The sequence below is a fragment of the Furfurilactobacillus siliginis genome (assembly GCF_001437435.1).
Lineage (GTDB): Bacteria > Bacillota > Bacilli > Lactobacillales > Lactobacillaceae > Furfurilactobacillus > Furfurilactobacillus siliginis.
The window spans coordinates 1-46,861 of record NZ_JQCB01000002.1 but is presented as its reverse complement, the minus strand read 5'-3'; the positions used below and the strand labels follow the sequence as shown (position 1 = coordinate 46,861).

Below are 46,861 nucleotides of genomic sequence, written 5' to 3'. Positions count from 1 at the left end.
CAACCTACCGGATTGAAGACCAATCCGTACGGCCGTTCTAGGTCTTGCTCGCTACTTACCGACTTTTGTCCCACTCTCTTTTACGCTTTAATCGTTATTTGTTTGTGTTGCTGGGTCTGCTTCTGTCAGTTGTGACAAAACACCGTTGACGAAACGACGTGAATCATCGTCGGAGAATTCCTTCGCTAATTCAATGGCTTCGTTCAACGCAACCCGTGTTGGCACTTCAGCTGAATACTGCATCTCATACAGTCCCAATCGAAGTACAATCAGATCTGGATTAGATAGCCGGCCAACTGACCACTTTTTGGCAAGCTTCGTGTTGATCAAGGCATCTAAGTCAGCTTCATGTGCTGTCACACCATTCACCAACGTAACTAAATATTCAGGCACGATGGTTGGTTGATCAGGTTTACTTGGAATCAACTGCTGGTAGAGTGCTTCAACATCAGCATCAGCATTGACATGCTTCGCAAACAGAACTTGAAATGCAACCTTACGAATTTGATGACGTGATAAATCCACTACCGGTCACCATCTTTGCTAGGTACATCAGTTGCTGCCTCAGCGTGATCGCCAAAAATATCATCAGGGTCAATTTCTGAATCATTTTTTTCAGGAACAATGCCAACAATGTGAATGTTCACTTCAGTCACCGTTAATTCGGTCATGAGTGATACTTGTTGCTTCACTTTGTCTTGCATATCTAAAGCAACTTTGGGCACGTTAACACCATAATCAAGATAAACGTAGACATCTGCGGCAATGGTATCGTCAGCCATTGTTAGCTTGACACCTTTGCTGTGTTCAGTCCGCCCAAACAATTCAGAAACGTTGTTAGCAATGCTGCCACGCATCCGGTTAACACCTTCAACTTGACTGGCTGCAACACCAACGATGATTTCTAATACATCAGTTGCGATTTCAATGGTTCCCAGCGCATCAGCGGGCTGGCTTAAGGTAATGTTATTGACTTCAGGCATGATGGCCTCCAATCTAATTAAGCCCGGGAAACGTATGAAGATTCTTGGGTATTAATGATCAATTTGTCGCCGGCATTCACGAAGAATGGCACTTGAACAACTAAACCAGTTTCCATGGTAGCAGGTTTTGAACCACCGGTAGCCGTATCGCCACGAATACCAGGTTCTGTTTCAGCAACTTCCAAAGTAACCGTGTTAGGTACTTCAACACCAAGGATTTCGTTACCAAATGATGTAACCGTAACTTCCATGTTTTCAAGCAAGAACTTAGATGAATCCTTCATGCTTTCGTTAGGAATGGAAACTTGGTCATAGGTTTCAGTATTCATGAAGACATAGTTAGAACCATCATTGTACAGGTATTGCATCTTGGCCTGTGCGATTTCGGCTAATTCCATCTTAGCACCGGCACGGAAAGTTTTTTCTTGAACAGCACCAGTCCGTAAGTTCTTCAACTTAGAACGTACGAAGGCACCGCCCTTTCCGGGTTTAACGTGCTGGAATTCAACGATCCTCCAGATAGCGTGATCGAATTCGATGGTAAGACCATTTTTAAAATCTGCAGTAGAAATTGACATAATTGTTCCTCCTAAAATTCATTCCTGCTTAGTATACAGTAACGCGGACACCCCTTGCAATAGCAGGCAATTCAAACCGTCATAAAATTTTTAATTCTTTGGGTGAAGTTGTCAGCACTTCAACACCGTTTTTTGTAACTAACACATCATCTTCTATACGAACACCGCCAACGTTGGGTACATAAATTCCCGGTTCAACCGTAATCACCTGGTTAGCCTGCATCGTATAAGGCTGGCGTGGTCCGTACACCTGCGGCTCTTCATGGATGTTTAGCCCAATTCCGTGACCCATCCCATGATTAAATTCTGGGCCATATCCACCAGCTGTGATTAAGTCGCGACCGACGGCGTCCAATTCAGCACCGGTGACACCTGGTTGAACTTTTGCGATCACTGCTTGGTTAGCGGCTAACGTCAACGCATAAATTTCTTTTAGTTGTTCACTTGGCTTACCTAATGCAAAGGTACGCGTGATATCTGACGTATACCCATCGAAATAAAAGCCGTAATCAATGGTGACTAATTCGCCATCAGCCAGCTGTTTATTTGTTGCAGAGCCATGTGGTTCCGCAGAACGATAGCCACTGGCCACAATGGTCGGAAATGACGGTCCAGTTGAACCGTGTTGCCGCATCCAGGCATCCAAACGATTAGCCACTTCAATTTCAGTCATGCCGACTTTAATTTGTGGTAACAATTCATCGTAACCTTGACTGGAAACGATAATGGCATGGCGTAATGCTGCCAATTCATCAGCATCTTTCACTTCACGCAGCTGATCAACGATGGCATGTAAGCCAACAAAGTCTGCGTCTAGCTGTTCATCCAGAATTGACCAAATTGCGTACGGTAGCGTGTCTTCAAATCCCAGCACCGTGATGTTTCGAGCCGTCGTCAAGGCAGTCACTTCACCATAATAATCACGGGTAATGTGCACCTTTATTGCAGATGGCAATGTCAGCTGCATTTCTGTTTCATAGCGTGCATCTGTCACTAAATCCACATCTGTAGCTGTGATCAAAAGACACCCATCCCCGCCTAAATCAGCAACACCCAGTAAATACTGTAAATTGAATGTTTCCGTCACGAGTAACGCGTCAATATGTAATTGTGCCAAAACTGACTGCACTCGGTTAATCCGACTCATCTGATCCATTAATGCGCCTCCATTTTTTGCCAAACAAAAACGGGCATAATGCATACACATTAGCCCGTTTTAAACCACTTAAACTATTCTGCTTCAGCAGTTGCTGGGTAAACGGAAACCTGACGGCGATCCTTACCCTTACGTTCGAATTTAACAACACCGTCTGTCAAAGCAAACAAAGTGTCATCTCCACCGCGACCGACGTTAACACCAGGTAAAATATGGGTTCCGCGTTGACGGTAGATGATTGAACCAGCGTTGATCTTTTGACCATCTGCACGCTTAGTTCCTAGACGACGACCAGCTGAATCACGGCCGTTGGTAGTTGATCCGCCCCCCTTATGGTGAGCGAAGAATTGTAAGTTCATATCCAATAACATGTGGTTACACCTCCATAATTAAAAGTGACCATCACTAATCGTAATGAATTGTGAGTATTTCTGAGCGACCTGGGTCAAACCCAGTACAAATGAAGCGAGAATCGTATCAGCTGCTGCGTTATGCGTTGGCATAACAACATGCAAGTAACCACCATTATCATCGTCTGACTCGACAGTCGGCGTAGCGTCGGCAATCTCATCCAGTGAGTTAACAGCAGTGATTGCTAGTACAGAAACAGCAGCACAAACAATATCTTCACCATAATCTCCAGCACCAGCATGTCCGGTCATGGTAAACGCGGTCATCTGTTGCGAAGCATTTCTTGAAATATCAACTTTTATCATGTTTTCTTAGCGTTGGCTTAAGCTTGCGAGTAATTACTTTTCGTCAGTTTCGCTCTTCTTAGTTGAAGTAGCGCCGCTGATTTCGTCAATCATGACACGCGTGTAAGGCTGACGGTGACCCTTCTTTGTGTGTTGGTTCTTCTTAGGCTTGTACTTGAAAGTAACCACTTTCTTTTCCTTACCTTGCTTTTCAACAGTTCCAGTAACTGAAGCACCATCAACAAATGGTGTCCCAATCTTAATAGAACGGCTTGAAACTAACACAACTTCTTCAAAGGTAACCTTGTCGCCTTCCTTTGCATCAAGCTTTTCAACAAAGATAGGTGAACCCTTTTCAACCTTGTATTGCTTACCACCAGTTTTGATAATTGCGTACACGTTGTGCACCTCCTTAAAATAAAGTCTTAGACTCGCCAAAGCCAAGCGTTCGTTGGAAAACCAACGAAACTTAATACTTGGATTGTGCGGTTGCAGTGTGGAAGTCCACAAATACAACAGTACGAGTTTATCAAACTAAACTCGGCTCGTCAATATATTATGCCAAACAAAAAACGGCCTAACCATTCGTTAGCACCGCTTTAGCATACCAGATTAGTCGCCAATCACCTAATTAATTATGTGATCGCTGTTGGCGCGTCGTCGGTTGCGCCACTGTTCTGTTCGTTGTTAGGTGTGAGGCAGACGATTTTCCCATCAATTCCCAGACGCCGCTACCAACTAAAACAATTGATAAAACTAAAACTGCAACCATCAAAAAACCTCCCCTAACTAACTTTACTAACCATAGTTTAGCAAGTTAATCAGCGGAGATTCAATTTATCTGCCTTCTTAAACATTAAGAAAGCAACTTTAGATTTTCGTTAGAAATTAGTCCTGCGTCCCAATCTTGTACAGTTCGGTATCTGCATTCGTATCCTTACGCATTTGTGTTTCAATTTTTGTCCGTTGTTGCGAAGAATTGCCAACAACATAGGCAGCCATATCAAACACAATCCGGAAGTTTGCATGGAACTGAGAAGCAACTTCATCGTCAAAGTTGTATTGCTTGTCGACGGCTGCTTTCACAATTCCCTTCACACCGGTTGGACCATCGCCTAAAGCAACACCCAACTGATTCTTTTGTGCTTCAGACAAGCCAGGCCGTAATTCAGTGTTAAGTTGGTCGGCCATCTTATAAACTTTATCGGCACTCTTAGCATCGTCATAACGGAACTTTTGTAAATCAGTAACCAACGTTTCAATGTGGTCGGTTTCTGTTTGTACCCGTTCATACTTTTTGGGTGTTAATTGAACACCCGCATAACTTTTTTGACCACACGCCGTCAAAGTCACTAAACAAGCCACTACCGCCAGTCCTGCTAAAATTTTCTTCCACATGTGTCTTTCTCCTTTACCACGCTATCGATAGTTTTATTGTAGCAAAGTTCACGTTAAGTTGTTGTGCATAACGACCTGTACGACAAATTATTTAATAATTACTTTCATTCCAGTAGGTACATTCTCGTTAATCCATTTAGCATCGGCAACAGTCATTCTGATACATCCGTGTGAAGCAGGACGGCCTAACTTTTTTGCTTCAGCAACATTGTATGACCCATCTGCCTTGGTTGGAACTGAATGAAACAAGTACACACCATGATCTAAAAATGATGTCCAATAGTTAGCGCCTTCTTGTAACTTTGCATTGTAGAAATTAGCACCTCGCTCACTTTGAATTGCAAAAGTGCCCTTAGGCGTTGTGTTATCTTTCCCGCTGGAAACCACCATGGTATACAACTTCTTATTACCATCAATGACATTAACACGTTGCTGCTTAAGGGAAACTGCTAAGTAAGCATGTGGATGCGTCGTTAAATTTGGGTAAGCTCGCTTCTCTGATGGTGCTTGCCAGTTAACCGCTTTAGTTGTCTTCTTACTTGCATTGGCTGAAAAAGTTCCCATCAATGTCAAGACAAAGGCAACTAGTATTGTCATATATACTTTTGATTTACGTTTTGTCATTTTGCATATGCCTCTTTCTAAGGTTTATTTTATTTGATAATCATTGCCATGAAATGTCGTCCGCCAAGAACGGACAATTAAATTTGCGCGATCAATATGATGCGTTGCGTGTACTTTCACTGCTGGTGCTTTGCCAATATACTCGGTTCCCGTGGGCTTTATCGTTGCTGTCCCCAGCGTTTGATGCGAATTAATGGCATCATCTACTGAATCAATATACTTAGGTGTAACACCGAGTGTTTTCGTTTTATCTGACCGTGGCATAAATACCTTGGGTGATGCATTTAGAGCCACATTGACTTTGCCTTCTTTAGTACGTGCGCCGATTACGCGGACAGGTTTAAGCGCCGTAGCAACTGATTCTACGCGTAACTGCTGTTTAATTGCTGCAAGCATTGAAACCGTCTCGGCAAACCGTGTATGTTCATCGTTGAAACTACCACTACCAAGGATAACGGTTATCACGCGCTGACCACTGAGTGTTGTCTCTCCAATGAAATTTCCACCAACGGATGGCGAAGAACCAGTTTTTATACCAGTGAAAACATACGGGCTACCTGGATTCCTGATTAACTTATTTGTATTATTCAACGGATATTTAGTTCCTGTCGGGCCTGTCGTTTCAGCATGGGCTTGCCGAGTGATCTCACGAACCTGTGGATAATCGTTCATTAGGTGTTGGGCAACGATAGCTAATTCACGTGCCGATAACTCATTTTCTTTTTCATCAGCTACTGTCTTATCCTTTAGCTCACCCATCAATCCATTCGTTAACCCAGCAGGTGAATACATACGTGTATTGCTAATTCCCCACTGCGTTAACAGCCGCTCCATTGATCTGTTTGCACCAGCGACATTGCCTGAAACAACATTCCCTAATGCAACGGCTGCCGCATTACCGGATGGCAGTAAAGCATCCTCCAATAATTCATGAACTGTGTACCGCCGATGACTCGTCAACGGCACGTTCGTTAGCCCAGGTGATAAGCTCAACCGAGCAACCTTTGGATCTATTTTAACGAGTTGCTGCTCTTTAAGTTGGTGTTTTGCAATTTTTTGCTCGACTAAGTAAGTGATTAGTAATTTAGATGTAGATGCAATAGGTAATCGCTGTCGGTCATTTTTAGCCGCCAATACTTGACCTGTCTTTGCATCAATGACAATTGCAGCCTTACCTGAAACTTCCGGCTGAATTGCCGTTGATGCATGTACGATTTGAACATTTGTCGAGATTACGAACGCGACAAGTATCCCGAGTAAATAAGGTCGTTTCATTTATTAAAAATCCCCCACAAAAATTACCATTCGGCTTACCCACCGAATGGTAATTTATCTTCGCCAACTAGCCAATAACAACGCGCATACCAGTTGGTACGTTATCATGAATCCACTTTGAATCGGCCACTGTTAGCCGAACACAACCATGGGATGCCGGGTAGCCAAGGTTATCAGCTTCCCATTGAATATATTGCCCATATGCATTAACTGGTACGGAATGGAATAAGTAAATGCCATGATCCTTAAATGAAACCCAGTTATTGGCACCTTCCCCAGAAGCACCATTATAAAAGCTTTGGCCACGTTCCTGCTGGATGTAATAAGTGCCATGCGGTGTTGCATCATTTTCTCCAGTGGAACAAATCATTTTGTACAAGACTTCGTTTCCATCAATGACAGAAACTGATTGATCTCGTAAGGAAACCGATAGCCAAGCATTCGGATGAGCACTTAAATTAGGATATGGTCTTGTTTCTGATGGCTGAAAATAGCCTTGTTGATCCCAAGCACCAGAATTATTAAAGTAACGCCAGCGACCATTAATCCAAAACCAGCCGTTACGAACCATACCGTCCCAATCGGTTAGATAGTACCAATTCCAGCCATCATTATACCAGCCTGTATCCATACCGCCCCAATTAGCTAGGTGATACCAGTTCCAGCCGTTGTTGAACCAACCAGTGGTCATACCACCCCAACTTGCTAGATGATACCAGGTCGCTCCATCCTTATACCAATTTGTGTCCATACCACCCCAATTAGCCAGATGATACCAAATCCGTCCGTCCTTATACCAACCAGTATTCATTGCACCAGATGAATCAGAGTGATACCAACGACCGCCAACCGTATACCATGCAGTGTTCATCGCTCCCGAGGTGGTGTCTAGATGATACCAAGAACGTGTATCACTATACCAACCGGTATGCATGCCACCCCAGTTTTCTAAATAATACCAATTCCAGCCATCATTAAACCAACCAGTGTTCATCACACCATTGCTACTCAAATGATACCAAGTGGCGTTGTCTTTGAACCAACCGGTATGCATCCATCCTTCTCTATTATTACCAAATTGATACCAAAGACCCTTGTCGTTAAACCACCCGGTGGACATGTTGGTCGTTGCATCAAAATGATACCAAGCATTGTTGATCATCCGCCAACCAGTTTGACCGCTACCGTCGTCATTAAGCCAATGGTAGTTTTTATTATCCCAAAACCATTGGTTATGCTGCATCCTTCCCTGATCATCAAATACGTATGTACTAGTTCCGACAGCTTTTTGTCCCATTAGTCGTTGCCCGTTTGTATCAAAATTGTACCAAACACCGTCAATAGTCTGCCAGCCAATCAGTGCTTGATCATTACGATAATACTGGTTTCCTATCCACCCATCTTTTATCGTCGCTGGTTGTTTACTGGTAGTTGCTACGGGCTTCTCTGTTACAGCCGTTTTTGTTTGTTCTTCCTTATCAGCACCTAGACTGGCATCAACAGATGGCGTCTTTGAAGTGTCAACGTTTGAACTTTCTGACACAGGAGTACTATGTTGATTAGATACTTTGTCAGCGACAGATTTTTGCACAGAACTACTTTGAGTAGAACTTTTTTGTTCAGTAGTGTGCGTTTGAACACTGCTTTGGCTAACCACTGGTGTGCTTTCCGACACAGCATCTGCCTTAACTGCCATTGGCAGCGAAGTAAACATCAGTAATGAAAAAGCACAAATGCTCATTTTTGATACAATTTTGATTGTTGGTTTCATGAAATCCCCCAGGTAAATTCAAGTTACCTTGATAGACAATATTAATACTCACATTGTCCCAGCATTATACTTTGTTTGCAATACATCTTGTTCTCATCAATTTTGCTAAAAAAATAAACAGCGTCTTCTACAAAAGTTAAATTGACACACACGCACCGCTTTTCTATACTGAATAGGTTATCCAACACGCAACAATAGCTCAGCTGGATAGAGCATCGGTCTTCTAAACCGAGGGTCGTGGGTTCGAACCCCACTTGTTGCATAAATCACGTTGCAGTTAATATGCAGTTAGCTACCGTAACGCCCTTTATAACAGCGTTTATGATGTAGTTAGTATACAATCAATGTCGACGAATTTCGTCGACATTTCGTTCACCTCGTCGACATTTCGTCGATAAATACAGACGGGTTATTCACAAACAGCAGTAAAAGACTACCGCCATGTAGTCTTTTTTTATTTGCTTTTACGAACACTTGTTCGTATAATTGATGCATCAAAACGAGGTGTTGAAAATGCAAATGAAGAGTACAAGAGACCAGCAATGGCTAGCACAATTATTGAATGTAAACATCGGTGCACAGTTCTTTGTGAGTGTGCTACCAATCTATAGAAAAACAGATGGTGATTTTAAACAGATGGCCAGGATTCAAAATGCTTTTGACCACTGGATTGAGGACACTCACAGTTACTACGTTCAACGCAAAGGTAACACGTACCTGAGGCTGCGTTCATGAATAACGACGTGAAAATAATCATGGAACGCATCAACAAGCTGTTCAAACGTGCTCCGCACACGCTATACCACATTCAATGTACGAAAAATATATACGATGAGCAGTTCAATTTTTTCTTCATCATTCAACCTAAGGGGCGTCGACAACATTCAATCCCCCTGCACACGATTGATCAGTACACACTTGAGTATTTGCAGCTAGTTATTAAGTTATTGCGCAAGCAGACACAGCTAAGCATTGAGTACATCGGATTTACCGAAAAGGATTACTGGCCTAATAGCTTCGACGTAATTCAAAAGAAAAAACGTTGGGACGAGTAATCTTATATAAATTCCGTATGTAATAGTTGGAGGTAGAAAGATTGAATTTTATGTTGAAGGATCCATATTGATTGTTGTCATTGGCGATTATGTATTTGAAATTGCATATTAAAAACCGCTACCTTAATTGGCGGCGGTTTTATTTTTTCTTGGATCGGGTTCTCCTGTTGCTGATTCCATGCCTTCAACTGTCACAACAATCTGGCGGTTATCAAACAATCGATATGAGCCCTTAGGCCATTTTTTGGGAGATTGGCGAATACTGTTGCGCACGTACGCTTCGTTTTTTCCCCAAATCACAGCAGCTTCCTTAGCCCCTAAATAGTCATTACTGTCTAAATTTATTCTAGCCATAGTCTCCACCTACTTTACAAAGTCTAATATGATGTTAATCACGTTTAACACAATTAGAACAATTAATAGCACGTTGGTTTTACTCATCTGTTTCATTTTATTATCTCCCTTGTTATAATGACGGTACAACAAAGCAAGGGCTTTCGCCCTTACCTTTTACTTTTAGAGTTTGAACAGCTTTTTGATTAGCTCAATTATTTGAAGAATGATTAGGACATTCATTAAATGTTGAGTTAGCTTTTGTTCAGGCTCTTTTTTCTTTTTCTTTGCCACTGTCTTACCTCCCTTCCATGTATATAATATAACACGTAAGCGAACTATAATCAACACTTATACGAACTTTTTCGTATTTAATTCCACAAAAAAAGCCCTCACTCCAAACGGAATGAGGGCTTTTTTCATCAATAAATCTATAGCATGGTTATTTAATTTTAGTAGTAAATCGTCTGCCCAACTCGCATTCCGGAGTATTGGTTTGCCCCGTTCTTGCTCATTAAATAGGTCCAGCTAACACCTAGTTGCTGTGCAACTAACCAGTAGCTGTCGCCTGGTTCTGCGTAAACAACACGTTGCGCTGATGTTGCTTGTTGCGATTGACCACCATTAACTCGCAGTTGCTGACCAACCATAATGAAGTTAGCATTCTGGATCCCGTTGGCACTCTGTAAAGCCCATACACTAGTGTTGAACTTAGCAGCAATCGCACTCAATGAATCACCGTACTGCACGGTGTAAACGTTACTTGCTTGTGGTGATGCAGGCTGCGCTTGGTTAGTCGCTAAGATTTCAACGTCGGAGCGATCAATCCAACTCAAAATGCCGTCTAACAAGACACGGTTACCTGAAGTTTGGATAACCTTGTAGCTGTTACCCTTAACCCAGTTAGGAATGGCTTGTCCTGTAGCCCAACGAGTAGCGCCGAAGTTCACCTTAACCGTGAAATCATTAGTGATAGCTTTCTTTGGCGTGTCGTCCGCCTGCTTACCAGCCTCAACCGCAGGCGTATTCGTCTTCGGATTATCATGCTTCGTGTAGCCATTATCAGTAATACCCGTTAAATCAATATTGCCATCTAAACCACCCGCTACATACGTACTTGAGAACTGAAATAAGCCAATGTTATTCCAGCTTGGGAAGTAGTTAAAGTTTGGATATGGAGTAACCCCATAGTTAGGGTACTCCGCTAACCACAAAACATACTTCGATGACAAGTACACCAAGTCGGTGTTGGTCTGTAGAAAATTCTTGTATCCATAAAGAACTGGCGTGTAGCCAGCATTCTTAATCCGTTGCAATGAGTGATCAATTACAGCCGTATTCTGTGCCCCTGCTTCAACGTCTAAAGCAACAATAGAACCTTTGGGCGTCTGCACACGTGGCAAGAAGTAATCAAGCATTCGGTCAGCTTCTGCATACGTCACCACACCTTGATCCCAGATATAGGTATGCATTCGCAACCCTTGAGCAATACCCGTTGATACTTGGCTAGAATAGGTATCTTGGTCATAGATTGCCCCATTGACATCCCCGCCCATCTGACTGATTGAGAACTTGTCAGATGCATAGCCTTTAACTGCTGTGTAACCTTGATAGCGGCTTAGGTCAGTACCTTGATCACCTTTAGCAGCTAACGCCGATACAGGAAATGATGCCAAAATAAAAACAGCCATAAAGGCTGCCAGAAATTTTGACAGTTTATTTTTTTTCATGCTATTTTCCTTTCTTAAATACGTTTGGATAGTCGATTAGGTTTCCATCATCATCCTTTAGTTTATTAAGATAGGTGCGCCATTTTCTTGGGAATGGCAATCCCATTTGGCACCAATTCTCAACACAACTGTTTCCGTATTGAATGATTCCAAAGACGATAAAAATGCTTGCGTAATTACCCATTCCAGCAATATCTGCAAAGAAAAAGCCAAACAACGTAGTCACTAACATCGTTAGATGCTTGACCAGTCCTCTGGTTCCCGCGGTACTATCCATCTTCTTTGTTAGGAGTCCTTTTACGGTTCCTAACCCCACATCTGCAACCATGACCGCTAAAAAAAGATGGAGCATATACATCTGCTCCATCTTCTGCAATTCATTCCAGATTAACATATGGGTCATCTGTGGACCGATCACATGTTTTTCCCTCTTTCTATCAGTAATTACTAAAGCTTATCAAGCTGATCATCAACGATTGCTAAGCGTTGATATACAGCCTTTCGAATCTGTGCTAAATCAGTTATTCCCTTAGACGGAATTGCTGGCCAACGAGTCGTATCCAGTTCATAATTTTCCTGCCCGACTCGATTAATGCGCTCATTGAAAATCCCAATGATATGACTCGCACTCAACACAGTAGAACGTAGTTCAGCATAACGTTGCTTAAGTAAATCCTTATTATTACGAAGTGTTTTAACGAAAAGTTGGTTGTCGTTCATATTCCACAAGTTGCTACTCAAATCGATCAACTCGGCTCCATCCCACTTCAGCCCCCAAGCTGTGTCGAGATCGTATGCAATTGCGGACCACTTCTTGCCGTTCCAGGTTGAATATAATACGTTCTTGTCGAGCGAATCGACACCCAAAATCACATTAGCGAAAATAGCGTAATCAATGATTGAATTAACATCCAGATGATCATCTTGCTGTGCAACAAAATCTGCATCACTCACATTTTTGACCCATGTTAAAAGTTGCTTAACATTATCTGCCGTGAGTGTAGTTAAATCATCGGGATACTCAAGGTTAAAATCAGTTCCATCGAGCTTGGCCACGTCTGATTTAAATGAGATCGCGTCACCTCTCATCTCGCCGCTAATAACAACCTGATTGCCTTTATCGTCATCCATGCCGAATAGTCCATCCGACTTCTTCGTATTGAACGTATAGAGACCATAGATTTCACCATTTAAAATTACGACTACAGGCTCACCTTTAACTTCGCCGAAGTTATCTGTGTCTAATAGATCTGTTACATTCTTACGATTAGCAGTCACCTCTGCAAAAAGTTGAGCATTAACTAGATTACGCATCTGCGTTGCATCAATCCAGTTAGCCTTAAGGTTGAACCCACTATCGGATTTCCAGCCAGCGAAAGGTTTGATTTTTAGCTTGTTAACCATTCCAGAATTAGAATACAGCTTAAGTTTGTAGTTCTTTTTCGCATAGTTAATCGAGCTATCGCCCTGCCAGCCAACCTTCGCATAACCAGTCAATTCACGACTATGGTCTTTTAATCTAAAGTTCATTGCGACAGATTTGTCCTTGCTCATTCCTGTCACATCACCGTCAAGAAAGACGAGTGGTAATCGTGATTTATTGGCTAGTTGTTCCAGATTGCTTTGTTGATATCGCTGAGTGACAGTGAACCCAGTCATATACATAACTAAATCCGTGATGCCCTTTGCCACGACTAATAAATCTACGTGGTGTGAATTAGAAGAATAAGGTAATAACTGTTCAGAATTAAGGCTTGCCTTTAATCTGTATTCGACGTTCGCAGTCACTGCTTGGTTAGCAATTAATTTAACCGTATTCAGCACCTTATCTGATGCATCCTTGATTAGAGCCAACAACGTAACACTCGCATTCTGCTTAATATATAGATTAGTGGCGATGTCCATTGTGAACCAACGTCTGTAGTCGTGATCGTTCATCAGATCAATTCGAGTACTAATCCCTTTATCACCGACAGTATCATCGCTATTGGTTGCTACAACCCAGTTCTTGTTATTGAATTGCGGGCGATACTCAGTCTTAACCAATCCAACACCGTAGTATGGCGTGTTGCTATAACTAACCAAGTCAGGATTCTGTACATAATTAGCCGATTTACTTTCAGAAAAGTCGATTAATGCGTCATCACGTTTAGCCAAAATCGCATCAGTCACTAATAGATCAACGTTGTCTGTCCTCTCAGACATGAACACAACTTCTGCGCTAACAATCTGTGTTAAATCTAAGCTTTGTGAAAATGGGCTCTGAACCACCAGCTTAAGGCGAGTATCCTTATTAGCTCGGAGGCTAAAGTGTGTTCCCATTGGTTTATTAATTAGAATTCTACCGTCAGATGCTAAGTAATGAACTGTTGCCTGAACAGTCGTATCCGTCGTAGATGCGATTAGTGGCCGTAAGTTTAGATCACAGTACTTCATGAAATCGTTGTTACCTGATAACGAATAAGGAATTTTGAAACCCTTATATGCCGTCGTGTTATCTGTCCCAACCACTTCAAACCAATTGCGCCCATGCCAGTTAAACTTTTGATAACTATTAACGTTTGAATTCTTGACATATGGACTGTTACCAGCCTCCATCAGATCTGCGTTATTTAATAAATTAGACCGATACGTATTCGCCAATAAATCCTTTTGATTGAAATAGATATTTTCAATCATCATATTTGCTAACCCGAAATCGACATTATCTGGGCGTTCGGAATAAACAATCACGTCAACGTGATCGACTTGGTTAACGTTAGTGACCAGGTTAAGTGGCTTGGCAATTTTCGTGTGGTACTTAAAATCGGCTTTAGCGTCCACAACTTGTCCGCTAAAGTTGGTCAAATTAGCCAGGATCTGACCATTAGCATCACAATAATGTGTGGTCATTGTGATTGGCATCTTAACGCTCGTCCTGTTACGAACAACGAAGTGAACATCTGCGTCATAATATAAGCGATAACTGAATTCACTATTGGCTGGATAAGTAGCAGCAAATCCCTTATAAGTGCTGGTATCATCTGTTCCTTGAGCAATCATCCAGTTGAGTCCATCAACATCATCTTGTCGTGAGAGCTTCGTCTGCGCTGTATTCGCTCTATATGGACCAAATGAATTGTCCGAATCGTTTAGATCTGCGTTATGAAGGTAATTGCCATTTTGAATCGCTAACGAAACTAGGTTAGCTTTTTCAACATCTGACAATTCCTTGCCACTATAAACGCCTAAGTCATACCATGCGCTGTCTTTCCACCACGCAAGATGAATTGAATCTCCTGAAGTGAAAGCGTATAGACCATCTGAACCATTCGGTAGTGCCGCGTTAAGCGCTGCTAATGAGTCATAGTAACCTTTTGGTTTACCATCCGTAATCGTTTTAACGATTGCCTCGAAACGACCATCAATTGTGTTGTTCTGATCACTCACAGCTTGATTAAACTGCTGCCGCGTAACCACATCCCCTGCATCAATCTGTGTCTGAATCGCGCCTAAGCGTTCACTAATTGTTTTTACCTGAGCTAATGATTGATCAGTCATATCATTAACATGAGTCAATAGGTCATTTACCTGACTGCGAATATCTCCAAGTTCTTTGTTTGCACTAGCCTCAAGACTAGCAATTAATTTATCAATATCAGAAACGAATGGTTCATCATCCACACCAAACTCAACGTTATTTTCAAGCACATTAAAGCTAACGTTGAGTGAGCTAACTAGCTCACCATCCTTTTCAATCCGAAACCACGCTTCTTGATACTCGCCTGCTGCTCGAAACATTGGTGCCGGCATCGTGAACGAGATGCGGCCTGCTTGAATCGCTGGCCCAACTACATCTTGCGTCGCAATCTTGGCAACACCTTTAGCATCACGTCCATAAAATCCAATATCATAACCAGTTAGATCCTTTGGCCGACTGTCTTCTTTAACCCAAAGTGGCAAGCTAACATTCTGATCCTTAACCCTTCCAATCGTTGGAAACTGTAAAACCGAGTCAATCGGATGCAACAGATCCAACACTAATGGTCCATTTGCCATAGTTACTCTCCTTCATTCAATAATTGAGCATCAAAAAAGGCGTCATAGAATGAACCTATGCGCGCCTCAATGTACCCAATATTCTTGTTGTGTTTATTTACATATTCCTCGTCAGCAACCAGTCCTTCTGGTCGCCACAAGCTAACAGTTACATATTCGTTATAATCCGGCGGTGCTAGAATCTGCTGGTCATTTGCGTAAAGACCAACAGTTCGAAGGTTTTCTTCCATCACGTCATAGTACGTAATGAGCCATCTATACAATTGACGATCATTTGGTTTTGTTAGATCAATGTCCTCAAGCGAAGTTAAACCTGCTTCACTGATCCAATCCTCACTGATTAATGCACCAGTTAATCCGCTAAGTGACTTCATAATCACTTCATAGTTAGACCACAAAACACTATGGATTTCGGCGAATGAATTCTTCTCGATTCTAGTTAAACTAAACTCACTCATCCGCCATCACCTTCTTCCACTCAACGTCGCCATCATTACTAATTGAAGGTTCCCAAACTGTACCATCTGCAGATTTCAATCTGTTTGATGCCCGAATTAGCTTATCCGTTTCTCGCTTGTCATAAAGCTCTGGCCTGCCAGCTAAATCCTTAAAATTAATTGGAAACTGTCTCACAATAATTTCCAACGCTTTAATTACACTAATTGCGATTTCAAACACCTCCAAGCTGTTTTAACGTCTTCACTAAATCAGGATCAGTAATCATTGCATTTTCAAACATCGGCTCAGTTGACGATCCTTGAATTTTCGTCAGTCGATCAGTCACCTTTGTCAATTGCCGTTGATTAGCTGAAAGACTGTCAAAAAAGTTACGCTGTAGGTTGTTCAATGTAACTTGAGCAGGTTTGGAACTCATCGGATACTTTTGAATCTCTACAGCTTCAACAACGGTCTGATAACTGGCTGGAATAACCTGTAACGTCCATTTCTCACCACGATTTGGAACATCCCCATTTGCCATAGTCACGCTTAGCGTTGTAACAGGTTCACTTTGCATCTGCGACAGTGCAAACTTCCTCATATCATCAGGATTATCAATGGTGTCAGACGTTACGTCATCCCCATCGCATTCGCCCCATCGTGAAACACTTTCTTCATTAACAACAGTGAATGGGTCGAACATTGGCACCTGCGTTGTATCCGTCTCTGTACTTGATTGCGTTACGCCTTTAGGTCTCCCTACAACTACCTGACCATCAACGGATGCATACTGGTAAGTTCCAACATCATTTACACCACGGTCGCCTGAACATTGCAGTACTTTCGTTGCATCACCATGAAACGCCTCTAACAAAATGAACGTGTGACCCAATGCACCACCACCGTTTGGACCACCGGTGACAACAACATCGCCACGTTGAGCTGCGTTCAAATCAATCTGGTCAAAATACGTGTGCGCTCCAGTAATATCGTTGTTCATTGCTGGCGTTGCCCAAGCGTACGAAGGAACTGAAAATCCTGCATTCTTCATTGCACACCAAACGAATCCTGAACAGTCATACGAGTTGGGACCAGTACGGCCACTCGGACTACTGTAGAAAGCACCTTTTTGAGATTCACCCCAATTAATCATCACGGTGATCTTATCCTGCCCCTGTCCATCTGTCGTTGTAGTGGTCGTTACGTCACGTGTTACCGAACTGCTTGCAACAACGGTATTTACGATAGTGGTGGAATCAAAGTTCATCTGGACTTCTTCAGTGTTATTCCGGTAACGAAAAACATTGTCAGTCATCGTACAGAAACTATCTTCGTCGTAGAAGTGAGCAACCTTATTGTCTGGATAATAGGCATACACATTAAATGTTTCCATAATCGTGCTGATACCATCCGTTAACGAACAGTTACCAAAGTCTGTCATCGACTTTGTACCAAACTGACCATGAATCTGATAACTAAAACCTGTATTCAGACCGTTTAACAAATAGTCAAGCGCTGACTCAATGGTGTAGTCATGAGCCCCGTCATTCTTCGCTCTCTGCCGTCGATAACCTAATTGATAAAACACATGGGTTGCAGTCGCTGTTATAACTTCCTGACCATCTTTATAATCCCAGTTCGGTTGTTTCAGAATGTACTCCTGATCTTGATACCAAACTGAGTTTTCAACCGTCAGTAGCTCGCAAGCTGCCGACCCATCACCATAAGCTGTAAAGTCCAACTGCAGTTCACCATTCTTCTGCCAGGTCCATTGAAACGAATCAAAATCAACGCTGGTCAAGACCTCTGTGTACAGGCGTTTACTGTCTTGAACAACGATCTTATCTTTCGTTCTCATCGTAGATAGATGAACGGAAAACTGAACGTAACGTTAGGATTGTTCAAGCCTGTTATCGCAATCTCGTTATCGCCCTGTTCTAACTGCAGGTGACCAAAATCAGTTTCCAAACCAATGGACTTTCCGTTTAGATACGAACGGACACCATCTAAGACAAAGACATCTGAGCCTTGTAGTACGTGTGTGCATTGCAGACTCGTGTTGTTGGTCACGTTTTGGATGGTGAATGAACCTTGACCACTAATCGTTATCTTCAATTGATGGCGGTTAACATACGGGTCAATCGCCACGTCACTTGGATTGAATACCTTGAACCTTGAATCCGTGAATTTAAACGGAATCGGATACTCCAAGGGTAAATGCATTCCAAGTCCAATCAGCTCATCGTCTTCAACAACCTCATCTGAGTTCTTTACACTAAACTTAAAGCCATAGGGGTTGTCGAATTGAATATCAAAGGTTGTGTCGTACATACCATCAGCTTGAGAAACATCAAACGGCTTCGGAATAACATAAGCACACTTAAACGGCTCCACATCATCCCTAATTCGAATCAGTTCTCGCGACATGATTAGCCGATAAACATCATCCATCGCAACACTAAAACTTTCAGCGCTATCTGCTTCAATGTTTACGTGAAGTGTGATTATTGATGGGTTAAAAATCACCGTTTGAACCTGTTCACCATCTGAACCAGCCAAGGTCAAATACTGTGGCGTGATTTGTGGCGAACCATAATCAACCTTTAGCACGTCAATACAATCAACAGAGGCAGTCAGATCAATTTCTGGCTGCCCCTGCTTTTTTATATAAAAATGTCCTAATCCCATAGCATCGTTCCTTTCTAATTAGCCTGAAAATCATGTAAAGCTTGGTACTTACTCATCTTATTAGCGAGCCCTGGCATATCAACACCCAGCGCGCTAACGATTTGGATAAGAGTACCAGTCAAATCGTTATTCTGTTGAACCAACTGATTGTTCTGCTTCATCAGTTGTTCCAGTTTAGAATTATCGGTTGTTGCTGGAACGGTGCTTCCGCCTCCATTACGAGCGATATTAATGTCTGGGAAGAACTGATCTAGAACGCGCATTAGTAACTGATAAGCACGACTCCGCTTGGTTATATCCATTGGGATGACCATTTCTTTGCGATTGCCCTCAGCTACTTCAATTAACTGGTGCGTTGATACCTCACCACCATTAGCATATCCATGACCATTCCCTAAAAAGCTTAAACTCGGTCCATAGGTTGCTTTGGCGTATGCCAGACCAGCAAGTAGACTGTCGTAACCATTAAAAATATCGCCATGACCAGCAAACTTCCAATGATTAAACGTCCCACGTTTTGTCTGCATAAGCCCCATCGCTGGGCCTGACCCATCCCCGTCAGGATCTGCACCAGCCTGCCGAGCCTTTTCGTTCCCACTAGATTCAGTAGCAATTTGCCGCAAAATACGGTTAATCATACTGCCATCCGTGGATAACCCGTTTTTAGCTAAGGCTTTTTCTACTTGGTCACGCCAACGCTGTACGCCAGCACCAGATGGTGCACTCAAATCGTCATTAAGCTTATCGAAAAGCTTTTTGAACCAGCTTTCACCGGTTTTTATGATGTAGTGTCCAGCAGGTTTGGCGAAGTCAGTAGCAAATTCTGACATGTTTTTGAATCCACTAACATAACGATCAAACACCTCAGTGACCTTAGCTACAGGATTCTTAAAAAAATCTGCTACAGCTTTAGTCTTATCGCCTAGCCATTTTTCCACGTCTCCAACTTTGTCACCAATCCATTCACTTGCACCACTAGCCATAGACTTAATACTGTCCCATGCGCCGGTACCTGTTGCGAAATGATAAACACCATTGGCGTACATATAGTCACGAGTGTCACTAGCCTTAACAACTGCATCACCAGTTTCTAAAGGAACAATTGTGTCCTTGCCTTGAACAAGACGTTTACGACCATCACTCTTAATAATCATTTCTTTGTTGCCAGTTTCAGGGCTGTCATTCCCATCATTTAGCATAGCAAGTATGTTATGTGTCACACGACCATTTTCAGTTCCATTCGCAAACTTAATTGGCGCAATTGCCTTAGCTTCACCACCGAACGTGTGAATAACACTATCAATCCCACTAATACCAGTGTTGATTATATCAACAACTGCCTTCATGGCATCGTGAGCAACGCTCTTAATACCGCTCCAAGCATTGTTCCAAATATTGCCTAACGCATCCCCAAAGTTCTTCCAATTTTTCTGGAAAGTACTGGTGAATGAATCTAACCAGCCATGTAACGATTTGCCAAACACATTGGTGTTGTTATACATATCGTTCCAGTGACTACCTAGAGAAGACTTCACGTTATCCCAATGGTTGCTCCAGTCCTTCTTGAATCCATTAGACCAACTGCCAAACGACTTGGAAGTATCTCTGTACCATTTACCAGTCGCGTTCGTCATGTCGTTCCATTTAGAACCCAATGTTTTATTGAAGCTATCCCAATGAGACTGCCATGTCTTTTCGGTGGTTTTAGACCATGAATTCTGTGTTTTATTCCACGACTTCCAACCGTTCGAAATATCCCGACCAATGGCATCTAGTCCCTTACCAATTGGTTTCGAAATATTACTTGTCCACCATCCACCGACAGATTTACCAACTTTCTTAAATCCGTCTTCAAACGGCTTTGAAATGTTCTTCGACCACCACTTACCCATTTCAGAAATGAGTTTGCTCATGATCTTCACTACGGGCTTTAACAGGGTCATTGCTAATCCCAATGGAAAGGCAATCGTGATAATCAACATTGCCCCTATACCCTTGAACATCTTTTTCAGAACACCAGTAAATGCTCTCCATGCCTTACTCAGCCCCTTTTCGGCTGACTTAAAGGCACTGGTAACCCACTTACTAATTGACTGACCAAGCTTTGTATCCTTCAGGAATAAATTAGTGAGCGCACCAATCGGAAATATTGCGGTTAACAGTAATCCTTTCCAGTTCTTACTAATCCATTTACCAGCTGAGGATAGGGACTTCTTAATACCGTTAGCAAACTTTCCGATAGCTTTAATGGCACCATTGAATGCTTTCTTGGTCGCCTCACCAATACCGTTGACGAAATCATGGAACTTCTTGTTGTGCTTATACAACTCGAACAGGGCGACGCCTAAAGCAACGATTGCCGTTGCGACTGCGATAAAAATATTCGCTTTGGTAGCTAAATTTAGTGCCTTCTGAGTAAATGTTAATTCTTCTTCAGCAACTTTTGCTCCCTTTAAAGAATCGGCAACAGTTCCAATACCTTTAGCTAACGAAGTAACACCGCTCATCAGCTTAGCCGTAGCAAATGCAGCAACTAAAGCACCACCAACACCTTTAATCACGCTTTTATGCTTAGCAAGTCCGCCTAGCAAACGATTCAAATTTTTGACTGGATCAGTGCTCTTTTTAGCGTTTCCACTCATAGCACTAAAAGCGTTACCAATTAGGTTGATTGTGCCTGAGACAACGCCCCAAGCTCCATCAAAGAGTAGCTTCGCAATCTTCGCTAAATTGGAGACAACACCTAGCAGATCTTCCTTGTGTGCTGAAATGTAATCCAGTGCTTTTGTTGCACCTGATGCTAGTGTTGCGATACCTGCAGAGATTCCCTTGGCATAATTCTCCATCGACTTATCAGAAGTCAGATTGAGTAAGTCAGATTTAACTGATTTGCTCATGTTAAAGCTAGACTTCTCAATATCTCCAAACAGTTTTGCTTGCCTGGATGATAAATACATCGACATCCCTTGAAACGATGTCATTGCCTCAGTTGTCCCCGACTTGTACTTCTTACCAAGAAAATCGAGCGCCTCTTCAAACTCTTTAGCACTCAATTTACCTTGCGAAGACATCTGTTGAAGTTGTTTCATCGATTTTCCCGTTGCCTGCTGAATGGCTTCACCAAACATTGGAAACCGGTTGATCATAACGTTCAAATCTTCTTGACTAGCCTTACCACCAGCAACAATCTTGGCAAATTGCTCCCCAGATTCAGCCAACGCATCGTTAGTCATGTGCAGGGTTGAACCTAACGCGACAAATGAATTAGTCCAACTCTTTGTCTCCTGAACATTGCTGTGAACATGATAAAACGATTGAGCCATCTTGTTGATGGTGTCAGTTGAGTAGATGGTAGACTGACCAAGCTTGTTGATGTAACTAATTAGTGCATCGCCATCTTTTGGTGCTTCAGTCGTCAAGGAATGCCACACGGTTCGCATCGTGTCTTGTTCTTTGTTGAACTCCGCACCAGCTTGGATTGCCTCATGGAGCTTTCCAGTAATAGCCTGAATACCACTAACAGCTAATCCACCAACAAAAGAACCCTTGATGATGTCACCAAGTCGGCTAGTAGACTTCTGAGCGCTCTCAGTCTCCCCACGCAGTCCTCGCACGCTAGTACGTACACGGCCAAACCAAGTAGTCGGTTCCTTACTCAGTTCTTTTTCAAGTTGACTAGCCTCTTGCTTCGCTTTAGCAAAAGAAGTAGCCGTTTGGTCAACACGAATTTTTTGTTTCGTGTATGCCTCACTGGCTACTCCTGATTCTTCTGCTATTTTGCTAAGCTCAGATTCCTGAATCTTCTGTTGTTTGGACAGATTCTCCAAAGATGAGTTAAGACTGGTTAACTTTGAACGTTGAGCATCAGTCGTATGACCCTCTGCTTCCAATCTAGCAACATACGCTACTGAGGCATCTTGGGCTTGCCGGTATCCCTTCTGCAGGTCACTTAATCCACTTGTATAATACCCGAGCGAATCTTTAGCTCGTTGCTCCTGCGCTTCATAAGAAGATAACTGACGATTGGCACTATCTATTTGCTTTTGTAATTTTAGATATGCCTCTGCGTCTGCTTTAGTTACACCAGAATCTTCTTCTCGACCTTTAATTAATTTCTCAATGGTATTTTGGAGTTGATCATATTTTTCCCGATTTGACTCAATTGAGGTATCTAGTTTATCTTGCTCATCTCTAGCTTCTTTGATGCTCATAGTATAAGCACCAAATGCCTTCATTTCGTCTTTATCAACATTGATCAACTCATTTTGTTGTCGAACTAGCTCACTAATTTTAGTCTTTTGACTATCGATGGTTTGCCCAAGTCCGTTGTATCTTGCTTCCGCTGCCCCCATACTATCGCCAGCCGACCGGAGGGCAACTTCTTGTGCTTTCCAAGCGTTCATCGTCGCCTTAACAGCATTGGTCAATCCACTCATACTGTTAGTGGCACTTACCGTGTCGATTGCAATCTGAGTGGCCATTACATCTTGAATTTGCAACTAAGCTCCTCCTCTCATCGCTTTAAAGGCATCAGCAGGATCTACCGCGCGATCGTCACGTTCTTTAGCAGCCATAACTTCCATGAACAGGAAAAAATCTTCATCTTCAAGACTGCTCGTGATAACGCCTGATTGAACCAGTAAATGTTGTTCAATCAGGCGCATATCCTCACGTTCGTTTTTGACATCGACAATCGCCTTATGCAACCGGACTAATCTTTTTTTGGGTCTTCACCCTTTGACTTTTCAGCTTCAATCTTCTGGTCTAGATCAAAATCTTCATCAGAACGGCCTTTGATACGACCAATCACGTAATACAAATACTTACCCATGTCTTCAAAGCTCATAATTTCCTTGGCTTTTTCAACTTGGCGTTCAGTCAAATGCAAGGCTAGTTGAAAATAGTCAAAGACTTTTTTTACGTAATCTCGCTCTTCCTGCATGCTCTGAACACTGTCTTGAAGATTCTTCTTTTCGTCATCGGCCTTTTTCTGCTTCAATTCATCTGGAGAAAGTGAATCTTCGAGTTTCTTGTTCTCTTCGGCTTCTCGCTTTCGCTTAATTTCATCCTTGGTTTCATCCAAGTTAGCTTGCAATGCTTGAATCATCATTGCATCTCCCTTATCAACTAAAGCGATGGTTGGCTTTACCTCAATACGCTTGTTAATGCCTAATGGTTTTCCCTGAATTTTAATGGTCATAGTTCCCTCCGAATTTGTTATCGTCTCACCGTAATCGTCTCTGTCTTTTTATCTATTAGCTAGCTGCTCCGTTAGGAACTGTCGTTGTATGATCTGTTGCCGATGAACTATTTGAAACGTTATCACCAGCATTTGGCTTGAAACCGCCAAACACTTCTGAATACATTGATTCTTCTTCAAAGCCTTCATCAGTTGATGCCCACATCTTCATTGGCTGTTGATTGCCTTTATCGTCAACGAAAATTTTATTGTCAATAGGAACTAATGCACTGTAAGTTAATGCGGTGTTGGCATCGGTCTCATTAGTCGTATCAGTTCCATGCGTATGACCTGGTTCAATCAATTCGCCGTTAGCAAAGCCTTCAAAATAATCTTCCCCATCGAAACCAGTTGATTTAATCAACATAGCTACATGAGGCTTATTGGCACTTGATAATACCCAGCCACCTTTTCCGTCAGTAACATATCCCTTTAACTTCTGTAACAATTTGAATGGCATGTCCAACATCGTGATGGCCACTTCCGGTGCCATCTTCCCATGCGTTTGGCGCTTAATCTTGTTGTTAGCCCACTGTGGAGTTCCCTTAGTTTCAAGTCCAGTAACGTTAGCTGTAGTAGCACCTTGACCATCACCATCTACGAGGTAAATTCCATCTCCGCTAACACCTTTTGTAGCGTCAGCAATCAGTTTCCCTGTTTCATCGAGAATCCCAAACGTGATCCATTGAATACCATGGAAACTCGTGCTTCCTGCTTTTTCTTCAGCCATTTAATTGGCCTCCTTCAAATTAATATTTTTTGTAAAATAAAAGACCTTCGATATCTGTCCGGTATCGGGGTCTTTAATGTGATTTTTCGATTGATTCACTGACCAACCATCTTTTTCAAATAGTCTGGCCAGTGATATTTCTGAATCCATCATGTTGAATGATGAATCCGGTTCTTTTTTGTAAAAAAGTTGAACCTCAACACCAATAAGCCACCCCTTGAAACGACTATTCCCAAACCGTGTTGGCTCGTTCAAGTACTCAGTCACTAAAAAGTCGGTATTGCTTCCATCAAGTTGAGCATTCTTTGGAATAGATGTGCGATAAATATTATCAAGCCACTTGTAACCAGCTGACCGAATTAATTTCTCGCCAGTAATTGCAGGTAATTCCATCATTTACCACCCACTTGTTTTTCGTACTCGTCCTTTTCAGCCTGCAATATTGCTTCGCGGGAGTTCCGACGAGCAACATCAACAAAGTGATCCGGTTGAATCTTACGAGTCCCGTCATTAAGAAATCTAGCGTTCATAGCGTGATAACGATTATTCCACCCGACTACTGAGGTACCATCGTTCACACCATCAATATTTGAATTTACATAATCAATGTTATCTGCCATGTGTCCGTACTTTTCGTCCTTGTGTGAAGAATAATGTTTTGCCTTAGTCTGTGCGCGTAACCGATTCTTGTATGCCTCAGCACCAGCTTTAGTAATCTTCGATTTAGTTTCTGTGTTGGGAACAAGTTTATTCGCACGCTCCATAAACGACTGTAATTGGTCCTCTAATCCCATTATTTCACCCTTCTTTCTCAATCAACTTGAGAGTCACAAGGTCGTATGCAACAGGCATTTCGGTTGAGTCCTTTGAGACATCAATAATCTTGTAATCATGACTGTTAAACCTTGCAATCAACTTGCGGTTAATTCTGGAATCCGATCGAATAGCCAACACAATAGTGTCCTGTAGTTCTGTACCCAGTAATTGGTAATTCTGCATGAAGCTCCGATTATACAATGCGCAATGCACCGTATATACCGCCTTAAACTTCTCGTCATAATCACCAGTCGCATCATTAGGTACAGAATCAATAGCACCAAACTCAACTGTCTTGTTGAACCTGTTCACCGCTATTTTCACGTTCATCCCTCCGAATTTTCCATCTAATACCATTGATCATATAAAGATAACTCGGCGGATAAGCTAAACCTGTTTTAGCTAACTCACCACGGCCAAAGTAAGTAAAGTCCACCATTACCCTGACCGCCTGATTGAACAAATCGTATTTACGATATTTTTCCAAATCAATGTCCGAAGCAATTGCGCCTTGAACATCTTTTTCAGCCATATTGATCAAGTCCTGCAGTATTGTGTCATCTCCGTCAACGTTTAAATACTGCTGCATGTTTTCAACGGTTACACCGTCCGACTTTACTTCACCTGCCATGTGATCATCCCCCCGTTATTACTTTCCAGAAGGTGCAGATGATGAAATCAAGCAAATTAGGTCCTTACGAGCTTGCTCAACATCTTCACGCAGGTACATACCCAAAGACTTGTACCAAATGTCGTGTGTGTCTTGGAATTCACCAGTAATCTGATTATTCCGGAACTTGATGATCGATTTTTGTAGTGGTGAAATGATGATATTTGCATCCCCGACCTTAGCCTTAGGGAATAATAAATCATCAAGCACTACCAATGGCTTGCCCTTGATAAAGCCATCTGTCGCTTGTGTAACATCCGGTTGAACCATTGGGCGTCCAGTTGAGTCTTTCATGTTGTCTAATTCATCAAATGCTGACTGTGAAAGAATAATCGAGGCTTGAGCGCTGTCGAACGGCTTGAAGAACTTATTCAAAGCGTGTTTAATGTCAGAAATTAAATCAGTCGTTGCAGTCGCTGTAATACCATCGGTCAGTTTGTTCGCAATCAACATGTCATCGGTATTGTTTTGAAGTTCAACTAAACGACTCCCAAATTCTGCTTCCCAATCGTAACTAGAATCTGAAATCAAGTCTTGTGAGAACACATAGCGTCCAGTGTACGTTTGCAGATCCCAAGGAATTGGAACAATTCGTGGTGTTGAACTAGGCGTTGTCTCATCAAATTCCTTGTGTAATGACAATGTGTCACCAGATTCTTGGAACACTGGCAACTTACCAGTCGTAGTTGATACTTGAACAGTTCGTACCATGTTTCCTAATCGTGGAAATTGATGTGTTTCGTGTTCGGCAGGCAAAATAGTTTCAGGAATTAAAATTGAACCATCGGATAAGCCCGCGCCAGTCAAATCAGTGGTAACGACACCCGTCTTCAAGAAATTCCGCATTGACTTGCGTTGCTGGTCGCGTGTAGTGCCAACATGACCTGAAGGAAGTGCTGTGCCTTGGTTATTGTCCGTTGGTTCTGGTTTTTCAGGATGTTCTTCGTCATACGCGTCAATTTGTTCTTGGATTGCATCACGTTTTGCCTTGGCATCCTTCAAATTCTTCTTAATACCGTCATATGTCTCTTTATCAAAAGAATCACTTTGAATAACTGCAATCGCCTTGGCATTCAAATCAGACGCTTTCATGCTTGCCTTGTTAAATAAGGCTTGTAATTCATCTTTAGTCATGTGTTTATTCTCCTTCGTCTAAGAAAATAGCCAGCTTAGCTTGCACGAGTTGTTCGTGATTGCTAGGTTGGCTATTTTGTGCGTTTTTAAGTTTTCGATTCTCTTTAACCAAGTCTTGAATCTTCTGTACTGCTCGATGAGAAATCTTAGATCCACCGATCGAATTAGTGACAGGCTCGAAATTCTGTATTTCATCCGCTAATCCTAGCTCAACTGCATCATCTGCATCTAACCATTTTTCTTGATCCATTAGGTCCAGAAAGTCTTGCACTGGTTTACCTGTCTTAGCAGCGTACATATTCGCAATCGCCTTGTTTGTCGTTTGCAACATCTGTGAAGCATGCTCCATATCATGAAAATTACCTTCGGCTCCACTTGATGCATTATGGATCATCATCTTTGCACCAGGAGCCATTTGAACTTTGTCAGCACCCATTGCGATGATTGTTCCAGCGGAGTATGCATTAGCAACAATCTGAACTGTCACGTTTCCATGATAATTCCGCAAAGCAGTACAAATCTCTGTAGCAGGATCAACTTCACCACCATCAGAAGCAATTTCCACATCGATATCAGATCCATCTCGTGGCAACGCATCAAGAATATCCGCCGGCGAAACAACTGTCATACCGAACCAATCACGATAAAACGGTGCATCATCATCATTGGTTATCATTCCCTTTACATTAATTGGCATTCGATTTTCCTCCTTTCCATGAATTGTCATACTCTGGTACGCCGTCAGGCAGATAACCAGACCGTTGAAGCATAAACTGAGCCTGATTAGGGCTCATAGCGCCAGAGCTGACCAAGGTATTCATCTGACCAACCATCGTAGAATCATCAACATCTAGCATGTCTTTGATATCAAGGTCCAAATCTGGCGCGTTTAGCTTTTGCTTAAGCTCATCAAGAATCGGATGCACATAAGTGTTCAAGTTTGATAGATACAGTGCCTTGATTTGCTCACTATTGCTGTGCTGACTCTCTGTTGAAGAACCCCCACCGAGCATATCGCTTGGAACACCAAATGCTTTTGAAATTTGGTCCGCAGAAAAGCTGGCATTTTCATTCAATGCTTTGAAAACGTCAGCCTTCATTTCGAACTGTTTATATTCAAAGCCATCGGGCAGAACCATTAACCTACCAGCGTTATCACCTGCATTCGCCTTTTCAAATTCTGTTCTAGCGTCTGCTAAATCAAGGTTATCGTTGGTTACATTACTAATTTTCAACTGACCAGCTGCATTGATTTGATTTTGCAACGACTTCAAATTCGAGTTCATCGTCTTGTCTGCAATCGTCAATGCATCAGATAGACTATCCAACGGTGACCGCCCAATCAGATAACGATAATCAGGGTCAGGCATCAGTCGAAAATGTAAAGTCTGATCATCACGCAGGTTCATCTTTTGACGTTCATTGCTCTCTGCAAACGTATAAATAATGCCTGTGTTACCAGGCAAGTAATTAATCTGCACATCTGATGGTGGTACGTTTTCAAAATTACTCTGTGGTAACGGAACATACGCATTACCAGATAAACAGAGCTGAATTAAAATACTTTGCCAAAAAGAAAATCGACTGATCAGCCTGCTTGGCTGTTCCAATCGATTCAATGCAGATCTATTTTCAGTTTTAAAATGTGCTGAGGCAATGTCACTCGCGATTCTATTAATGACTGCATAGACGTTCGTGTTTTTTAACGCTCCCTCTGCATTCACGTACGCAATAGGTGAACCCCCAACGCTTGACCAATAAAACCCACTACCTGACGGATACGCCGTATCTGTTACCTTTGTTCTATGATAATTACGTGGTGTTAGCAATCCCAATCAAATCATCTCCCCTCCTTAACCAAAATACAGGCTACTAGAACACAAAAACTACCGCTAACTGCCATCCCTAAAACCTGATTAAACATAAAGGCTGCTATGGTAATCAATGACAATCCAGTAATAAAAAGTACGACCGTCAACCAATTTTTCCAAAAGTCTTTAACCATGTTCACAAAAGTATTAACCACTTAAATTCACCTCCTAACCACCGAACATGGACTTAAAGAAGTCTCTTCGTTCCGATTTATCCATATCATTCAGCGGGTTATATCCTTCATCGTGATAATCTTCAAAATAATACTGCGCTTGTGAGTGAGCATTAATCAGTGCATCAGTAGAATCGATATGATCACTCGTACGATTTTGCCGATCAATTTTTATTGCACCACCCTTATCCTCTTTGAGAAATGCGTTGTTTAGTCCGTCAATCAGCAAAGGATCGTTCTTTATCTTCACTTCGCCATTTATAAAACGGTTCTGAAAATCTTTGGTTGGGTTTGATAAGTTGTAAGAAGTTGGTGCCAATCTGAACAACGGCCAAGCAGGTTGATAATGTTCAACTTTCTTAGTCAGCCAATCAGCTAAGTTAGGATCGATGACAATCGCTCTTACTCTTAGCTGATTAATCCGAATGAAATCAACTAGCCATTCCCAAACCTGTTGTTCATCAATTGTTCCGCTTGGTCGTCTAGTTACTTCACAGAATCCTTGACTGGCAAGCACTTCATAATCCAATCCATCCTGTTTGATTTTTGCATCCAACGTCTTCGCCTGTGCGAACGGAATAAAACTGTACTGCATTGCGTAAAAACACTGTTTTTGATGATCCGTATACGGAAACTCGAACCCAAAGGCTGTATTGTCATTTACCTGACTAGCATCAAATCCGATGTAAACATCCCTCTTTCGAGTCATAAAAGATTCAACAATGCCTTTTTGAATTACATCAAGCCCCAGAAAACTGTTCTGAAACCTTCTGCTCCAGATATTCATCGACTTATTGGCAAACGATGCCAGAGAACCTTCACGTTCTTGCTTATCACGAAGCCCTATGAGCGCTTCTAAGAGCGTTTCACTCTGTTCTGGTAAAGCTAATAGCGGATTGGACTTCTCCCACGTATCAGGCTCAAATACCTCGTTCTCGTTATCCTGAGAATAGATGATCATGAAAGTATCGTCGCCATCTCTGTTAGCATCATCTTCAACCAGTTTTCTAGTACTATCCTGGTCGGCTTTAAACTTCGCTTTTACGTTTGGATAAGCGGTAGAAATCTCAAGAAAGAGCCGATTAACAAGCTTTTGCTGACCCGAAACAATCTGGTTAATACTTTCGTTGTACTTCGGATCCATGGCACCAATTTCATCGTAGACAGCAATCAGATTATGACGACTATCAAATCCGCCGGCTTGTGACGATCCAACACGAATAATGTTCTTGTTATTTCGACCGATCACCTGATACGTTTGCGCTGCTACGTCTCGTTCTCTGGCTTCTTGCTCAAAATCAGGCATTTGAATAATGCTTTTGGCCTGTAGCGAAACATATTCGAACAGTTTCTTGGCGTGATCACTATCGTAACTAGCAATTAAGAAGTCTTGCGCGGTCGCATTCCAACCGATCATAAAGTAAAAGAAGTTGACTAAAATCGAAGCCAACCACGTTTTACCTTGACCACGAGCTACCGAGACAATAGCAATGTGAAATCGGCTTCCCTCAGCGTTATTTCGCCATCCAATCAACGAATCTAAAATAAATGATTGCCACTCCATCGGTTCAATCAACTTTGACGTATCTGTTGGATCCGGAATGCTACGCGCAAACCATTCGATTGCTGCAACCCACTTAGAATCATAAGTATATGGGAAGTCTTCTTCACCCTGTCGCTTCAAATCTTGAAGATGCCGAACACTAGCTAACTTAACATCTCGGCTAGTGGCAAAGTCATCCGTAAACAGAACCCTAAAAGCATATTGTGTGGCAATGTCTTTGTAATCATCTAGAAGTGGCTTGTACTCTTCCTTATAAGGCTCAATAAAGGTTTTGATATCTTCGATACCTGTAAAATTAAACTCTTGCACCAACGTTTATCGCCTGCCTTGCCTTTTCTAAGTTAGTCACATTGTTTTTCGTACTACCAACAACAGTTATCTCTTGATTGCGTGCGTTGAAGTTGAGTCCTAAATCAGCTCCAAGCATTTTCAAAGTTCTAGCACAGTCGCTGATGATCATTACTTGAGGTGCTTTTTTAACCGGTGTGCCATCTTTTGCCTCTAAATACATCCCGAATTCTTCCAAATCTTGCTCAGCTTGGATGTACATTGCATAGGTTGTGCAAAACACCTCTAGGGTGACTTTATCGATTTGTTTCATCAATCCGAGTTTTACAAGTTCGGGGGTAAGTTCACGCCATAATGCTTTCGCACGTTTATTCAGATGATTAGGTGGTGTTGGTTGTAGCACTTTCATTTTCTTCTGAGCGTCGCGAAAATCGTTCGTCTGCTTTCGCTGATCAGAACGGCTTTTATCGCCTGCTGACAGATTCTTTTTTCTCCCTGCATGTTTCACATTTGCCATCAAAATACCCCCTTTCAAAACTTTTTAATTTCTGCATATTTTCAGAGACGAACGGCACATGTGTGAGCTCTCTCATAGCAGCATAGGGGCGGGGGTGTTTTTTAAATTGAGTGTTTCGAATCGACAATTAATTCTTTTTTTAAAATCCAATCTGAACATTTGTCTGAATTCCACTTATTTCCCACATCTATGTTGTCAATCACTGACGGCGATGTATAGATTTCCTTTTCCAGTTCGCCCTTCCAGTAGTGGCACCTCTTGCAGATTACCCAGAGGTTACCTGTATCAAGCTGTCTTATTTTATTTACCCGTCTTGGAACAACGTGATCAACGACCAGGTAGCCTGGTTGGTCGTACGTTCTTCCACAGCATTCGCAAGTGAAGTACGCTTGTCTCTTTAGTTCCTTACTGATTCGCGTCCACACTTTGGAGTGATAGAAAGCGTTGGCTTCTTGGTCTCGCTTGAACTTATTGTACTGACTATAACTTCTACGTTTAGTCTCGCTACGTTTATGTTCCCGTGGCCGATAATAAGATGCATGTACCGTGCAGTATGGGTTCTGTTGGTCTGCCTGTATTGGATTGTGACAGCCTGCTGCTTTACATATTTTCATCAGAGTCATTGCTATCGCCACCGTTTGATCCAGCCATAGACGCAATCATTAAGGATTGAGCAGCCGACATTGCTTGAACGTCGGTCTTGCCTAATCTCTTCGATTCATCGAAGCAAATCCAATAGGCATCTGTCATTGTCTTCCAAGCCTGCTTTTGCTCAACATTCATTACTAATCCCTTCATGCCTAACTCTGTCATCTTCAAGATGTCTCGCTGATCAAATGAACTTTTCATTTCTTTCCTCCACATAAAAAGCGCCCAGTCTAATGACTAACCGCTTATATTATTTATATGTACTGGTCTGTTCGAAGTAATTCTTCACACGCTCTGCAGCTAATCGTGCCACTGCTAACGGTGCATCGTTTTCGCCTCTAATTGCCTTGTCTAACGTAGTACAGATCACCAAGACATCTTTTGCTACTTTGCTATCTTTCATAGCCTTCTCCTCAACGCAAAAACAGCTAGCCGTTAAGCTAGCTGTTTCTTAATTTCTGTATGCTATCGTTATAATCCATCAAATCCTAGAATCCAATGCAATCTATCCATGTAGATGAAATGTAGCTTTAAAAATTTTTAGTGTTATAATTTCACATCTCTACAAAATCAACATCCAATCTGTCGTTAAAGCTTTTACGCTTTTGTTCCCAATGATCGATGAAGTCTAGCCGTCGATGGAGTTCTGCATGTCGTTGTGACACTGTGCTTACTGATAAGTTAAGCTTCTCAGCAATGTCTTCAATACTTAATCCATCAATATACTTCAACCTTAAGATGTCATTTTCGTATCCTTGGAATGTATCCACAATCTGTAACAGTGTATTCATTTCATTTTCACACGTTTTTAGATCAGATTCTAATTTTGGTAAGTTGTCTGATACGTGAGACCCCTTTGATTTACCATTGATTCGAACACCAGCCAGGTCTCCTTCTAACCATCGCCACTCTTCATGCTTAGTTTTTCGAATCTTCCACTCTAACAGGTGACATTCGTCTTTGAGTTCCAAGTATTCGTTCAACCATTCAAATGTACTTTGTTTATGCTTCCTCATACCCAAGCGATCCGCCGTCCTTTATGCTAGAATTAATTTGTTGAAGTAATTTAGTTAGGACAGCATCCCCGATGGTATGCGGTCTTTTTTTATGCAATAAAATATTATTAAATCAAGGATAGCTTTCTCTTAATCATCCCCGTTGTCCTCTTCAATAATTCGGTAGTTGCCAAGTTTCAGCATCTTAGCAATATGGTCATCTACCTTGATGCCTTTGATGTGGTACTTATTCATGAATGTTGTAATACCAATCAGATGTTGCTCTTCCTCATGGTGCATATAACACAGTGGCATTACATAGTTGCCGCGGTGGTCAATCGTCCTACGGTTACGCCCTGACCCCACAGCATGCACGTGTGCAATTTCTGCGTGGTTCCGACATATACAACACTGTCGGTACTTTAAACCGTAATACACGGCTCCATAGCTACCTTGTATCATGTCCCACGTTTTACTTCGCCAGGGGATGTCTTCGCGGTAACAAAACATAATCAGGAAGTCGATGAACTTGTTGGCTGTCTCCAGTGAGCAATCGCTTAAGCTAAATTCTGGCTCATTACGCTCCTTGTAAAACTCGCCCTTAAGTTCTTGCTCCGTCTCGGCCATCAATTTAGTGGACTTAGCATCATCGTTCTGCCACATACATACTTCGCGAATCATCGCCCAGGTTTTCTTTAGCTGCGCTGTGGTGATTTTACGTGCATCTTCAATCCTTACCTGAACATCCCCGTGACCATACTTATCGATACGAAATTTGTCGCCATCTGACATGTCACTTAACTTAACGGTTACCCAATCACCATCACGGTGACCGACACGACCATATACATACACGTGATCACCTCACACTCGCTCATAACCATAGAGCCATGCTATAGCAAACATTTCCTGATGGTCTTCATCATGAATCCAAGTGTTCCGTTTCCACGACATCAGATAAATTAGGCTACTAAATAAATCTAATTGCCTTTCGCCTTGCAAATAATCGATTTGGCGTGCGATAAAATCAGGCATTTCATCTGGCACCAATATCTTTCTGACAGTTACCATTTTATATTGCACTGCTAGTTCTCCTTCACAATCATTAGTGGCCCTGGTAAGTCAACTTTCACAGTTCGATGTGCGCTGTAACTTGAATGCTCGTTGATTCTCCGCATGATTTCTGAATGATGCATGTGGCGCATCCCTTCAAATACTTCGTTTGTTTTTGTATTGATACACATATACATACTCACTTAACTTTCTCCCACCAGTCTCGTTTAATCCATGACGGTGCGTCTGCACGCTCCTGTTCGGTAAACACAATTCCGTTACCGTCATCTTGATTACCAACGCACCACTCATCTTCTGCATCAGAAGCAAGGTAGGCTTGCATACCACACAGTGTCATCCCCGGTATCGGTGCTCGATACTTCTTTGGTTCCCCACGTTCATCCATGGGCGTAAGTACATACATGCTTACAAGTGACCACAGGCGAACCGGTATGTTCATTGTGGAGTACGTCATAATTTGTAGTTCTTGTTTAAAGTCAGTTTTAGAAATGAAAATTTTCCAAAGCCCTCCATTGATTACTAACTGGTCTTCATATTCTTCAATGTTAAAACCCATGCTTCTGATTTGTTGCTTAAGCTCACTTGTTTTCATTTCGCACCCCCATATTTACTTGAGTTACGTTTTGCAATATTCCCTAATTCGCTGACACCAGTAGCCAATTCATAAACAGCAACTGTAGCCACATCGTACCCGTTATCCTTTTCACCATTCATGTATTCAGATAGCATTCTATTTGAATCTTTTAGCACAGCCTGTGTTGCTGTCTCTGCCTCATAGATTGGTGTCTTTATCTCCACTAATTTTTCGCCTTCAGAAAGCTCATTGACCACCATAAATTTCTTTAGCTCATTTCCCATTACTTTCCCTCCAATTTTCCGCCGCACATTGGACAGTATTTTGCATGTACTCTAAACGGATGTTTTGTCTTAATCAGCAGCGACGAATTATGTGCATCAACTGCCACTGCTTCCCTGACCAATTCTTGAGTTTGCTCATCGGTATACTCATGGCCACCCACCGCTTGTACCGTCATGTGGTGGTTCATCTTCAATGACGGCTTTGCGTGGCAAAATGGACACTGGGTCACTCTCGCCTTTAACCGCTGTCGCTGATTCATGATTCTTCCTCACTATTTGCTTTGTGATATACTCACCTTGTCAGAGATTAAGCAATCACGCCGTCCATTCGTGGGCGGCTTTTTGTGTCTACGCGATAACTTTTACTCGGTCATCGGTTTCTTTGATTGCAAATTCCAAATACTCTTTGATATTTGCAATCGCCTTGTTGCGCCATTGACCTCCGTCACCTTCAAACAAAGCAGCTGTTGGACCACTCTGCACACGGAAGATAAAGTCACTTGCTGGTTGGTCAATTTCTTGGAACGTCCGATATGGTTTCAGTGATACGGGGTTAGGCACAATCACATTGTCTACAGATGCAATACCCGTTCGAGCGGAAACGGTCTGAGTAACACCATCGTCTACTGATGTTTGACTGTTTTCTTCTTTGATATTCCCAATCAGTTGCAATACAACATCTCGGTCATCTGTCTGTGCGAATTGTGCTTGCAATCTGATATTCATGTCTTCGGCATTCATAAAGCGACCCCATGAAAATTCACTAACAATTGCCTTAGCACAAATCAATTCCTCACGACGGCCAAACTTATCTAGTGCGCCAAATACACGAACTGTTTGCTCATCTTCAATCGAAACAATCAATTCCTGTTGCTTACGTTCGCTGGTACCTTTGATGTAGTCAACTAAACCCGACAGCGTGTGACTAACTAAGGTTTCTTGTGCACCATCATTTGGTCGAAATTCTTGTACATCCCCATTGGTGCCAACTAAAAACGTTCGGTCGCTATCATGAATGACACGTTTACCCGCTGCTGTAACTGACTGTTCGTCTAAAAACTTCAATGATTCCACTGTGTTTTCCATAATTACTGGCCCTCTACCTTTCGCTTACGAAAATCAATTGGTTTGTTGTCTTTTTCCACCTGATCAATGTCATCCCCTGTATCCGTCTTCAAGGTTTCATCGTCAGGGTCAAAGTATGTCTGTCCTTTAGTACCAGATTTAAGTTCTTGTGCCTCTACGGAACCAGTATTTGCATCCCGTCCCATCAATACAGTTGTGTTAATCCCAAGATGTGGTGCCAAAGTAGATTTAACATCCACACTCGTCGCAATCGTGTCGCGGTCTTCATTGGGCTTGAATGTTAATGTAACCGTTAGTTTCCGTGCCTTCTTAAAATCGGTGTTAGGGTCCAAAACATTCTTGGTAACTTCTTTCATTGCAGAATCAATCTGTTCTTGTACTGCACCGCCTTTTAAATTGGCGATGTTTAGTTCTACCTTTCGCTTTGCCATTTTCATGACTCCTTTATAATTTTTGTCCGACAGCCACTCGTACTCGGCTCACGCCTCCCAATATGTGTCCGCATATTTAGTTCACAACATTACTGTCAGACTTAAATTCATCGAAATGTGCATCTTCAATAAGCCCCGCAAATACGCTTGGCGCATCAAGATCGTACCCTTCCTCTGGGCTTTCGCTCTCAATAAACTTAATCATCCAGTCATATTGTTCATCTGTGACTCCAACTGTCATAATTTTCATTGTTTTTTCTCCTCTAAAAGAATTGCTAAATTAATTGCTGAAAACATGAACGCTACTACTCCACATAACGCTGAGACCGTATGATCAGTTGCTGACCAGTAAAACGTCAGTCCCAGTGATGCAACTGCGCCTGCTGTCAGCAAGGCAAAAGATAACTTTCTTTCACGATTACTCAATACACTCACCGCCTGCATTCCAACGTTGCATCATACCAACGTTCACATCATTGAGACTGATCACCTTTGGCGTGAAGTGATAACGCTCTTTAACCAAGAATGACAATCGCATCGCCTGGTTAATACCTGTTACATATGCCATTACTGCAATAACAATTTCTTTTTTCATGTCGTAGATGACCACTGCATACCGACGGCCATTATTTCCACCTGTTAATTTGGCGCCAGCGACATTACTCTTTGTCCTCACCATTTCTGTGTTCCTCCTTTGCCTTACGTAAAATCTCCCAATTCTTTTTCAGTTGATCATCAATCTTTTTTCTTTCAGCCTCCGACATCGGCGTCTGCTCAACATCTGGATCCATGTGTTCTACAATCACCACTGGCTTAGTGCTCTCGCTAGCCTCTTGACGTTTAGCAATCATTGCATCGAAGTTTTTCCGAAGTGATTCTGGACTTAGTATCGTGGTCTTCCAGAAATACACTGACTGACACCAATCAATCATGTCCGTAATTTCTTGCACGTCACGATTATCTTTAGCAATCATTAGGCGAATTACGTTAGCCCATTTAGTAAGATTAGGTTCACGTGCTTTAGGATTATTGGTTTTAATCTTTTCAAACAGATATTCCGCTAATTTAAGTGGGATATTTTCTCGTCCTGAATTCTGCTTGTCAGAATTCGGACTAATATCTTTCTCTATCTCTTTCTCTATCTCTAACTCTTTCTCTGGTGGACGTTTGTCCGACAAATGTCCCGCTGGTAGTTTTTCTTGCTTCTCTGCATCGATTGAAGCCCGATACTTCCGCTTTCTGTCGGCTTCGGTTGATGAACGACCAATATAGTTTTGAATGTCAGCCATGTAGATTGCTCCGTTATCAAGCACTTCTATTAAGCCAAGACGTTTAAACGTATCAATTGCCTTTTCAACGTCACCAACACTGTGTCTTGTAACCGCAGCTAATGTCGTGGCATCAAAAGGAATGTAATTGTTGAACATCAATTTGCCATCGCGTTCGAGGCTGCGAAGGTACATCTTGAGAAGAATATTGCTGTACTTATACCCGTCTGGCATAAGTTCAAGTGCAATCATTTCGTTTGAGTCAAAAAAATTTGCTTTGAGTTTGAGATAGTAGTACTTCTTGTTATCTGACATCGTTTGACCTCCTAAAACGGCAAGTCACTGTCATCAATGTCAATTGCTTCACCACTATTAGCAAACGGATCACGTGGTGCAGGTTGTTGAGATGCCGTCGTGGAAGTGGAGCCATTCTGTGATGCTGACGGTTGCGCGTTTTGGTCGCTCTGACTTCTTGGCTCTAGCAGCGCAAAGTTCTCAACGACTACTTCGGTGACATACACACGTTGCCCCTGTTGGTTTTCATAGTTTCGTGTTTGTACACGTCCTTCGATACCGACCAATGAACCTTTATGGGTAAAGTTTGCAAAGTTTTCTGCTGACTTGCGCCAGATAATACAACTAATGAAGTCTGCTTCACGTTCACCAGCTTGATTAGTAAACTGGCGATTAACAGCTAAATTAAAACTTGCTACTGCTGTTCCACCTTGGGTGTAACGAATCTCTACAGCTTTGGTTAAACGACCAGTTAGCACTGCTCTATTGATCATATTGATGTACCTCGTCACTTAATTTCATTTGCGTTTATCTCCTGCACGGTAGATAATATTTTCGAATAATTTATTTTTCAGTGGTCGATTGGAATGCCAGTTCCAGTCGGCTTTTTGTTTGTCTGGCTGCATATGGTTGATGCCAGATGCTAGTAACCTGAGGTTCATTGGTGTTGCCTCCCTTGTGTGGGATAATAAAAATAAAAATTTGGAAGTGCCGATTTTGATAAAACTGATTAGTGTCTGTGTGCGTTATCTACTAGACAATTGGATTGCAGTTATTTCCCTGCTAATTGCTTTAGTCACTTTAAACCGTAGCAAAAAGAAAATAGATGTGTCTTGGGACCAAAATCTAACTGTTGTACCTTTAGACTCGGTCTATACTCGGAGACATGATGGAAATCCTATGAGTTATCACAAAGCAATGACTGCTTCAGTGAACGTCATTAATCCCACTTCAACAGCATTGGGATTTTTTGACTTAAGGGCTTTTGATCCTGAAACTAATCTCAATTTTGATATTGTGACTAAGCGAGTTCTTCCTAGAGAAATCGGGCCGACTGACCTATTTGTGATTGTTCAAACGCCTTCTAAACTGATTACTGACTTGCAACTTGATATACCCGATAGAACATTTGGAACTTTTCCTCCAAATTCCAACACCAACATCGACGTGGTCGTGCTGCTAGATCAGAAAAATCCAAACATCAAAACGCTTGAAAAAATCAATTTCAGCTTCAAGGTAGCCAAAAAGTCTCTGTTTAAACGGGACTACTACTCTAAAAGCTCTTCTCATCATAAATATGAATTTCACGGAATTTCATACAGCCTTAATAACTTTGACGAAGATAAATGGCCAGAACTATCACTAGAGCAACCAGAGGAAGAAAAAGTTTTAGAAAATAACACACAAGGACAACAGCCAACGTCTCTAAAATAGAAATGATAATTTCACTGATTCTAATCACTCCTTTCATGCTCACTATTTGGTCGTTTTTATTTTCAGCAATTGGTCATTACTTTCACTTGTCATTAGTTATGAGATAATAAGTGAAAACAAAAGAGGTCTCTTCAATGAGTAACAATGAGAATAGAACCATTCAAAGCAATTTTTCAAAGTCATTCATTATGTCTGACTTATCTAGTGCCAGTGCATTAAACAAACAGTCACAAAATCGCGTTAAAAATATTGCCGCTAGTATGAGCGACTTAATGAACATCAGCTCAGGTTCTATCCCATACCAAGAAATGACAAGAATCCAAGCAACCATTTCTAGAAGCCAATACGCCCCAGCAGAAAGATTTCGCAGAGAAATGAAGTATATAGAACGGCTTTATCCATCAACATTTGCTGGTAATAATCTTTCACTGCTGGCCGAACAAATCTCCAAACAGGCATCAGTTACTGACTTCAGGAGTGTTATTTCAACTCGTCAGCTTGCGAACAACTATCTAAAATACGTTGATCAATTACCGTTTAAAAATATGGGTAAAGTTATACAAGAGTCCTTGCCAGCCTCCCCTAAATTTGTCGACGAACCCCCATACGAAGAAGCCCCAGAATCCCAGGACGATGAAATAGACCAGGGCATATCTCAAAATGAAGCTAATAAATTCTTTGATATAAATCATTACTTAGAGTCCTCCAGAGTTCTGATTAAGAAATTCCCTAACACGCATCCATATGAATTCAGCTTACTGATGGGCATACTTGTATATATTTTGACAACCTACGGTCCCACCATTTTTCATGACGTTATTGTTGCCTTATCCCATTACATGCAAAACTTTCCTATCGCCCATTAAATGGGCGTTTTTTAGTCCCATAAATTTCTAAATCCTTTGTGTCCTGCACCATAGCCAATTACCAGTGCGGCAACAAAAGCGAAAATCCAGCCACCGTTTTGTGCAATCCAATCAGTCATACTAATTCCTCCCAATACACGTCATGAAGCCAGTTCGTAAACTCAGGGTTCTTAAATAGGTACCCCTTACCATCCTTACGGGTTAGCCCCATGCGTTTTAGTTCAAGGTTTTGACCCCACTTTTCATTAACCGTGCGAGGCTTATAACCAATTAATTCTGCTACCTGTGTGCTTGTTAGCCATGGACGTAAATATGGGACCGTTTGACTAAGAGCCGCTATTCTCTTAGTCACTTCCGCATTAACCGTGGCTTTCATAATTGAATCCATTGAATCTGCCATGAATGTTTACCCGTCTATACTGTTGTTTCATTCAAAAATTTATTAATGAAATACTGCTGTCCTTTACCAGTCACCTTGGTCGTTTTAGAAATAGTTACTGACCCATTTGCGTGATCAATCGCTGTTTCCTTAACCTTAAAAAGTTCCATATCCATCGCCCGTTGAGTTGGTGAATTGAAGCCCGTACCTTTTCGTGCAATTAGATAGCCGTTTCCACGTAGCCATTGGAACAACCTATTCTGACCAATATCAACACCGTTACCTCGTAATAACTTAGCTAGTTCACCAATTAAAATCGTTGAATGGCTAGTTGATACTGCATCAGCGAATAGTGCTTTAGGTTGCATAATTGTGTTCTCATCGTGTAGCCGTTGATTATCTGCTTGTGCTTCCTTGTAACGTGTGAGAATCTCGATCATCGTGTCAGGGTTACTCAACATCTGATCAACCGTCTCTGGTGTTGCATACATACCCTATTTACGAATAGCCGGAAGAACTTGTTCATATATCCAATCCTGAAACGGCTCAGCATTCGGTAGCTTACTAGTGCTAGCGAGCTCATAAAGACCGGGCTCAGATATAACAATTACTTCCCTCAATTGACCTGACAGAACGATTCGTTCGGTCAGCTTGTACTTGTCCTTTATGTGATCCCTAATTGCCTTCGAAGTGTTTAGATAGCCAATGGCGTTAGCAACATCAGTCCCAACAAAATATGGTTTGCCATTTATCTGCACCGTTCGTACTGGTTTATTAGCAAAAGTAAAATTTTGTAACTGATTCATTTTGTCTCCTCCTTTCGGGCCTCATCCAAAATGAAGCTTGATGTGACCCCCAGATAACTAGCAACATCCTGAAGACTATCAGCTGCTGGCATATGATGATCCCAGGTACTCAAACGCCCATTGGACAGTTCTAAGTCTTGTTCAATCTTTCTGATACTGGTTTTTTTATCACTTGCAAGACGTCGAACCACCGTGTATACAGACATATATTTCGCCTCCGTAAAATTTATTCGAAGAAAATTATAGTTTTCAATTGACTAAGCACCGAATATATTCTATTATCAGTGCATAACAAACAAGCCAATAACGGCTATTCTACTGACTTCCGTTTATCAATCGGTGGCTATATTTTCTATATGCTCCCTCAAGCACAACGTTATAGTATCACCGATTATTTTCGGAGTCAATGAAAACACACAAAATATTTTCGGAGGCTCAAATGAACTCTTTGTATCAACGTATAAAGGATCTTGCAGACCTGCATCACATCAGCCTTGCACAAGTCGAACGTGACTTAAATTTTTCTAATGGCATTATTTCAACTTGGAAAACTGGGAAGGCAAGTTCAGACAAAGTAGCAGCAATCGCAAAGTATTTTGATGTTACGACTGACTATCTTTTGGGACTCGATGATAAAGAACACAGTGACATTGATGCCATGACCAGCAACCAAAAGCTCATTGCCTACTCCATTGATCCAGATGTGTCTAGTGAAGAGCGTGATGCAATTATTGAGATGGTTAAGCAAGCGATGAAATTCCGTAAACGGCTGTAGAGGGTGATTATATGAACGACCTCGAACGTATAGAAAATATGTATCCAGAATTAAAGTTCTGGGGTGTTGAAGTAAATAATCCTAGCTATCACGGACATATTGAAGGTGACGACGTATACATCAATATACTTCAAGATGACTTGGACTGGTTAAAAACAGCATTGCATGAAGCTGCACATCACGAGAACGATACTGGTGACATGAGTAATGTTCATTACATTGCTACACTCCGCGCCGAAAAATGGGCAGTTATGGAGTCGAAACAAAAGTATAAAATACTATTTGATTAGAGGAACTCGACATGGCAAAATGCACGATTTGTAATAACAAAATTGGCTTGTTCGAAAGACCTTTTTTAACGGCTGACGGTGGAAAAATATGTAAATCTTGTCAATCCAGTCTTAACCAAGCCTACTTCTACCTGAGCCCCAATGTTACAACTGCTGACTTCGCCTATCATATGGATAATACCGTTGGCGATACTTACCAAGTAAGGCACGGGCTAAAACCATTCTCTGTTGAACAAGCCGAAATTGCCCAGCGTAACGCAAAAAAAATCGCTGAAATAAAGGCTGAGCAAGCTAGACGAAAAGTACTAACGGATAGGGCTCGTGAAACGATACAGGGGGCAATTGAAAAACGTAAGTCACAAGAGTTATTCCACTTCAAAGTTCGTGGAACAACGCACCATGATATTAAGAAAATGGTTACTTTTGCTAGAAAAAATGACTTATTTGACCCTTATGATGGTTGGACTGCCTCAGATATTAAAGAATTTTCCCCATATGATGAAGTTTTTGAAACAGACTTAAGCGGTGTATTAACAGACTTAAAACTAATTACTGAACCCGAAAACAAATACGACCCAAACGCAATTAAAGTTATTGCATATATTGATGAACACGAGTTTATGCTAGGATACGTTCCTAAAGAATACACGGCTGAAGTTAAAGGCATCATGATCAGTCAGCAAGATGGCAAAATCGATCTTCACGTTGAGTACGAACTAACTGGTGGCAAGTACAAAATTGCTGAAGAAGATGATGATGATTTTTCTGATGATCCAAAACTTAAAATGCATACCGGCAATTTTGACTATGGATTTAACATAGTTCTTCTTGATGAAAATATTGAATAAAGAATAACACTTTACCCTAATGGACATGTGATTAGATAGTATTTAGAGCCATTCACAGAAAACGTTATTCGCGATCACTACAAAGAATATAAAATAGAAAAAAGGAGAAATAATGAATAAACCATTAACACTAACTGTTACCGCTTTGAGTGCTTTATTACTAACTGCTTGCGGTAGCAACAGCTCTAAAAGCGCATCAAGTAGTAAATCAGATAATAGTTCTTCCTTAGCAAGCAGTCGTAAAACTAAATCAGAGTTAAAGAAAGAATCAATTGCTAAGGCCAACTCCAAGTCACTCTCTGAAAGTAAGATTAAGGCTAGCAAAGACGCTGCGTCACAATCCATTGCTGATGCTCAATCAGCTAATGCACAAAGCTCGTCAACACAATCTGATGATAAATCGGATCAGTCCTCATCAGGCATCTCAATGGACGAAAATACGCTTACCGGCTTTTTAAATAAATACGGTGAAACACCAGTTGCATATAAAGTTCAACACGGCATGCCCCTTCAACAAGCCTTAAATAGCACACCTGTTGAAATGAAAACCTCGGGCGAAATTCAAGATAGTTGGCTTATTCAACAAGGATTAATGAACCCTGACGGCTCAGACACACAAAAGGCAAAAGACTTAGAAAATCAAAACAGTACTGATTCAGACGATACCTCTGATGACGATACGGATGATGGATATTAAGACTAAACACACACATCCCCTCCTGGCAAGAAGTTGGATATGTGCAATACATAGGAGTAATTATGAAACCTAGAATTAATACAGTATTTATTACGGAGAAGGACGAAGGAGTTCCTGTCTTACTGACGCAAAAACCAAGTGAAGGAACATTCACAATATATGTGCATCTTCAATATATATATTTTTCACTCGATAGTTTTACATTCTAACTAAGTTTGCGTGATCAAAATAATAAATACGTCTTGAATCCTACGACTGAGACTATTGATTTTAGTCAAATTGACACCCAAAACTCAAAAAGTGGCATTAGTGAAATAAGCTATTTTGTTACCATTAACGCCGATGAAGTCACCGATGCCAATCTTCTAACCGCAAATGTTAAAATAGGCAATGAAGAGCGAAACGTTACCATTTTTCTGACTGGAGGCTCAAAATAATGGCAGAGGCAAAGAAAACTGGCCATCAAAAAGTTGTGTCAGTCGAATTTGGTAACAACTTTGACGGAGGTGGAAGCGATATGCACAACAATGATTACGTAACCCACAGTGAACTCAATTCAGCTGTTGATAAGCTATCCCATAAGATTGATTTACTTGATGCCCATATAGACACCAAATTTGAAAAGCAAAAGGTTTGGTTCTATGGAACCGGCATCAGTGTTGTAGTGGCAATCATCGGCATTTTAAAATTCATTTTTTAAATATAAAAAGCACACCCTCATCCCCGACCAAAGTTTTGAGAGTGTGCAGCTATAAAGACACGTTATACACGTGTGCTTTTCGTATGCTACTTTACCTGAAAGGAAGTGATGCCACAAGCCTCCCCTTACCGCTATAAGGGTTAATTGAATCTGCTATGAATAACTCGTCTCCAAAAGGAGATAAAATTCAAATGGCAAAACCAAAAAAAGGAAAAAACGGACGGTGGCAAATCACCGCAAGATATAAAGATATTATAACTGGTAAATGGACCAGTAAAACAAGGACACTCGACACTGCAGCTGAAGCGAGAAGCTGGGAAGCTTCTGTAATCCACGAATCTGACTTAGGTCATAGCGAAAAAGCAGTTACTCTTGGTGACTACTTTCCACACTGGTTAGAGATATTTAAGGCGCCATTTGTTGAAAAGAGAACCATTACTCGTGTAAAGACGGACATGAACCATGCGTTAAAGTTTTTTGGCACTCACAAAGAGTTGAACTCCATTAATAGAGCGACTTATCAAATGTGGCTCAATCATGAAGCTGAAAACCACTCACATGAAACAGTACGCACCATGCACGTTACGTTTAGATCCATGATGGAAAATGCAGTTGAGGAAGGTGTTATTATTCGTAATCCCTGCTTACATGTTCGTTTTGCTGGTAATCCTCAACCAATACGTGTGCCAAAGCAAAGTGTTCTTAACATTCACGATTACAAGCTCCTGCTGAGTGAAATACTGCGATCTACTGAGTGCGCATCAAAGTATGCAGCAATCGTACAGGCATTTACAGGCATGCGTATAGGCGAAGCATTGGGCCTAACATGGGACAAAATTGATTGGGATAGCCATACTATTCTAATTGACGGTCAGTGGGATTATATGGAACATACGGGACGTATTCACCTTAAAGGGCACGCAAGCCCACGTAAAATAACCGTAGAAGCTTCTTTAATGGAGTATCTTAAAGATTATCGCAAGTGGCAAAAGAGTGCTCAAAACGCTCGTAAAGTGGTATCCATTACCTCAACCAACTATCTCTTTGCTGGCGAAGATGGTACCCCTATTACCCCAGATGCGGTAAATAAGTTTCTACGCATTTCATGTAATCATGCTGGCGTCACCAGAATCACCTCGCACGCGTGGAGAAGAACTCAAGCAACGCTGATGAAACTGGCCAAAATGGACGATAAATTTGTGGCAAGTTTTTTAGGCCACACTGTTGAAACTTTGCAAAAATACTATGTAAGGCAAACAGATGATCTCATCAGAGAGAACCAAAAACTACGTGCTGAATTCTTATCTTCACAAGGCATCATCTAAACGCTCGTCGACATCTCGTCGACTTCCAATTTTCGTATAGGCGAAAACGGCTTATATCAAGGGGTTTCGGCTTGGGTCGAGACCCCACTTGTTGCATAAATGCATCAACGGTTCATATATCTTTAACCGTTGTATCCATTGACATTACTGGTTTTAGTAGCCGTTTTAAATGTGTTTCAAATCGGTTCAAATCGTTCGCTTTTCGTTACATTCGTTACATTTTCGTTCAAAAAGCGGCCGCGAATACATAACAATCTGGATTGCAGAAATGGTAGATTGCAAATTTAATCCGAATTTTTGGACAAATTTGTCAGCATAACCTG

General features: G+C 41.7%; 63 protein-coding genes, 1 tRNA gene and 1 other annotated feature. Of the genes, 11 read left to right on the top strand and 53 right to left on the bottom strand.

Annotated elements, in window-relative coordinates:
* Positions 1 to 87: 87 nt before the first annotated feature.
* The 12 genes from nusB to IV55_RS01595 all read right to left on the bottom strand — a co-directional run bounded on the left by nusB (position 88) and on the right by IV55_RS01595 (position 8,480).
* A complete protein-coding gene (nusB, locus tag IV55_RS01645; protein ID WP_057808708.1) occupies positions 88 to 525 on the bottom strand; it encodes a transcription antitermination factor NusB in 438 nt (145 codons plus the stop codon).
* Positions 525 to 983 (bottom strand): Asp23/Gls24 family envelope stress response protein, encoded by a 459-nt coding sequence (locus IV55_RS01640; RefSeq protein ID WP_057808706.1) that lies wholly within the window; start codon positions 981 to 983, stop codon positions 525 to 527. Before IV55_RS01640 ends, nusB begins: the two co-directional genes overlap by 1 nt.
* A gap of 17 nt (positions 984 to 1,000) precedes the next feature.
* Complete coding sequence (gene efp, locus IV55_RS01635; protein WP_057808704.1) at positions 1,001 to 1,561, bottom strand: elongation factor P; 561 nt, start codon at positions 1,559 to 1,561, stop codon at positions 1,001 to 1,003.
* A gap of 79 nt (positions 1,562 to 1,640) precedes the next feature.
* Positions 1,641 to 2,717 carry a M24 family metallopeptidase gene (locus IV55_RS01630; RefSeq protein ID WP_146993615.1) on the bottom strand — a complete coding sequence of 359 codons (1,077 nt, stop codon included), beginning with the start codon at positions 2,715 to 2,717 and terminating at the stop codon, positions 1,641 to 1,643.
* A gap of 74 nt (positions 2,718 to 2,791) precedes the next feature.
* Positions 2,792 to 3,088, bottom strand: a complete 297-nt coding sequence (gene rpmA, locus IV55_RS01625) for a 50S ribosomal protein L27 (protein ID WP_169790611.1) — start codon at positions 3,086 to 3,088, stop codon at positions 2,792 to 2,794.
* An 18-nt stretch (positions 3,089 to 3,106) separates the two neighbouring features.
* The gene (locus IV55_RS01620; protein ID WP_083483893.1) at positions 3,107 to 3,433 is read right to left on the bottom strand and encodes a ribosomal-processing cysteine protease Prp; all 327 of its coding nucleotides are present in this window, start codon (positions 3,431 to 3,433) and stop codon (positions 3,107 to 3,109) included.
* 33 nt (positions 3,434 to 3,466) lie between these two features.
* The gene (gene rplU, locus IV55_RS01615) at positions 3,467 to 3,811 is read right to left on the bottom strand and encodes a 50S ribosomal protein L21 (protein ID WP_057808699.1); all 345 of its coding nucleotides are present in this window, start codon (positions 3,809 to 3,811) and stop codon (positions 3,467 to 3,469) included.
* 18 nt (positions 3,812 to 3,829) lie between these two features.
* Positions 3,830 to 3,913 (bottom strand) — a sequence feature (ribosomal protein L21 leader region).
* 130 nt (positions 3,914 to 4,043) lie between these two features.
* Positions 4,044 to 4,184: a hypothetical protein gene (locus IV55_RS10290; RefSeq protein ID WP_157047456.1), complete on the bottom strand. Its 141-nt coding sequence runs from the start codon at positions 4,182 to 4,184 to the stop codon at positions 4,044 to 4,046.
* Positions 4,185 to 4,300: 116 nt separating this feature from the next.
* A complete protein-coding gene (locus IV55_RS01610; RefSeq protein WP_057808697.1) occupies positions 4,301 to 4,810 on the bottom strand; it encodes an LptM family lipoprotein in 510 nt (169 codons plus the stop codon).
* Between the two features lie 87 nt (positions 4,811 to 4,897).
* Positions 4,898 to 5,434, bottom strand: a complete 537-nt coding sequence (locus IV55_RS01605) for a L,D-transpeptidase (protein WP_057808695.1) — start codon at positions 5,432 to 5,434, stop codon at positions 4,898 to 4,900.
* A 24-nt stretch (positions 5,435 to 5,458) separates the two neighbouring features.
* A complete protein-coding gene (locus IV55_RS01600; protein ID WP_057808694.1) occupies positions 5,459 to 6,709 on the bottom strand; it encodes a D-alanyl-D-alanine carboxypeptidase family protein in 1,251 nt (416 codons plus the stop codon).
* Between the two features lie 67 nt (positions 6,710 to 6,776).
* Complete coding sequence (locus IV55_RS01595; RefSeq protein WP_057808692.1) at positions 6,777 to 8,480, bottom strand: L,D-transpeptidase family protein; 1,704 nt, start codon at positions 8,478 to 8,480, stop codon at positions 6,777 to 6,779.
* A 188-nt stretch (positions 8,481 to 8,668) separates the two neighbouring features.
* Between IV55_RS01595 and IV55_RS01590 the strand changes: the two genes are divergently transcribed.
* From IV55_RS01590 to IV55_RS01580, 3 genes are all read left to right on the top strand, one after another.
* Positions 8,669 to 8,742 (top strand) — tRNA-Arg (locus tag IV55_RS01590).
* 251 nt (positions 8,743 to 8,993) lie between these two features.
* On the top strand, positions 8,994 to 9,215 hold the full coding sequence (locus IV55_RS01585; RefSeq protein WP_057808690.1) for a hypothetical protein: 222 nt from the start codon (positions 8,994 to 8,996) through the stop codon (positions 9,213 to 9,215).
* Entirely contained in the window at positions 9,212 to 9,535 is a 324-nt protein-coding gene (locus tag IV55_RS01580) for a hypothetical protein (RefSeq protein ID WP_057808688.1), read from the top strand. Before IV55_RS01585 ends, IV55_RS01580 begins: the two co-directional genes overlap by 4 nt.
* 123 nt (positions 9,536 to 9,658) lie before the next feature.
* Here IV55_RS01580 and IV55_RS01575 read toward each other — a convergent pair whose 3' ends face one another.
* From IV55_RS01575 to IV55_RS10270, 37 genes are all read right to left on the bottom strand, one after another.
* Positions 9,659 to 9,889, bottom strand: coding sequence for a helix-turn-helix domain-containing protein (locus IV55_RS01575; protein WP_057808686.1), 231 nt, complete (start codon positions 9,887 to 9,889; stop codon positions 9,659 to 9,661).
* Positions 9,890 to 10,320: 431 nt separating this feature from the next.
* Positions 10,321 to 11,598 (bottom strand): GH25 family lysozyme, encoded by a 1,278-nt coding sequence (locus tag IV55_RS01570; protein ID WP_057808684.1) that lies wholly within the window; start codon positions 11,596 to 11,598, stop codon positions 10,321 to 10,323.
* A 1-nt stretch (position 11,599) separates the two neighbouring features.
* Positions 11,600 to 11,950, bottom strand: a complete 351-nt coding sequence (locus IV55_RS01565; RefSeq protein WP_162260724.1) for a phage holin family protein — start codon at positions 11,948 to 11,950, stop codon at positions 11,600 to 11,602.
* A 95-nt stretch (positions 11,951 to 12,045) separates the two neighbouring features.
* Complete coding sequence (locus IV55_RS01560) at positions 12,046 to 15,636, bottom strand: CotH kinase family protein (protein WP_057808681.1); 3,591 nt, start codon at positions 15,634 to 15,636, stop codon at positions 12,046 to 12,048.
* Between the two features lie 2 nt (positions 15,637 to 15,638).
* Positions 15,639 to 16,094 (bottom strand): hypothetical protein, encoded by a 456-nt coding sequence (locus tag IV55_RS01555; protein ID WP_057808680.1) that lies wholly within the window; start codon positions 16,092 to 16,094, stop codon positions 15,639 to 15,641.
* Positions 16,095 to 16,306: 212 nt separating this feature from the next.
* On the bottom strand, positions 16,307 to 17,932 hold the full coding sequence (locus tag IV55_RS01545; protein ID WP_057808678.1) for a phage tail protein: 1,626 nt from the start codon (positions 17,930 to 17,932) through the stop codon (positions 16,307 to 16,309).
* Complete coding sequence (locus IV55_RS01540; RefSeq protein WP_057808677.1) at positions 17,929 to 18,762, bottom strand: phage tail domain-containing protein; 834 nt, start codon at positions 18,760 to 18,762, stop codon at positions 17,929 to 17,931. The genes IV55_RS01545 and IV55_RS01540 overlap by 4 nt, the downstream gene beginning before the upstream one ends.
* Positions 18,763 to 18,776: 14 nt before the next feature.
* Entirely contained in the window at positions 18,777 to 23,261 is a 4,485-nt protein-coding gene (locus tag IV55_RS01535; RefSeq protein ID WP_057808675.1) for a tape measure protein, read from the bottom strand.
* Positions 23,262 to 23,468, bottom strand: coding sequence for a hypothetical protein (locus IV55_RS01530; RefSeq protein WP_057808673.1), 207 nt, complete (start codon positions 23,466 to 23,468; stop codon positions 23,262 to 23,264). It lies immediately after the preceding gene.
* Positions 23,469 to 23,473: 5 nt separating this feature from the next.
* Positions 23,474 to 23,962: a phage tail tube assembly chaperone gene (locus tag IV55_RS01525; RefSeq protein WP_057808672.1), complete on the bottom strand. Its 489-nt coding sequence runs from the start codon at positions 23,960 to 23,962 to the stop codon at positions 23,474 to 23,476.
* 55 nt (positions 23,963 to 24,017) lie between these two features.
* Positions 24,018 to 24,731, bottom strand: a complete 714-nt coding sequence (locus IV55_RS01520; protein WP_057808669.1) for a phage tail protein — start codon at positions 24,729 to 24,731, stop codon at positions 24,018 to 24,020.
* A complete protein-coding gene (locus tag IV55_RS01515; protein ID WP_225425838.1) occupies positions 24,732 to 25,127 on the bottom strand; it encodes a DUF806 family protein in 396 nt (131 codons plus the stop codon).
* Complete coding sequence (locus tag IV55_RS01510; protein WP_057808665.1) at positions 25,124 to 25,525, bottom strand: HK97-gp10 family putative phage morphogenesis protein; 402 nt, start codon at positions 25,523 to 25,525, stop codon at positions 25,124 to 25,126. Before IV55_RS01510 ends, IV55_RS01515 begins: the two co-directional genes overlap by 4 nt.
* A gap of 4 nt (positions 25,526 to 25,529) precedes the next feature.
* Positions 25,530 to 25,877 carry a phage head closure protein gene (locus IV55_RS10680; protein WP_420864888.1) on the bottom strand — a complete coding sequence of 116 codons (348 nt, stop codon included), beginning with the start codon at positions 25,875 to 25,877 and terminating at the stop codon, positions 25,530 to 25,532.
* Positions 25,834 to 26,178, bottom strand: a complete 345-nt coding sequence (locus IV55_RS01500) for a head-tail connector protein (RefSeq protein WP_057808662.1) — start codon at positions 26,176 to 26,178, stop codon at positions 25,834 to 25,836. Before IV55_RS01500 ends, IV55_RS10680 begins: the two co-directional genes overlap by 44 nt.
* A gap of 18 nt (positions 26,179 to 26,196) precedes the next feature.
* Positions 26,197 to 27,351 (bottom strand): phage major capsid protein, encoded by a 1,155-nt coding sequence (locus IV55_RS01495; protein ID WP_146993614.1) that lies wholly within the window; start codon positions 27,349 to 27,351, stop codon positions 26,197 to 26,199.
* A gap of 4 nt (positions 27,352 to 27,355) precedes the next feature.
* Entirely contained in the window at positions 27,356 to 28,048 is a 693-nt protein-coding gene (locus IV55_RS01490; protein ID WP_057808659.1) for a head maturation protease, ClpP-related, read from the bottom strand.
* Positions 28,038 to 29,186 carry a phage portal protein gene (locus tag IV55_RS01485; protein WP_057808656.1) on the bottom strand — a complete coding sequence of 383 codons (1,149 nt, stop codon included), beginning with the start codon at positions 29,184 to 29,186 and terminating at the stop codon, positions 28,038 to 28,040. The genes IV55_RS01490 and IV55_RS01485 overlap by 11 nt, the downstream gene beginning before the upstream one ends.
* A gap of 204 nt (positions 29,187 to 29,390) precedes the next feature.
* On the bottom strand, positions 29,391 to 31,268 hold the full coding sequence (locus IV55_RS01475; protein WP_057808652.1) for a terminase TerL endonuclease subunit: 1,878 nt from the start codon (positions 31,266 to 31,268) through the stop codon (positions 29,391 to 29,393).
* Positions 31,255 to 31,764 carry a phage terminase small subunit P27 family gene (locus tag IV55_RS01470; RefSeq protein WP_057808650.1) on the bottom strand — a complete coding sequence of 170 codons (510 nt, stop codon included), beginning with the start codon at positions 31,762 to 31,764 and terminating at the stop codon, positions 31,255 to 31,257. Before IV55_RS01470 ends, IV55_RS01475 begins: the two co-directional genes overlap by 14 nt.
* Before the next feature lie 101 nt (positions 31,765 to 31,865).
* Positions 31,866 to 32,378, bottom strand: a complete 513-nt coding sequence (locus IV55_RS01465) for an HNH endonuclease (RefSeq protein WP_225425839.1) — start codon at positions 32,376 to 32,378, stop codon at positions 31,866 to 31,868.
* The gene (locus IV55_RS01460; RefSeq protein WP_057808646.1) at positions 32,365 to 32,613 is read right to left on the bottom strand and encodes a hypothetical protein; all 249 of its coding nucleotides are present in this window, start codon (positions 32,611 to 32,613) and stop codon (positions 32,365 to 32,367) included. Before IV55_RS01460 ends, IV55_RS01465 begins: the two co-directional genes overlap by 14 nt.
* A 49-nt stretch (positions 32,614 to 32,662) precedes the next feature.
* Entirely contained in the window at positions 32,663 to 32,815 is a 153-nt protein-coding gene (locus IV55_RS10285) for a hypothetical protein (protein WP_157047455.1), read from the bottom strand.
* 151 nt (positions 32,816 to 32,966) lie between these two features.
* Entirely contained in the window at positions 32,967 to 33,428 is a 462-nt protein-coding gene (locus tag IV55_RS01455) for a sigma factor-like helix-turn-helix DNA-binding protein (protein WP_146993613.1), read from the bottom strand.
* Between the two features lie 129 nt (positions 33,429 to 33,557).
* Entirely contained in the window at positions 33,558 to 34,262 is a 705-nt protein-coding gene (locus IV55_RS01450) for a putative HNHc nuclease (protein WP_057808641.1), read from the bottom strand.
* A 9-nt stretch (positions 34,263 to 34,271) separates the two neighbouring features.
* Positions 34,272 to 34,490, bottom strand: coding sequence for a hypothetical protein (locus IV55_RS01445; RefSeq protein ID WP_057808639.1), 219 nt, complete (start codon positions 34,488 to 34,490; stop codon positions 34,272 to 34,274).
* A 169-nt stretch (positions 34,491 to 34,659) separates the two neighbouring features.
* A complete protein-coding gene (locus IV55_RS01440) occupies positions 34,660 to 35,073 on the bottom strand; it encodes a hypothetical protein (RefSeq protein ID WP_057808638.1) in 414 nt (137 codons plus the stop codon).
* Positions 35,070 to 35,339, bottom strand: coding sequence for a hypothetical protein (locus tag IV55_RS01435; RefSeq protein ID WP_057808636.1), 270 nt, complete (start codon positions 35,337 to 35,339; stop codon positions 35,070 to 35,072). The genes IV55_RS01440 and IV55_RS01435 overlap by 4 nt, the downstream gene beginning before the upstream one ends.
* Positions 35,339 to 35,599 (bottom strand): hypothetical protein, encoded by a 261-nt coding sequence (locus tag IV55_RS01430; RefSeq protein WP_057808634.1) that lies wholly within the window; start codon positions 35,597 to 35,599, stop codon positions 35,339 to 35,341. The genes IV55_RS01435 and IV55_RS01430 overlap by 1 nt, the downstream gene beginning before the upstream one ends.
* A gap of 88 nt (positions 35,600 to 35,687) precedes the next feature.
* On the bottom strand, positions 35,688 to 36,425 hold the full coding sequence (locus IV55_RS01425; protein WP_057808632.1) for a hypothetical protein: 738 nt from the start codon (positions 36,423 to 36,425) through the stop codon (positions 35,688 to 35,690).
* Positions 36,426 to 36,427: 2 nt separating this feature from the next.
* The gene (locus IV55_RS01420) at positions 36,428 to 36,856 is read right to left on the bottom strand and encodes a hypothetical protein (protein ID WP_057808630.1); all 429 of its coding nucleotides are present in this window, start codon (positions 36,854 to 36,856) and stop codon (positions 36,428 to 36,430) included.
* 76 nt (positions 36,857 to 36,932) lie between these two features.
* Entirely contained in the window at positions 36,933 to 37,106 is a 174-nt protein-coding gene (locus IV55_RS10275) for a hypothetical protein (RefSeq protein ID WP_157047453.1), read from the bottom strand.
* Positions 37,103 to 37,282, bottom strand: a complete 180-nt coding sequence (locus IV55_RS01415) for a hypothetical protein (protein WP_057808629.1) — start codon at positions 37,280 to 37,282, stop codon at positions 37,103 to 37,105. Before IV55_RS01415 ends, IV55_RS10275 begins: the two co-directional genes overlap by 4 nt.
* Entirely contained in the window at positions 37,275 to 37,535 is a 261-nt protein-coding gene (locus IV55_RS01410; RefSeq protein WP_057808627.1) for a hypothetical protein, read from the bottom strand. Before IV55_RS01410 ends, IV55_RS01415 begins: the two co-directional genes overlap by 8 nt.
* Complete coding sequence (locus tag IV55_RS01405) at positions 37,516 to 38,439, bottom strand: phage replisome organizer N-terminal domain-containing protein (RefSeq protein ID WP_057808626.1); 924 nt, start codon at positions 38,437 to 38,439, stop codon at positions 37,516 to 37,518. Before IV55_RS01405 ends, IV55_RS01410 begins: the two co-directional genes overlap by 20 nt.
* 11 nt (positions 38,440 to 38,450) lie before the next feature.
* A complete protein-coding gene (ssb, locus tag IV55_RS01400) occupies positions 38,451 to 38,912 on the bottom strand; it encodes a single-stranded DNA-binding protein (RefSeq protein ID WP_057808625.1) in 462 nt (153 codons plus the stop codon).
* Between the two features lie 24 nt (positions 38,913 to 38,936).
* Positions 38,937 to 39,080: a hypothetical protein gene (locus IV55_RS10270; protein ID WP_157047452.1), complete on the bottom strand. Its 144-nt coding sequence runs from the start codon at positions 39,078 to 39,080 to the stop codon at positions 38,937 to 38,939.
* Between the two features lie 16 nt (positions 39,081 to 39,096).
* Here IV55_RS10270 and IV55_RS01395 point away from each other — a divergent pair, with 16 nt between their 5' ends.
* Positions 39,097 to 39,852 (top strand): hypothetical protein, encoded by a 756-nt coding sequence (locus IV55_RS01395; protein ID WP_057808624.1) that lies wholly within the window; start codon positions 39,097 to 39,099, stop codon positions 39,850 to 39,852.
* 134 nt (positions 39,853 to 39,986) lie between these two features.
* Positions 39,987 to 40,718, top strand: coding sequence for a hypothetical protein (locus IV55_RS01390; RefSeq protein ID WP_057808623.1), 732 nt, complete (start codon positions 39,987 to 39,989; stop codon positions 40,716 to 40,718).
* A gap of 115 nt (positions 40,719 to 40,833) precedes the next feature.
* On the opposite strand, the gene IV55_RS01385 is transcribed toward IV55_RS01390, so the two are convergent.
* The 4 genes from IV55_RS01385 to IV55_RS01375 are packed head-to-tail and all read right to left on the bottom strand — an operon-like array spanning position 40,834 to position 42,109.
* Positions 40,834 to 41,118, bottom strand: coding sequence for a hypothetical protein (locus tag IV55_RS01385; RefSeq protein WP_057808622.1), 285 nt, complete (start codon positions 41,116 to 41,118; stop codon positions 40,834 to 40,836).
* A 14-nt stretch (positions 41,119 to 41,132) separates the two neighbouring features.
* Entirely contained in the window at positions 41,133 to 41,588 is a 456-nt protein-coding gene (locus IV55_RS10660) for a phage antirepressor KilAC domain-containing protein (RefSeq protein ID WP_307725030.1), read from the bottom strand.
* Positions 41,589 to 41,591: 3 nt separating this feature from the next.
* Positions 41,592 to 41,903: a BRO-N domain-containing protein gene (locus IV55_RS10655; RefSeq protein WP_307725029.1), complete on the bottom strand. Its 312-nt coding sequence runs from the start codon at positions 41,901 to 41,903 to the stop codon at positions 41,592 to 41,594.
* A complete protein-coding gene (locus IV55_RS01375) occupies positions 41,900 to 42,109 on the bottom strand; it encodes a transcriptional regulator (protein WP_057808621.1) in 210 nt (69 codons plus the stop codon). The genes IV55_RS10655 and IV55_RS01375 overlap by 4 nt, the downstream gene beginning before the upstream one ends.
* Before the next feature lie 233 nt (positions 42,110 to 42,342).
* Here IV55_RS01375 and IV55_RS01370 point away from each other — a divergent pair, with 233 nt between their 5' ends.
* From IV55_RS01370 to IV55_RS01345, 6 genes are all read left to right on the top strand, one after another.
* Positions 42,343 to 42,678: a helix-turn-helix domain-containing protein gene (locus IV55_RS01370; RefSeq protein ID WP_057808620.1), complete on the top strand. Its 336-nt coding sequence runs from the start codon at positions 42,343 to 42,345 to the stop codon at positions 42,676 to 42,678.
* 11 nt (positions 42,679 to 42,689) lie between these two features.
* On the top strand, positions 42,690 to 42,968 hold the full coding sequence (locus tag IV55_RS01365; RefSeq protein WP_057808619.1) for a hypothetical protein: 279 nt from the start codon (positions 42,690 to 42,692) through the stop codon (positions 42,966 to 42,968).
* Positions 42,969 to 42,979: 11 nt separating this feature from the next.
* Positions 42,980 to 43,816 (top strand): HIRAN domain-containing protein, encoded by an 837-nt coding sequence (locus IV55_RS01360; RefSeq protein WP_057808618.1) that lies wholly within the window; start codon positions 42,980 to 42,982, stop codon positions 43,814 to 43,816.
* A gap of 112 nt (positions 43,817 to 43,928) precedes the next feature.
* A complete protein-coding gene (locus IV55_RS01355) occupies positions 43,929 to 44,513 on the top strand; it encodes a hypothetical protein (RefSeq protein WP_057808617.1) in 585 nt (194 codons plus the stop codon).
* 436 nt (positions 44,514 to 44,949) lie between these two features.
* The gene (locus IV55_RS01350; RefSeq protein ID WP_057808616.1) at positions 44,950 to 45,213 is read left to right on the top strand and encodes a hypothetical protein; all 264 of its coding nucleotides are present in this window, start codon (positions 44,950 to 44,952) and stop codon (positions 45,211 to 45,213) included.
* A gap of 191 nt (positions 45,214 to 45,404) precedes the next feature.
* On the top strand, positions 45,405 to 46,538 hold the full coding sequence (locus tag IV55_RS01345; RefSeq protein ID WP_057808615.1) for a tyrosine-type recombinase/integrase: 1,134 nt from the start codon (positions 45,405 to 45,407) through the stop codon (positions 46,536 to 46,538).
* The last annotated feature ends 323 nt before the right edge of the window (positions 46,539 to 46,861 follow it).

What these genes read in the sequence shown, in the direction of transcription:
- IV55_RS01640 (WP_057808706.1), bottom strand. Translation starts at nt 983, where the DNA reads ATGCCTGAAGTCAATAACATTACCTTAAGCCAGCCCGCTGATGCGCTG.
- efp (WP_057808704.1), bottom strand. Translation starts at nt 1,561, where the DNA reads ATGTCAATTTCTACTGCAGATTTTAAAAATGGTCTTACCATCGAATTC.
- IV55_RS01630 (WP_146993615.1), bottom strand. Translation starts at nt 2,717, where the DNA reads ATGGATCAGATGAGTCGGATTAACCGAGTGCAGTCAGTTTTGGCACAA.
- rpmA (WP_169790611.1), bottom strand. Translation starts at nt 3,088, where the DNA reads ATGTTATTGGATATGAACTTACAATTCTTCGCTCACCATAAGGGGGGC.
- IV55_RS01620 (WP_083483893.1), bottom strand. Translation starts at nt 3,433, where the DNA reads ATGATAAAAGTTGATATTTCAAGAAATGCTTCGCAACAGATGACCGCG.
- IV55_RS10290 (WP_157047456.1), bottom strand. Translation starts at nt 4,184, where the DNA reads ATGGTTGCAGTTTTAGTTTTATCAATTGTTTTAGTTGGTAGCGGCGTC.
- IV55_RS01610 (WP_057808697.1), bottom strand. Translation starts at nt 4,810, where the DNA reads ATGTGGAAGAAAATTTTAGCAGGACTGGCGGTAGTGGCTTGTTTAGTG.
- IV55_RS01605 (WP_057808695.1), bottom strand. Translation starts at nt 5,434, where the DNA reads ATGACAAAACGTAAATCAAAAGTATATATGACAATACTAGTTGCCTTT.
- IV55_RS01600 (WP_057808694.1), bottom strand. Translation starts at nt 6,709, where the DNA reads ATGAAACGACCTTATTTACTCGGGATACTTGTCGCGTTCGTAATCTCG.
- IV55_RS01595 (WP_057808692.1), bottom strand. Translation starts at nt 8,480, where the DNA reads ATGAAACCAACAATCAAAATTGTATCAAAAATGAGCATTTGTGCTTTT.
- IV55_RS01585 (WP_057808690.1), top strand. Translation starts at nt 8,994, where the DNA reads ATGCAAATGAAGAGTACAAGAGACCAGCAATGGCTAGCACAATTATTG.
- IV55_RS01580 (WP_057808688.1), top strand. Translation starts at nt 9,212, where the DNA reads ATGAATAACGACGTGAAAATAATCATGGAACGCATCAACAAGCTGTTC.
- IV55_RS01575 (WP_057808686.1), bottom strand. Translation starts at nt 9,889, where the DNA reads ATGGCTAGAATAAATTTAGACAGTAATGACTATTTAGGGGCTAAGGAA.
- IV55_RS01570 (WP_057808684.1), bottom strand. Translation starts at nt 11,598, where the DNA reads ATGAAAAAAAATAAACTGTCAAAATTTCTGGCAGCCTTTATGGCTGTT.
- IV55_RS01565 (WP_162260724.1), bottom strand. Translation starts at nt 11,950, where the DNA reads ATGCTCCATCTTTTTTTAGCGGTCATGGTTGCAGATGTGGGGTTAGGA.
- IV55_RS01560 (WP_057808681.1), bottom strand. Translation starts at nt 15,636, where the DNA reads ATGGCAAATGGACCATTAGTGTTGGATCTGTTGCATCCGATTGACTCG.
- IV55_RS01555 (WP_057808680.1), bottom strand. Translation starts at nt 16,094, where the DNA reads ATGAGTGAGTTTAGTTTAACTAGAATCGAGAAGAATTCATTCGCCGAA.
- IV55_RS01545 (WP_057808678.1), bottom strand. Translation starts at nt 17,932, where the DNA reads ATGAGAACGAAAGATAAGATCGTTGTTCAAGACAGTAAACGCCTGTAC.
- IV55_RS01540 (WP_057808677.1), bottom strand. Translation starts at nt 18,762, where the DNA reads ATGGGATTAGGACATTTTTATATAAAAAAGCAGGGGCAGCCAGAAATT.
- IV55_RS01525 (WP_057808672.1), bottom strand. Translation starts at nt 23,962, where the DNA reads ATGACCATTAAAATTCAGGGAAAACCATTAGGCATTAACAAGCGTATT.
- IV55_RS01520 (WP_057808669.1), bottom strand. Translation starts at nt 24,731, where the DNA reads ATGGCTGAAGAAAAAGCAGGAAGCACGAGTTTCCATGGTATTCAATGG.
- IV55_RS01515 (WP_225425838.1), bottom strand. Translation starts at nt 25,127, where the DNA reads ATGATGGAATTACCTGCAATTACTGGCGAGAAATTAATTCGGTCAGCT.
- IV55_RS01510 (WP_057808665.1), bottom strand. Translation starts at nt 25,525, where the DNA reads ATGGGATTAGAGGACCAATTACAGTCGTTTATGGAGCGTGCGAATAAA.
- IV55_RS10680 (WP_420864888.1), bottom strand. Translation starts at nt 25,877, where the DNA reads ATGAACGTGAAAATAGCGGTGAACAGGTTCAACAAGACAGTTGAGTTT.
- IV55_RS01500 (WP_057808662.1), bottom strand. Translation starts at nt 26,178, where the DNA reads ATGGCAGGTGAAGTAAAGTCGGACGGTGTAACCGTTGAAAACATGCAG.
- IV55_RS01495 (WP_146993614.1), bottom strand. Translation starts at nt 27,351, where the DNA reads ATGACTAAAGATGAATTACAAGCCTTATTTAACAAGGCAAGCATGAAA.
- IV55_RS01490 (WP_057808659.1), bottom strand. Translation starts at nt 28,048, where the DNA reads ATGCCAATTAATGTAAAGGGAATGATAACCAATGATGATGATGCACCG.
- IV55_RS01470 (WP_057808650.1), bottom strand. Translation starts at nt 31,764, where the DNA reads ATGGCAAATGTGAAACATGCAGGGAGAAAAAAGAATCTGTCAGCAGGC.
- IV55_RS01465 (WP_225425839.1), bottom strand. Translation starts at nt 32,378, where the DNA reads ATGAAAATATGTAAAGCAGCAGGCTGTCACAATCCAATACAGGCAGAC.
- IV55_RS01460 (WP_057808646.1), bottom strand. Translation starts at nt 32,613, where the DNA reads ATGAAAAGTTCATTTGATCAGCGAGACATCTTGAAGATGACAGAGTTA.
- IV55_RS10285 (WP_157047455.1), bottom strand. Translation starts at nt 32,815, where the DNA reads ATGAAAGATAGCAAAGTAGCAAAAGATGTCTTGGTGATCTGTACTACG.
- IV55_RS01455 (WP_146993613.1), bottom strand. Translation starts at nt 33,428, where the DNA reads ATGAGGAAGCATAAACAAAGTACATTTGAATGGTTGAACGAATACTTG.
- IV55_RS01440 (WP_057808638.1), bottom strand. Translation starts at nt 35,073, where the DNA reads ATGAAAACAAGTGAGCTTAAGCAACAAATCAGAAGCATGGGTTTTAAC.
- IV55_RS01435 (WP_057808636.1), bottom strand. Translation starts at nt 35,339, where the DNA reads ATGGGAAATGAGCTAAAGAAATTTATGGTGGTCAATGAGCTTTCTGAA.
- IV55_RS01430 (WP_057808634.1), bottom strand. Translation starts at nt 35,599, where the DNA reads ATGAATCAGCGACAGCGGTTAAAGGCGAGAGTGACCCAGTGTCCATTT.
- IV55_RS01425 (WP_057808632.1), bottom strand. Translation starts at nt 36,425, where the DNA reads ATGGAAAACACAGTGGAATCATTGAAGTTTTTAGACGAACAGTCAGTT.
- IV55_RS01420 (WP_057808630.1), bottom strand. Translation starts at nt 36,856, where the DNA reads ATGGCAAAGCGAAAGGTAGAACTAAACATCGCCAATTTAAAAGGCGGT.
- IV55_RS10275 (WP_157047453.1), bottom strand. Translation starts at nt 37,106, where the DNA reads ATGAAAATTATGACAGTTGGAGTCACAGATGAACAATATGACTGGATG.
- IV55_RS01410 (WP_057808627.1), bottom strand. Translation starts at nt 37,535, where the DNA reads ATGGTGAGGACAAAGAGTAATGTCGCTGGCGCCAAATTAACAGGTGGA.
- IV55_RS01405 (WP_057808626.1), bottom strand. Translation starts at nt 38,439, where the DNA reads ATGTCAGATAACAAGAAGTACTACTATCTCAAACTCAAAGCAAATTTT.
- ssb (WP_057808625.1), bottom strand. Translation starts at nt 38,912, where the DNA reads ATGATCAATAGAGCAGTGCTAACTGGTCGTTTAACCAAAGCTGTAGAG.
- IV55_RS10270 (WP_157047452.1), bottom strand. Translation starts at nt 39,080, where the DNA reads ATGAACCTCAGGTTACTAGCATCTGGCATCAACCATATGCAGCCAGAC.
- IV55_RS01390 (WP_057808623.1), top strand. Translation starts at nt 39,987, where the DNA reads ATGAGTAACAATGAGAATAGAACCATTCAAAGCAATTTTTCAAAGTCA.
- IV55_RS01385 (WP_057808622.1), bottom strand. Translation starts at nt 41,118, where the DNA reads ATGGCAGATTCAATGGATTCAATTATGAAAGCCACGGTTAATGCGGAA.
- IV55_RS10660 (WP_307725030.1), bottom strand. Translation starts at nt 41,588, where the DNA reads ATGTATGCAACACCAGAGACGGTTGATCAGATGTTGAGTAACCCTGAC.
- IV55_RS10655 (WP_307725029.1), bottom strand. Translation starts at nt 41,903, where the DNA reads ATGAATCAGTTACAAAATTTTACTTTTGCTAATAAACCAGTACGAACG.
- IV55_RS01375 (WP_057808621.1), bottom strand. Translation starts at nt 42,109, where the DNA reads ATGTCTGTATACACGGTGGTTCGACGTCTTGCAAGTGATAAAAAAACC.
- IV55_RS01370 (WP_057808620.1), top strand. Translation starts at nt 42,343, where the DNA reads ATGAACTCTTTGTATCAACGTATAAAGGATCTTGCAGACCTGCATCAC.
- IV55_RS01365 (WP_057808619.1), top strand. Translation starts at nt 42,690, where the DNA reads ATGAACGACCTCGAACGTATAGAAAATATGTATCCAGAATTAAAGTTC.
- IV55_RS01360 (WP_057808618.1), top strand. Translation starts at nt 42,980, where the DNA reads ATGGCAAAATGCACGATTTGTAATAACAAAATTGGCTTGTTCGAAAGA.
- IV55_RS01355 (WP_057808617.1), top strand. Translation starts at nt 43,929, where the DNA reads ATGAATAAACCATTAACACTAACTGTTACCGCTTTGAGTGCTTTATTA.
- IV55_RS01350 (WP_057808616.1), top strand. Translation starts at nt 44,950, where the DNA reads ATGGCAGAGGCAAAGAAAACTGGCCATCAAAAAGTTGTGTCAGTCGAA.
- IV55_RS01345 (WP_057808615.1), top strand. Translation starts at nt 45,405, where the DNA reads ATGGCAAAACCAAAAAAAGGAAAAAACGGACGGTGGCAAATCACCGCA.